Source organism: Bacillus sp. 3G2 (assembly GCF_044324725.1).
GTDB lineage: Bacteria > Bacillota > Bacilli > Bacillales > Bacillaceae_G > Bacillus_A > Bacillus_A mobilis.
In genome coordinates this window covers 90001-146403 of sequence record NZ_CP172246.1, presented here as the reverse complement: position 1 = coordinate 146403, position 56403 = coordinate 90001, and the positions used below count along the sequence as shown (strand labels likewise).

The window sequence follows — 56403 nt, the reverse complement described above, 5'->3', positions numbered from 1 at the left end:
TACATCCGGTTTATTAATAATCTCTACACGCTTTTTTAAATCCTCTGCTTTACGTCTACTATATGATTTTGTATCTTTCTGAGCTAAATCATAATCTCCCTCACGTGTTAAAATAACTAGCGCACCTTGTTCCTGTAAATAATCTTGTACCTTCTTTGTAATCTCAAGCGTAATATCTTTTTCTATAATATCTTTTCCACCAACAGCCCCTCCGTCTGGCCCACCATGCCCAGCATCTAATACAATCACTTTCCCTGATAAGGGTAAATTCCACGCTCGCCACGATTTTGTAATTTGAAATTCTTGTTTGACTAAAAAAAACAAAACAACCGCAGCGAGTGCAAAAGAGATAATTCGAATTCTCTTCATACCTTTCCTCCTCCAGCTAGTCCCTCTAATTACTTATATGGGACAAGAGGAAAGTTTATGCTTGTCTTAATGAAGCTTTAATCGATATCTTCTTTCACCTTTTTCATATCCTTCCTGCCACCATAAGCCAATAAACTGCTGACAAGATTCAAAAAGTAATTCCTCATCTTGTAACTTAATTTCCCTCATAGTCATGCTCGTTAAAAATTGAAATAGTGTTTCCGTTAATTGTTGCTCTTCTTCTAAGGCTCTATATTTCACATCAAAGAATGATTCACCATAATAACCAAACTTACTGTATCTCGCTCCTAATAAATACGATTCTATCCCTAATTCAATACAGTAATCTTCATACTGACGATGAAGTTCCTGCATCTGAAAGGCATCTCTAATATTTGAACGTAATGTTTTTAATGATAATTCTCGCAGCATCTTCCGTTCATATTTCAACTGCTTCTCTTTTTGTTTTTCTTGTAAGCTGACAATGACATTCATAGTACTTATAAACCTCCCTAATACGTATTAGTCTAAACTTCTAAAGAAGAAGCATACGCGAGAGGATAGCACTAAAATATTCCAAACTACAAAAATTCCAAAAGGGGAATGAAACATAAAAAAACCCCAACCAAAATGGTTGGGGTTTGTAGTTCGCAAAAATTAACGTTTTGAGAACTGAGGTGCACGACGTGCGCCTTTAAGACCGTATTTTTTACGCTCTTTCATACGTGCGTCACGAGTTAATAGACCTGCACGTTTTAGTGTTAGACGGTATTCTGGATCAGCTTTTAATAAAGCGCGAGAAATACCGTGACGAATAGCACCAGCTTGACCAGTGTATCCACCACCATTTACGTTTACAAGTACATCGTAGTTACCTAAAGTTTCTGTTGCAACTAGAGGTTGTTTCACTACTTCACGTAATGCAGCAAATGGGATATAGTTTTCAAAATCACGACCGTTAATGATAACGCGTCCTTCGCCTGGAACTAGGCGTACGCGCGCTACTGAACTCTTACGACGTCCAGTGCCATAGTATTGAACCTGTGCCAAAGTAAGCCCTCCTTTAATTAATTATCCGCGAAGTTCGTAAACTTCTGGTTTTTGTGCTTGGTGTGGATGCTCTGCTCCAGCATACACGTTTAGTTTCTTAGAAACTTGACGGCCTAAGCGTCCTTTTGGAAGCATGCCTTTAATTGCAAGCTCTAACATTTGTACAGGGTAGTTTGTACGCATTTCTAGAGCTGTTCTTTGTTTAAGTCCACCTGGGTGGTTAGTGTGACGGTAGTAAATTTTATCGTTTAATTTATTACCTGTTAAATGAATTTTCTCAGCGTTAATAATAATTACATGATCACCCGTGTCAACGTGTGGTGTAAATGTAGGTTTGTTTTTACCGCGTAAAATAGATGCTACTTCTGTAGATAGGCGACCTAAAGTTTGACCTTCAGCATCAACCACATACCATTTACGCTCAACTTCGTTAGCTTTTGCCATAAAAGTCGTACGCATGTGTTTCCCTCCTCGTTATCTTTTCCATAGAAAAAATCTATTGTTTATCTTAAACACGATTTCCTTCCGGGGCTAATCGTGGTTTTAGAAACAATACCATATGTTATGATATACTTTTGAGTTTCTAATGTCAAGCAAATGTTACACCAGGATTAGTTGTTATAGTTTACCTGCCATAAGTAAAGCCCATGACCAGGAGCCATCTTTCCAGCAAACTGACGATTTTGTTTCGCTAGAATCTCTGGAATGCTGTCTGGATCAAGCTTTCCTTGCCCTACGTTCAGTAACGTACCAACAATAATTCTGACCATATTATATAAAAATCCATTACCTACAAAACGAAAAATTAATTCATCGTCTTGCTCAATTAGCTCAATTTCATAAATTGTTCTCACTTTATCTTTTTTGTCAGTTTTTGCCGAACAAAAAGAAGTGAAATCATGCGTTCCAATAAAATAAGGGATCGCTTTTCTTATAGAGTTTATTTCGAGCGGATATGGATATTGATATACATAATTTCTACGGAATACATCCGCAGTCTTTGATAATAACACACGATAACGATATTCTTTTCTCTCAACACCGTAACGCGCATGAAATTCTTCTGTTTTTTTCTCTACCTGTCTGATAACAATATCATCTGGCAACATTGTGTTTAATGCATTACCCCATTGCCACTCTTCAAGAGACAAAGGTGTATCAAAGTGTATAACCTGTCCTTTAGCGTGAACAGTAGAATCCGTTCTGCCCGATGCCTGAACACGAACAAGTTCTCCTTTATGCAATTTCTGCAAAGCTTTTTCAATCTCTTGTTGAACAGTACGATGCTGCGGCTGAATTTGATAACCACAAAAATGCATGCCATCATATGCAACCGTACATTTTATTCTATCCATTTCTCCATTCTCCATTACGATCGCACCCATGCCAAAATACAAGCTAAGCAAAGTAAGCTTATAATCGTTACTGTATCGCTTGTTTTCCAGCGTAGTTGCCTAAATTTAGTACGTCCTTCGCCACTTTGATATCCACGAGCCTCCATAGCAATTGCTAAGTCCTCAGCACGCTTAAAAGCACTGATAAATAGAGGAACCAGTAGTGAGATAATAGCTTTCATCCTATCTTTTATCGGTCCTCCTGCGAAATCAATACCACGTGACGATTGTGCTTTCATTATTTTACTCGTTTCATCCATTAATGTCGGAATAAAACGAAGAGAAATTGACATCATTAATGCGATTTCATGAACAGGAACTTTTATACGCTTCAACGGCTTTAATAACGTCTCCAAACCATCTGTAATCTCAATAGGTGTCGTCGTTAACGTTAATAATGTCGTCATTAAAATAATAACGAAGAATCGTATAGAAATGTATATCCCTTGCTCTAATCCTTTTTCATGTATCGAAAACCAACCAAGCTGGAATAGTACTTCCCCTTCTTTATTTGTAAAAATATGCAGGAAAAATGTAAAAAGAAAAATCCATAGAATTGGTTTTAAGCCCGAAAGTACATAACGAATCGGCACTTTTGCAAAAAATAAAGCAATGAGTGCATATAAAAATAAAAATCCATATGAAATCGCATTATTTGCTAAGAAAACAACAAATACATATAAAAAGACAATCAGCAGCTTCGTACGTGGATCAAGTTGATGAATAAGAGAATTCCCTGGAATATACCTTCCAATAATCAACTGCTGCATGATTCATGACCACCTTTTCGTAACACCTTCACAACTTCATGAGTAAGATCCTCTAAAGATAAGGTAGCCTTTGGGATTGAAATGCCAAACTTCTCTTCAATTGCACGTTTATACTTTAAAGACATAGGAAGATCCACGCCAATTTTCTCTAGCTCATCAGCATGTGAAAATACTTCCTCTGCACTTCCTTGCAAAAAGACCGTTCCTTTATGCATGACTACAATCTGCTCGGCATACTTAGCAGCATCCTCCATATTATGTGTTACTAGGATAACTGTAAGACCTTTTTCCTTATGTAGCTTATAAAACATCTCCATAAGTTCATTCTGTCCTTTTGGATCTAGTCCTGCTGTAGGTTCATCTAATACAAGCACTTCGGGTTCCATCGCCAATACGCCCGCTATCGCAACACGCCTCATCTGTCCACCACTTAGCTCAAACGGTGAACGTGTTAACAGTTCTGGTTCTAACCCTACAAGTTCAATTGCCTCTCTTGCCTTTTGCTTCGCTTCTTCTACAGATACCCCAAAATTAGTAGGGCCGAAACAAATATCTTTCTCCACACTCTCTTCAAACAACTGATGTTCTGGGAATTGAAAGACAACCCCTACTTTTTTACGTAGTGGCTTTAGCTTTTTTTCTTTCTTTCCTGCCGAAATGAAATGTTCACCAATTTGAACTGTACCATTTGTCGGCTGCAATAAACCATTTAAATGTTGAATCATCGTCGATTTACCTGAACCAGTATGACCGATAATGGTATAATAGCCCCCACTTGGAAACGACACGTCTACATCATAAAGTGCGCGTCTTTCAAATGGAGTTTTATATTGATAACGATGTTCTACTTTTTGGAATGTAATCTCCAAAGTTCGTTCACCAAGCTTTCCATTGTAAGATGCGTATTTTGCAAGAGAATTTCATTTCTTTTTAATAATTCTGCTATTTTCACTGAAAATGGTACATCTAATCCAATTTCGTGGAGCATATGAGAGGACTTGAAAATTTGCTCTGGAGTCCCTTCCTCTAATATTTCTCCCTTATTTAAAATAATGACACGGTCTGATTGTGCCGCTTCTTCTAAATCGTGCGTAATTGATAACACGGTAATACCTTTTTGATTAACAAGTTGTCTAACCGTTTCTACTACTTCACGTCTTCCTTGAGGATCTAGCATTGACGTTGCTTCATCTAATATCAAAATAGATGGCTGAAGTGCTAAAACGCCTGCTATTGCCACTCGCTGCTTTTGCCCACCAGATAACGAATGAGGTTCATCATTAAGAAAATCTTCCATACGGACAAGTTTGAGAGCCTGATCTAATCTTTCTACCATCTGTTCTCTTGGCATTCCGATATTCTCTAAGCCAAATACAACGTCGTCTTGCACTGTCGTTCCAACAAATTGATTATCTGGATTTTGAAATACCATACCAATTTGTTTTCGAACATCCCACACCGTTTCCTCTGATAAAACCATTGTATCATTTACTGTAATAGTCCCTGCTTCCGGCAAAAACAAACCATTCAATAATTTTGCAAGTGTAGACTTCCCTGAACCATTTTGTCCAATAACAGATACCCATTCTCCCTCATACAAAGAAAATGAAACATCTTGTAATGCATAAGTGGCTGCCCCAGGATATTGAAATGATATATTTTCTGTCCGAAGTTTCTCTTTTTTCAATACAAGGCACCCTTTCCTTCGCCGAGTTAGCCTATTTTTATATTTAAAAAAAAGGGCCATGACCAGTTTCTTGAAAAGAACTGTCCTGCCCTTTTAATTATCATTATACTAACTCGATAATTACCATTGGTGCTGCGTCTCCGCGACGTGGACCAATTTTTGCAATACGAGTGTATCCGCCTTGGCGCTCAGCATAGCGTGGAGCTACATCAGCGAATAATTTTTGAAGTGCATCTTGACCAGTCTCAGCGTTAGCTACTTCATTGCGAATGAAAGCTGCTGCTTGACGACGAGCGTGAAGATCTCCGCGTTTACCTAAAGTGATCATTTTTTCCACTACAGAACGAAGTTCTTTTGCACGAGTTTCTGTCGTTTGGATGCGCTCGTTGATAATTAAATCAGTAGCTAAATCACGTAACATAGCTTTACGTTGCGCACTTGTACGGCCTAATTTTCTGTATGCCATTCGTAGTTCCCTCCTTTGTTGATGGGTTTAAATCCTCAGTCGTCTTTACGTAAACCTAAACCTAATTCCTCAAGTTTATGTTTAACTTCTTCTAAGGATTTACGTCCTAAGTTACGAACTTTCATCATATCTTCTTCTGTTTTGTTCGCAAGCTCTTGTACAGTATTAATTCCTGCACGTTTAAGGCAATTATAAGAACGAACAGAAAGATCTAGTTCCTCGATAGTCATCTCAAGAACTTTCTCTTTTTGATCTTCTTCCTTCTCGACCATAATCTCAGCATTTTGTGCTTCATCAGTCAAACCAACAAAGATATTTAAATGCTCAGTTAAGATTTTGGCACCTAAAGAGATAGCTTCTTTTGGCCCGATGCTTCCATCCGTCCATACATCAAGCGTAAGCTTATCATAATTAGCCACTTGTCCGACACGTGTCTTTTCCACTTGGTAAGTCACACGTGATACTGGAGTATAAATAGAATCAATAGGAATTACTCCTATTGGTTGATCTTCGCTTTTATTTGCATCAGCTGGCGTATACCCACGGCCACGCTTTGCAGTTAAACGCATGCGGAAATGCGCATTTTTTGCTAACGTTGCAATGTGTAAATCTGGATTTAAGATTTCTACATCACTATCGTGAGTAATATCAGCAGCTGTGACAATACCTTCGCCCTGCACATCAATTTCCAACGTCTTCTCTTCTTCAGAGTAGATTTTAAGAGCTAACTTTTTCAAGTTTAAGATGATCGTCGTAACGTCTTCTACTACGCCCTCAACTGTTGAAAATTCATGTAATACGCCATCGATTTGGATAGCAGTAACAGCGGCACCAGGGAGTGAGGATAAAAGAATACGACGTAAGGAGTTACCCAAAGTAGTACCATATCCACGCTCAAGCGGTTCAATTACGAATTTACCATATTTAGCATCTTCGTTAAGTTCAACCGTTTCGATTTTCGGCTTTTCGATTTCAATCATTAACTAAACCCTCCTTCAAAACGTCGAAACCCCGGTTAAACAAAGGGATACCCCCTGTCTAACCGAAAGTCCCCCTTAGGCAGTTCCCGATTGTGCACAACAAGCGATGTTTCTGTACGAAATTTCTCGATAATGCATCATATCCATTATAGACAAAAGGGAAAATTCTATACAGAAAAATTACACACGACGACGTTTTGGTGGACGACATCCATTATGAGGAACTGGAGTAACATCTCTAATTGCTGTTACTTCTAGACCTGCAGCTTGAAGAGCACGAATTGCAGCTTCACGACCAGCACCAGGACCTTTAACAGTAACCTCTAAAGTTTTTAAACCGTGTTCCATTGCAACTTTAGCAGCAGCTTCAGCAGCCATTTGCGCAGCGAATGGAGTAGACTTACGAGATCCACGGAAACCAAGTGCACCAGCACTAGACCAAGAAAGTGCGTTACCATGAGTATCTGTAAGTGTTACGATTGTGTTGTTGAAAGTAGAACGAATATGAGCTATACCAGCTTCAATATTCTTTTTCACACGTTTTTTACGAGTGTTTGTTTTACGTGCCATTGTTAGTTCAACCTCCTTTACTTATTATTTCTTTTTATTTGCTACTGTACGACGTGGACCTTTACGTGTACGAGCATTGTTTTTAGAGTTTTGACCACGAACTGGTAAACCACGACGGTGACGAAGACCACGGTAAGAACCGATCTCCATTAGACGTTTAATGTTAAGAGATACTTCACGACGAAGGTCTCCCTCAACTTTAATACGATCGATGATATCACGGATACGTCCTAGTTCGTCTTCCGTTAAATCACGAACTCGTGTTTCTGAAGAAATACCAGCTTCAGTAAGAATTTTTTCAGCAGTTGTGCGACCAATGCCGAATACGTAAGTTAAAGAAATAACAACGCGTTTGTCTCGAGGAATATCTACACCTGCGATACGTGCCATTCTGAATGCACCTCCTTCTGATTAACCTTGTTTTTGTTTATGTTTAGGGTTTTCACAAATAACCATTACTTTTCCACGTCTACGAATAACTTTACATTTTTCGCAGATTGGTTTAACTGACGGTCTTACTTTCATGTCTCGAACCTCCTTAAAGATTACGGAGTGCTATATTATTTAAAACGGTACGTAATACGACCACGATTTAAATCGTACGGAGATAATTCTACCGTAACTTTGTCTCCTGGTAAAATACGAATGAAGTTCATACGGATTTTACCAGAAACGTGAGCCAATACGACATGCCCATTCTCTAATTCTACTTTGAACATAGCATTTGGCAACGTTTCAAGAACGGTACCTTCGACTTCAATTACATCATCTTTAGCCATTCAATAGTTCTCCCTTCTTCAAATCAGTAACATTTTACACTGCTCTGAAATCCCGGAGAGCCAGCTACTTATAAAGTGGTAAGGATTTCGTATCCTGCTTCTGTAAGAGCAATCGTGTGCTCAAAATGGGCACACCATTTACCATCTACCGTTACCACTGTCCAGTCATCAGATAGTGTTTTTACATATCGTCTTCCTTGATTCACCATCGGCTCAACACAGATGACCATTCCCGGCTTTAATCTAGGGCCTCCATTTGGTGGACCATAGTGCGGGATTTGAGGGTCCTCATGTAAGTCTTGCCCGATTCCGTGACCAACATACTCCCTAACGATCGAGAACCCATTCTCTTCAGCATGGGTTTGAACCGCATGTGAGATATTTGATAATCTTTCGCCTGGTTTTACTTGTTCTAGACCAAGATACAACGATTTTTCTGTGACATCAAGTAGCTTTTGAACAGATTCAGAAATGCTTCCAACTGGATACGTCCATGCAGAATCGCCATGGTACCCATTGTATTTCGCACCAATATCGATACTGATGATATCGCCCTCTTTGAGCTTGCGCTTCCCTGGAATTCCGTGTACAAGCTCTTCATTTACAGAAGCACAAATGCTCCCCGGAAATCCGTTGTATCCTTTAAAAGATGGCGTAGCACCATATTTTTGAATCGTCTTTTCCGCTATTTGATCGAGCTCTTTCGTTGTAATTCCTGGAGTAATGTGCTGTTTCAACTCTTGATGAGTTAAAGCAACGATCCTGCCAGCTTCTCGCATGATTTCTATCTCGCGAGGAGTTTTGCAGATTATCATTACGCTAAGCCTCCGATGAGAACATCGATATCAGCAAATACTTTATTGATATCTTGCTCACCATTAATGCTTTGTAGGTAACCAAGCTCCTCGTAGAAATCAAGCAAAGGTTTTGTTTGCTTAATATTTACATCTAAACGATTTGCTACAGTTTCTTCATTGTCATCAGAGCGTTGATATAATTCGCCACCACATTTATCGCACACGTCAGCTTTTGCTGGCGCATTGAATTCTAAGTGGTAAGTCGCACCGCACTCTTTACAAATGCGACGGCCTGTAAGGCGTTTTAATAACAACCCTGAATCCACATTAATGTTTAAAACATAGTCGATTTTTTTGCCAAGATCTTTCATAATCTCTTCAAGAGCTGATGCTTGTGCAACAGTTCGTGGGAAACCGTCTAGTAAGAAACCTCTTACGCAGTCTTCTTGACTTAAACGTTCACGAACGATTCCGATTGTAACTTCATCTGGAACAAGTGCACCTTTATCAATAAAAGATTTTGCTTGTAAACCCATTTCAGTTTCAGCCTTCATAGCTGCACGGAACATATCTCCTGTTGAAATGTGAGGGATGTTATACTTGGCAACAATCTGTTCGGCTTGTGTACCTTTACCAGCACCAGGAAGCCCCATTAAAATTAAGTTCATCCTTGTTCCCCCTCAGAGTACATGAGCATGTAGGGAAGACAATTCTTCCCACTTACTCACTGCTTGATAAACCCTTTGTAATGGCGTTTTACCAGTTGGCTTTCTAGCTGCTTCATTGTTTCTAAAGCAACGCCGACAACGATTAACATACTCGTTCCACCAATCTGTGCAGATGGAGGAAGATTTCCCAGTTTCGTAAAGATAACTGGTAAGATTGCAATCGCTGCTAGGAAAATTGATCCTACAAAGGTCAAACGATACAAGATTTTTGTTAGATATTGTTCCGTATTCTTACCCGGACGAATACCTGGAACATATCCACCTTGTTTGTTTAGATTCTCTGACATTTGCTCTGGATTAACCTGAACAAATGCATAGAAATATGTGAAGGCTACAATGAGCGCAACATATATAATCATTCCCACTGGGTGAGAATAGTTAAAGTTTGCAATGATCCACTGCGATACATCATGATTCGGGAAGAACTGTGCAATAGTTGGAGGCGTAATTAAGAATGAAACAGCAAAAATGACTGGAATAACACCCGCACTATTTACCTTAAGCGGTAAATGTGTGTTTTGTGCTCCAGCATGATTCCCATTCCCTCCTGTTACACGCTTCGCATATTGAATTGGGATCTTTCTAACAGCCTGTTGAATGAAAATAACACCAACAATAACCGCTAGCACAGCTAGTAAGATCAATGCAACTTTAACGATACTCATGAACAATTGATCTCCGATATTTTGAAACTGTTGTTGATACACTTGAGATATAACACTTGGGATCGCTGCGGCAATACCTCCAAAGATAAGGATGGAAATACCATTACCTACACCTTTAGATGTAATCTGTTCGCCTAACCACATTAAAAATGCAGTACCAGCAGTCAGTACCGTAGCAATGTATAAATAAGTGCTCCAACCAGGATTCAAAATTAATTGCCCACCTACCATACCGTTAAAACCGATTGACATACCAAACCCCTGAATAAACGCAAGAACAATTGTAAAGTAACGCGTAAATTGCGTTAGTTTACGACGGCCCATTTCGCCTTGCTTCGACCATTCCGAAAATTTAGGAACAACATCCATCTGCAATAATTGCACGATGATGGATGCTGTAATATACGGCATGATTCCCATCGCGAAGATGGAGAAGTTTTTCAAGGCGCCACCGCCAAATGTATTTAGGATACCTAAGGCATTTAATTGATCTTGTGCTTTCAGTACGTCTCCATTTGTAAATGGCACTGGGATAAACGTGCCAATCCTGAATACGATTAACATCGCTAAAGTGAATAATATTTTACGTCTTATCTCAGCAACGCGCATAAAGTTGGAGATTGTACGAAACATTAGATCACCTCAACTGATCCGCCAGCTGCTTCAATTGCTTCTTTAGCACTTGAAGAGAACTTGTGCGCTTTAACAGTTAGTTTTTTCTCTACTGCGCCGCTTGCAAGAATTTTAACACCGTCGTTTAACTTGCTGATAACGCCAGTTTCCAGCAATAATTCAGGTGTTACTTCTGTACCATCTTCAAAACGATTTAACGTTGTTAAGTTTACAATAGCAAACTCTTTACGGTTAATGTTTGTGAAGCCGCGTTTTGGTAAACGACGGAATAATGGAGTTTGACCACCTTCGAAGCCAAGACGAACACCGCCACCAGAACGTGCGTTTTGTCCTTTATGACCTTTACCAGCAGTTTTACCGTTACCAGAACCGATACCACGACCGACACGGTTACGTACTTTACGAGAACCTTCTGCAGGTTTTAATTCATGAAGTTTCATTCCCAGGCACCTCCTTATATTAATGAGTTATCCTTAAGCTTCTTTTACAGTTATAAGGTGAGAAACTTTGTTGATCATACCAAGAATAGCAGGAGTTTCTTCCTTAACTACAGTTGAATTCAACTTTTTAAGACCTAAAGCTTCTACCGTCGCACGTTGATCTTGTGGACGACCAATTACACTACGAGTGAGGGTAATTTCTAACTTTTTCGCCATTTGTTTTCCCTCCTTAACCTAGTAGCTCTTCTACAGATTTACCGCGTAATTTTGCAACATCTTCAGCGCGCTTAAGTTCGCTTAATCCGTTCACAGTAGCGCGAATCATGTTGATTGGTGTGTTAGAACCAAGAGATTTCGAAAGAATATCTTGTACACCAGCTAATTCAAGTACCGCACGAACAGGTCCACCAGCAATAACACCAGTACCTTCAGCAGCAGGTTTTAAGAATACTTCACCAGCTCCAAAGTGACCGTTGATTGTGTGTGGAATTGTTGTACCAACTAATGGTACAGCGATTAAGTTTTTCTTAGCGTCTTCGATAGCTTTGCGGATTGCGTCTGGTACCTCTTGTGCTTTACCAGTACCGAATCCAACATGACCGTTTTTATCGCCAACTACAACTAGTGCAGCAAAGCGGAAACGACGACCACCCTTAACAACTTTCGCGACACGATTTATCGTAACTACACGTTCTTCAAGTTCTAATTTACTTGGGTCAATGCGATGCATCAATTTTCCCTCCTTTGACCATTAAAATTGTAATCCAGCCTCACGAGCAGCTTCAGCTAGAGCTTTAACACGGCCATGGTATAAGTAACCACCGCGATCGAATACTACTTCTTTAACGCCTTTCTCTACAGCACGCTTAGCAACTGATTCTCCTACTTTCGTAGCAGCTTCAGTATTGCTAGTACCGTTAAGAGCAAGGTCTTTATCAAGAGTAGATGCACTTACTAACGTTACACCATTCACATCATCAATAACTTGAGCGTAAATATGTTGGTTAGAACGGAACACGTTTAAACGTGGACGCTCTGCAGTACCAGTAAGTTTAGCACGTACACGTGCATGTCTTTTCTTACGAGTCGCATTTTTATCAGCTTTAGTGATCATTTTCTTGTCACTCCTTTCTCTCACCTAACGGGTTTACTTAGCAGTTTTACCTTCTTTACGACGAACAACTTCGCCTTCGTAACGAATACCTTTACCTTTATATGGCTCAGGAGCACGTACAGCACGGATGTTAGCAGCAAATTCGCCAACACGTTGCTTGTCGATACCTTTGATTACGATTTTAGTTGGTGCAGGAACTTCAACTTCAAGACCTGCTTCCGGAGTCATTTCTACTGGATGAGAATAACCTACGCTTAATACAAGTTTATCACCTTGTTTTTGAGCACGGTAACCTACACCGACTAATTCAAGTCCGCGTGCGAAACCTGCAGTTACACCTTCAACCATGTTTCCGATTAAAGCACGAGTTGTACCGTGTAATGCACGGTGGTCCTTCTGTTCAGATGGACGCTCAACTGTTAATGTATTCTCTTCAATTTTGATAAGCATATCAGCATTGAAAGTACGAGTTAATTCACCTTTAGGGCCTTTTACTGTTACAGTATTGTCTTCTGCAACTGTGATAGTAACACCTGCAGGGATTTCAAGAATCTTTTTACCAATACGAGACATGTGGTCACACCTCCGTTCGTTTTAAATATATATTACCAAACGTATGCTACTACTTCTCCACCAGTTTGTAATTGACGAGCGTCTTTGTCTGTCATTACTCCCTTAGATGTAGAAACAAGAGCGATACCTAATCCGTTAAGTACACGTGGTACTTCATCAGCTTTAGCGTAAACGCGTAAGCCAGGTTTACTGATACGTTTTAATCCAGTGATTACACGTTCATTGTTTGCACCATATTTCAGGAAAATACGAAGGATACCTTGTTTGTTATCCTCGATGTATTCTACATCACGAATGAAACCTTCACGTTTTAAAAGTTCAGCGATCTCTTTTTTGATTTTAGAAGCAGGAACCTCTAATTTCTCATGACGTACCATGTTCGCATTACGGATGCGAGTAAGCATGTCTGCAATTGGATCTGTCATCACCATGTGTTTTACCTCCTTCCCATTTGTGGGTTTTACCAACTAGCTTTTTTAACACCAGGAATTTGACCTTTATATGCAAGTTCACGGAAACAAATACGGCAAAGCTTAAATTTGCGGTATACAGAATGCGGACGACCGCAGCGTTCGCAACGTGTATACTCTTGTACTTTAAACTTAGGAGTACGCTTTTGTTTCGCTATCATAGATTTTTTAGCCACGTTTTCGCCTCCTCTACTTAGCGTTGGCTTCCATTATTTTTGGAATGGCATACCGAATTGTGTTAACAGTTCACGAGCTTCTTCATCAGTTTTCGCTGTAGTAACGATTACGATGTCCATACCGCGGACTTTGCTTACTTTATCATAATCGATCTCAGGGAAGATAAGTTGCTCTTTAACACCTAATGTGTAGTTCCCACGACCATCGAATGATTTCTTAGAAACACCACGGAAATCACGTACACGTGGTAAAGAAACTGATACTAATTTGTCGAAGAATTCATACATTTGCTCGCCGCGTAAAGTTACTTTCGCACCGATTGGCATACCTTCACGAAGACGGAAACCAGCGATTGATTTTTTAGCACGAGTTACAACAGGCTTTTGACCTGCGATTTGTGTTAATTCTTCTACTGCATTGTCTAAAGCTTTTGAGTTAGATACCGCGTCACCAACACCAGTGTTGATTACGATCTTTTCGATTTTCGGTACTTCCATCACAGATTTATAGTTAAACTTGCTCACTAGAGCAGGAGTAATTTCCTTTTGGAACTTCTCTTTAAGGCGATTCAATGAAGTGACCTCCTTTCTTAAGAAAATTATTTATCTAATAATTCACCAGATTTTTTTGCAATACGAACTTTTTTACCATCTTCTACTTTGAAGCCTACGCGAGTAGGTTCACCTGTTTTAGGATCTAAAACCATAACGTTAGAAACGTGAATAGGTGCTTCTTTAGTAATAATTCCACCTTGTGGATTTAATTGAGATGGCTTAGAGTGTTTTTTAACGATGTTAACACCCTCAACGATAACACGGTTTTGCTTTGGGAAAGCCACAAGGATAACGCCTTGTTTTCCTTTGTCTTTACCAGTGATTACCTGTACTTTATCACCTTTTTTTACATGCATCTTAATTCTGCACCTCCTTAGCAAGGCAATACCTTAAATTATAGAACTTCTGGAGCTAAAGAAACGATCTTCATGAAGTTGCTATCACGTAATTCACGAGCTACTGGTCCGAAGATACGAGTACCACGTGGGCTCTTATCGTCTTTAATGATAACCGCTGCGTTTTCATCAAATTTGATGTAAGAACCGTCCGGACGACGAGCTCCGCTCTTCGTACGTACTACTACTGCTTTAACAACGTCACCTTTTTTAACAACGCCACCTGGTGTTGCTTGTTTTACCGTAGCAACGATAATATCACCGATGTTAGCATATTTACGACCAGAGCCGCCTAATACTTTAATTGTTAAAAGTTCACGTGCACCAGAGTTGTCAGCAACTTTCAAACGAGATTCTTGTTGGATCATCTTATGAAACCTCCCTTCGGACTAAAAATTCCGATTCATCTATTTAGATAATAACCGCTTCTTCAACGATTTCAACTAAACGGAAACGCTTAGTAGCAGAAAGCGGGCGAGTTTCCATGATTTTAACGATATCGCCAAGTTTCGCTTGGTTTTGCTCATCATGGGCTTTGTACTTCTTAGAATACTTAACACGCTTTCCGTACAAGGAATGAGTTTTGTAAGTTTCAACTAAAACTGTAATCGTTTTGTCCATTTTGTCAGACACAACACGACCAGTATAAACTTTGCGTTGGTTACGTTCGCTCACTATGCAAACCTCCCCTCAATTTATCGATTAATTCCGATCTCTCTTTCACGAACTACAGTTTTCATACGAGCAATTGCTTTACGCACTTCACGAATGCGAGTTGGATTCTCTAATTGTCCTGTAGCAAGTTGGAAGCGAAGATTGAACAATTCTTCCTTTAAAGCTTTAACTTTTGTTTCGATTTCGGCAGTGGTTAATTCACGAATATCATTAGTTTTCATTAGATTCACCACCATTTTCTTCACGTTTTACGAATTTACATTTCACAGGTAACTTGTGAGCTGCAAGACGTAATGCTTCGCGTGCTACCTCTTCAGATACACCCGCGATTTCGAACATAATTTTCCCAGGTTTTACTACTGCTACCCAGCCTTCTGGTGCCCCTTTACCGGAACCCATACGTACTTCTAGAGGTTTTGCAGTGTAAGGTTTAGAAGGGAAAATTTTAATCCATACTTTACCGCCACGTTTCATGTAACGAGTCATTGCACGACGAGCAGCTTCGATTTGACGGTTTGTAATCCATGAAGCAGCTTGTGCTTGTAAACCGAATTCACCGAAAGCAATTTCAGTTCCACCTTTTGCACGACCACGCATTTTACCACGATGCTCTCTACGATATTTTACGCGTTTTGGCATTAACATATTATTTTCCTCCTTCCTCAGAAGCTTTCTTTTTTGTAGGAAGGACTTCTCCACGGTAGATCCATACTTTTACGCCTAATTTACCGTATGTTGTATCAGCTTCAACTGCTGCATAGTCAATATCAGCGCGAAGTGTATGAAGTGGAACAGTTCCTTCACTGTAAGATTCTGCACGAGCGATATCAGCTCCGCCAAGACGACCAGAAACCTGTGTTTTAATACCTTTAGCACCTGCACGCATAGCACGTTGAATAACTTGCTTTTGTGCACGACGGAATGATACACGGTTTTCTAATTGACGAGCAATGTTTTCGCCTACTAATTTAGCGTTAAGATCAGCTCTCTTAACTTCTAAAATGTTGATGTGTACACGCTTGCCTGTTAATTGGTTAAGAGCTTTACGAAGTGCTTCAACTTCAGTACCACCTTTACCAATTACCATACCAGGTTTTGCAGTGTGAATTGTAACATTTACACGATTTGCTGCACGTTCGATTTCTACTTTAGCAACAGCAGAATCTTTTAAGCGTACAGTAATGTACTCACGGATTTTGATGTCTTCATGTAATAATGTAGCATAATCTTTCTCTGCGAACCAACGAGATTCCCAGTCACGGATAACGCCGACACGAAGACCAATTGGATTAACCTTTTGACCCATCGATTATCCCTCCTTCTTTTCTGATACCACAACTGTGATGTGGCTTGTGCGTTTGTTAATTTGGCTTGCACGACCCATTGCACGTGGACGGAAACGTTTCAACGTTGGACCTTCGTCAACGAAAACTTTTTCAACAACTAGGTTGTTAATATCCATCTCATAATTGTGCTCTGCATTTGCGATTGCAGATTTTAAAACTTTCTCTACAACTGGAGAAGCAGTTTTTGGTGTGTGGTTAAGGATAGCAATCGCTTCACCCACTTGCTTACCTCGGATTAAGTCTACTACTAAACGAACTTTACGAGGAGCAATACGAACTGTTCTCGCTACTGCTTTAGCTTGCATTGAAGTGCCTCCTCTCATTATCTTCTAGTTTTCTTATCGTCAGCAAGGTGACCTTTATACGTACGAGTTGGTGCGAATTCACCTAACTTATGGCCAACCATATCCTCAGTGATGTACACAGGTACGTGTTTACGACCATCATATACAGCGATTGTGTGTCCGATGAACTGAGGGAAGATTGTTGAACGGCGAGACCAAGTTTTAACAACTTGTTTTTGCTCAGATGCAACTAATTTTTCCATTTTGCTCATTAAGTGATCATCGACAAATGGTCCTTTTTTTAAGCTACGAGCCATTTTGGTGCCTCCCTTCGTGATTGGCGTACGGTTCTAGAAATGAACCGTACTACAATCCCATTATTTTTTACGACGACGAACGATGAATTTGTCAGACGCTTTGTTTTTCTTACGAGTCTTGAATCCAAGAGTTGGTTTACCCCATGGAGACATTGGAGACTTACGTCCGATTGGAGAACGTCCTTCACCACCACCGTGTGGGTGATCAACTGGGTTCATTACAGAACCACGAACTGTTGGGCGTTTACCTAACCAGCGAGAGCGACCTGCTTTACCGATCTTGATAAGTTCGTGTTGTTCGTTACCTACTTGACCGATTGAAGCGCGACAAGCAGATAATACAAGACGTACTTCACCAGAAGTTAAACGTACAAGTACGTATTTACCTTCTTTACCAAGTACTTGAGCAGATGTACCAGCAGAACGAACTAATTGTCCGCCACGACCAGGCTTAAGCTCGATGTTATGAACAACAGTACCTACTGGAATGTTGATTAATGGTAATGCGTTACCGATTTTGATGTCAGCTTCTGGGCCAGACATAACTTCCATACCTACTTCTAAGTTCTTAGGAGCAAGAATGTAACGTTTTTCACCGTCAACGTAGTTAATTAATGCGATATTCGCAGAGCGGTTTGGATCGTATTCGATCGTAGCAACGCGTCCTGGAATTCCATCTTTGTTACGCTTAAAGTCGATGATACGGTATTGACGCTTATGTCCGCCACCTTGATGACGTACAGTAATTTTACCTTGGTTATTACGACCAGCCTTCTTGCTTAAAGGAGCAAGTAATGACTTTTCTGGTCTGTCAGTCGTGATTTCAGCGAAATCATTCGTAGTCATATTACGACGACCGTTAGTAGTTGGATTATACTTTTTAATTCCCATCTCAATTTCCCTCCTTCTTTAGTAAGAATTAAACGCCTTGGAAGATTTCGATTTCTTTGCTGTCAGCAGTTAGCTTAACGATTGCTTTACGACGACGGCTAGTAAAACCAGCGTGACGACCAACGCGTTTTGCTTTCGGCTTGTAGTTCATGATGTTCACTTTTTCTACTTTAACACCAAAGATCGCTTCAAGAGCATCTTTAACTTCTGTTTTATTAGATTTAACGTCCACATCGAACGTGTATTTTTTTTCAGCCATCATTTCCATAGAACGTTCAGTGATAACTGGGCGCTTAATGATATCACGAGGATCTCTCATTATGCAAGCACCTCCTCTACTTTTTCCACTGCCGCTTTTGTCATGATTAGCTTATCATGATGAAGCACGTCTAAAACGTTTACGCCATCAGCAGTGATTACTGTTACTCCAGGGATATTGCGAGCAGATAACTCTACAGATTCGTTTGCATCAGCAGTTACGATAAGAGCTTTCTTCTCAACAGTTAATCCTTTAAGTACTGCTAGCATGTCTTTTGTTTTTGGTGCATTTAACACTAGGTCTTCAAGAACTACAATGTTGTTCTCAACTACTTTAGTAGCTAATGCAGATTTGATTGCTAAACGACGAACTTTCTTAGGAAGTTTGTACGCATAGCTTCTTGGTGTAGGTCCGAATACCGTACCACCACCACGCCATTGAGGAGAGCGGATAGACCCTTGACGAGCACGTCCAGTTCCTTTTTGACGCCATGGTTTACGACCACCACCACGAACTTCAGAACGAGTTTTTACTTTGTGTGTACCTTGACGTAAAGATGCACGTTGCATCATTACAGCTTCGAAAAGTACAGCTTCATTTGGTTCGATACCGAAAATAGCTTCAGCTAATTCGATTTCACCAACCTGTGAACCAGTTTGGTTATATACAGTAACTTTTGGCATTGGAATTCCTCCTTCCTATGTGAATTATTTGCTAACCTTCACAGCGCCTTGAACAACTACAAGAGATTTCTTAGCACCTGGAACGTTACCTTTTACTAGTAATAAGTTGCGCTCAGTGTCAACTTGAACGATTTCTAAGTTTTGGATAGTAACTTGGTCTCCACCCATACGTCCAGCAAGTTTTTTACCTTTGAATACACGGTTCGGAGCAACTGGGCCCATTGAACCTGGACGACGGTGATAGCGAGAACCATGAGACATAGGTCCGCGAGATTGTCCGTGGCGTTTGATAACACCTTGGAAACCTTTACCTTTAGAAATTCCTGTTACGTCAACGATTTCACCTGCAGCGAAAACTTCAACTTTTACCTCTTGACCAACCTCTAATCCGTCCACGTCTGCATCGCGGATTTCGCGAATGAAGCGCTTAGGAGTTGTAGATGCTTTAGCAGTGTGGCCTTGTTCAGGTTTGTTAGTTAACTTTTCACGTTTATCTTCAAATCCTAACTGGATTGCATTGTAGCCATCAGTTTCAGTTGTTTTCTTTTGAAGAACAACGTTTGGATTAGCAGCGATAACTGTTACTGGGATTAACTCACCGTTCTCAGCAAATACTTGAGTCATACCGATCTTTCTTCCTAAGATTCCTTTGGTCATGAGTTACACCTCCTACATTTTTAAGTTATATGAATTATAGTTTGATTTCGATATCTACACCAGACGGTAAGTCTAAACGCATTAATGAATCTACTGTTTGTGGAGTAGGACTCACGATATCGATTAAACGTTTGTGTGTGCGCATTTCGAATTGCTCACGAGAATCTTTGTACTTATGAACAGCACGAAGAATTGTGTAAATAGTCTTCTCAGTTGGTAATGGGATCGGACCAGAAACTGTTGCCCCAGAACGCTTAGCTGTTTCTACAATTTTCTCAGCTGATTGATCAAGAATACGGTGATCATAAGCTTTTAAACGGATACGAATTTTTTCTTTTGCCATTATTTTCCCTCCTTCGTTCGCCTATTTCTAAAATAGACCTTCTCCATGGAAATTTCCCCACACCATGCCATGGCAAAGCGGCCGGGTGTGTCAGCAACCTTCCACTTCATCGCAGTCAAAGACCAACATTGTCTATTATACAATGTTATTCGTCTAGATGCAAGCATCTTTTTGTTTGCATCTGCTTTTCTCTACTTTTGCTATTATACATGGCACTTTAAAGAATTTCAAGTTTTCATCTAACAGAATTCATTTTACAGTTTCTGGATTTTAGTTTTATTGATTTCATATTACTATAGAAGAAACTCGTCAAAACATAAAAATATTATTTCATTCATTATATAACTACAAACAAAAAACCCAAGGGAAGATCCCTTGGGTTTTTTTATATCAGTTAAGATTACTCAACGATAGTTGCAACTACACCGTAACCTACTGTACGTCCACCTTCACGAATAGAGAATTTAGTTCCCTCTTCGATAGCGATTGGAGCGATAAGTTCGATAGTCATTTCGATGTTGTCACCAGGCATTACCATTTCAGTACCTTCTGGTAATTGGATGATACCAGTTACGTCAGTTGTACGGAAGTAGAACTGAGGACGGTAGTTAGCGAAGAATGGAGTATGACGTCCACCTTCTTCTTTAGATAGTACGAAAACTTCAGCTTTGAATTTAGCGTGAGCTTTTACAGAGCCAGTTTTAGCAAGAACTTGTCCACGTTGGATGTCTTCACGAGCAACCCCACGAAGTAAAGCACCGATGTTGTCTCCAGCTTGAGCTTGGTCAAGAAGTTTACGGAACATCTCTACACCAGTTACAGTTGTAGAAGCATTTTCTTCAGCAAGACCGATGATTTCTACTACGTCACCAACTTTAACGATTCCGCGCTCTACACGACCAGTTGCAACTGTACCACGACCTGTGATAGAGAATACATCCTCGATAGGCATTAAGAATGGTTTGTCAGTTTCACGTTCTGGAGTTGGGATGTAAGCATCAACTTCAGTCATTAATTCAATGATTTTTGCTTCCCAATCAGCTTCTCCTTGAAGAGCTTTAAGAGCAGAACCTTTGATTACAGGAATGTCGTCGCCTGGGAATCCGTATTCAGATAATAGGTCGCGAACTTCCATTTCTACTAATTCTAATAATTCTTCGTCGTCTACCATGTCGCATTTGTTTAAGAATACAACGATGTAAGGAACACCTACTTGACGAGAAAGAAGGATGTGCTCACGTGTTTGAGGCATTGGGCCATCAGCAGCAGATACTACTAAGATACCGCCGTCCATTTGAGCAGCACCAGTGATCATGTTTTTAACATAGTCAGCGTGACCTGGGCAGTCAACGTGTGCATAGTGACGAGTTTCAGTTTCGTACTCAACGTGTGCAGTTGAGATTGTGATTCCGCGCTCTCTTTCTTCTGGAGCAGCGTCGATTTGATCGTATCCGCGTGCTTCAGCACCACCAGCTTTTGCAAGAACTGTAGTGATCGCAGCAGTTAATGTAGTTTTACCATGGTCAACGTGGCCGATTGTACCGATGTTAACATGGGGTTTAGAACGTTCGAATTTAGCTTTAGCCATTCTAAATTCCTCCTTAGTTTATATAGGTTATTTTATATTTAGGCTAGAAAGTGAAACTTGCGTCCCACTTTCTAAGCTTACATAAGTAGTTATACGTGAAGAATCGATAAAAATCAATTATTCACCTTTATTTTTTTTGATAATTTCTTCAGAAACAGACTTCGGTACTTCTTCATAATGATCAAATGTCATTGAGAATGTTCCGCGTCCTTGAGTGTTAGAACGTAATGCTGTCGCATAACCGAACATTTCAGAAAGTGGAACCATAGCGCGAACAACTTGTGCGTTACCGCGAGCTTCCATACCTTCTACACGTCCACGACGAGACGTTACGTCACCCATGATGTCTCCCATGTATTCTTCAGGAATTACAACTTCAACTTTCATCATTGGCTCAAGAATTACTGGGTTACATTTAGAAACCGCAGCTTTAAGTGCCATAGATGCAGCGATTTTGAACGCCATCTCAGATGAATCGACATCATGGTAAGAACCGTCAACTAATGCTGCTTTAATGTCAACTAGTGGGTAACCAGCTAGTACACCATTTTTAAGTGAGTCTTCAAGACCCGCTCCAACAGCTGGGATGTATTCACGTGGAACTACACCGCCGACGATTTTGTTTTCGAATTCAAATCCTTTACCTTCTTCGTTAGGCGCAAACTCAATCCAAACGTGACCGAATTGTCCACGTCCACCAGATTGACGAGCGAACTTACCTTCAACTTTCGCAGCAGCGCGGAAAGTTTCACGGTATGCTACCTGAGGAGCACCAACGTTTGCTTCGACTTTGAATTCACGACGCATACGGTCAACGATGATATCAAGGTGAAGTTCACCCATACCAGCGATGATAGTTTGGCCAGTTTCTTGGTCAGTGTGAGCACGGAATGTTGGATCTTCTTCAGAAAGCTTAGATAATGCTGTACCCATTTTATCTTGGTCAGCTTTTGATTTTGGTTCGATAGCTACAGAGATAACTGGCTCTGGGAATTCCATAGACTCAAGGATAACAAGGCTCTTCTCGTCACAAAGAGTATCACCAGTAGTAGTATCTTTTAAACCTACAGCAGCAGCGATATCACCAGCGTAAACTGTTGAAATCTCTTCACGGCTGTTAGCGTGCATTTGTAGGATACGACCTACACGCTCACGCTTACCTTTAGTTGAGTTTTTCACGTATGATCCAGAGTTTAACACACCAGAGTACACACGGAAGAACGTTAACTTACCAACATAAGGGTCAGTCATGATTTTGAATGCTAAAGCTGCGAATGGTTCTTCATCGCTAGACTTACGTTCGATTTCTTCATCTGTATCCGGAAGAGTACCTTTAATAGCAGGTACATCTAATGGAGATGGTAGGTAGTCGATAACTGCGTCTAACAGAATTTGAACACCTTTGTTTTTGAATGCAGAACCACAGATTACTGGGAAGAATTCTACAGAAGTTGTAGCCTTACGGATACCAGCTTTAAGCTCTTCTACAGTGATTTCTTCACCTTCTAGGTACTTCATCATCATTTCTTCATCAAGCTCAGCTACCGCTTCAATAAGCTTTCCACGGTATTCTGCAGCTAATTCTTTGTGCTCTTCAGGAATTTCAACACGTTGAATGTCTGTTCCTAAATCGTTACCGTACATGTAAGCACATTCTTCAACAAGGTCAATGATACCATTGAACTCATCTTCAGCACCGATTGGTAACTGAATTGGGTGTGCGTTTGCTTGTAAACGATCGTGGATTGTTCCTACAGAGTATAAGAAATCTGCACCGATTTTATCCATTTTGTTAACGAATACAATACGAGGTACGCCGTAAGTAGTAGCCTGACGCCAAACAGTTTCTGTTTGTGGTTCTACACCAGATTGTGCATCAAGTACTGCTACCGCGCCATCAAGTACGCGTAAAGAACGTTCTACTTCTACTGTGAAGTCTACGTGACCTGGAGTGTCAATGATGTTTACACGGTGACCTTTCCATTGTGCTGTAGTTGCAGCAGAAGTAATTGTGATACCACGCTCTTGCTCTTGCTCCATCCAGTCCATCTGAGATGCACCTTCGTGAGTTTCACCGATTTTATGAATACGCCCTGTGTAATACAGAATACGCTCAGTTGCTGTTGTTTTACCAGCATCGATGTGAGCCATGATACCAATATTACGAGTGTTTTCTAAAGAGAACTCTCTTGCCATTTGGTGTCTTGCTCCTTCCATATATGGATTGGATTTTTTTATTTTAAGTAGCAAAAAAGCCACTTTATATTGTTACACATGTCAGTATGTCCAGTACCCTCATTATGTAAAACGAGCGCCCAACGAAAGGGAGAGGCATTCTCCCTCTCCACACTTCCATAAGCGACAAATAAAGCGGTTTATGCTTACATTTATTTTACGTTGAATCCTACCAACGGTAATGAGCAAATGCTTTGTTAGCTTCTGCCATTTTATGAGTGTCTTCACGTTTCTTAACAGATGCACCAGCGTTGTTAGCTGCATCTAAGATTTCGTAAGCTAGACGCTCTTCCATAGTTTTTTCACCACGAAGACGAGCATAGTTTACTAACCAGCGAAGACCTAAAGTTGTACGGCGTTCTGGACGAACCTCAACTGGAACTTGGTAGTTAGCACCACCAACACGACGAGCACGTACTTCAAGAACAGGCATGATGTTCTTAAGAGCTTGCTCGAATACTTCCATAGGGTCTTTCTCTGAACGTTCACGAACGATATCGAAAGCGTTATAAAGAATTGTTTGAGATTTACCTTTTTTACCGTCAACCATCATTTTGTTGATAAGGCGTGTTACTAGCTTAGATTTGTACATTGGATCTGGTAACACGTCACGTTTCGCAACAGGTCCTTTACGAGGCATATTGAGTTCCTCCTTTCATTTTAAAGTTATTATTTTTTAGCAGGTTTTGGTCGCTTAGTACCATATTTAGAACGTCCTTGCATACGTTTGTCAACACCAGCTGTATCAAGCGCACCACGAACGATGTGGTAACGTACCCCTGGTAAATCCTTTACTCGACCACCGCGAATTAATACTACGCTATGCTCTTGTAGGTTATGACCGATACCTGGGATGTAAGCTGTAACTTCAATACCATTTGTTAAACGTACACGAGCGTATTTACGTAACGCTGAGTTCGGTTTCTTCGGAGTCATTGTACCAACACGAGTACATACACCACGTTTTTGAGGTGCAGAGATATCAGTTGATTTTTTCTTTAAAGAGTTAAAACCTTTGTTTAACGCAGGTGATTTAGACTTCCATACTTTATCAGTACGACCATTTCTCACTAATTGGTTAATAGTAGGCATTTGATTATCCTCCCTTCGCATGTTTGTATGACCACATATCCAGGTGGTTCATTATTAGTTGAAAACAAAGTTTTTGCAAGGAAGAGCAAATGCTCTCTCCTCACAAAAACAGTTTTAACTTATTATTCCTATTGCTGAAGCTCCCACTTGAATCCCCGAAACTTTTCCAAGCTTACGAACTGATTCAACTTTGGTTATGGGTATGTTATGTTGTAAGGCAGTGCGAATGATTATATGGGTTAACCGCATATCAGCATCTTCTGCAATAACAACTTCTTTAACTATACCATTTTTGATTGCCTCCAATGTACGTTTATGACCAACGACTACATTTTCGGCATTTGACACTTTTTGATAAGACATATAAATATCCTCCAAAGCATCATTCAGGAGCAACCTTGATTATAGTAACATTTTGCTTCATACAATGTCAACTAGGATTAGCTGTTTTTATACAAAATTTACGACGGAAAATTTTACTGTTCCACATAAACTTCATCGTTTTCTACATTCATGTCACCTTGAGTTGTTTTTACAAGGTCCACTTTGCGATAACGATTCATACCTGTTCCAGCAGGAACAAGTTTACCGATAATAACATTTTCTTTCAATCCTAGAAGTTCATCGCGTTTACCCTTAATTGCTGCATCAGTTAAGACACGTGTCGTTTCTTGGAACGATGCTGCAGATAAGAATGAATCAGTTTCAAGTGAAGCTTTTGTAATACCAAGTAGAACAGGTCTAGCTGTTGCTGGTTGTTTACCTTTCAGTAACACCTTCGCATTCGCATCAGTAAACTGATGGATATCTAGTAATGTTCCTGGTAATACATCCGTTTCACCCGCATCACTTACACGAACTTTACGTAACATTTGACGTACCATTACTTCTACGTGTTTGTCGCCAATTTCTACCCCTTGCATACGGTATACTTTTTGAACTTCACGTAATAAGTATTCTTGAACCGCCGTAATGTCCGTTACTTTTAGTAATTCTTTCGGATCAATAGAACCTTCTGTTAACTCTTTACCGTGGCTAATTGGCTGTCCTGGAGTTACTTTCAGACGCGCACCGTAAGGAATAGCATACGTACGAGCTTCAACTTCACCCTGTACAACTACTTCTTGGCGATCTTTAACATCGTTGATCGCTGCGATAACACCATCGATTTCACTGATAACTGCCTGACCTTTCGGATTACGAGCTTCGAAGATCTCTTGGATACGAGGTAAACCTTGAGTGATATCATCTCCGGCAACCCCACCTGTATGGAACGTACGCATCGTTAACTGTGTACCTGGCTCACCGATAGATTGAGCTGCGATAATACCTACCGCTTCTCCTACTTCTACGTCTGTACCAGTTGCTAAGTTACGACCGTAACACTTCTTACATACACCGTGGCGAGTGTTACACGTGAACGCTGAACGAATGTTTACAGTTTCAACACCCGAATTTTCAACGATATGAGCGATATCTTCAGTGATTAGTTGGTTTTCACTAACTAATACTTCACCTGTTTCAGGATGTTTTACAGTTTTTCTTGCAAAACGTCCAACAAGACGATCATATAATGACTCAATTACTTCATTACCCTCTTTAATCGCACCAATTAATAGACCACGATCTGTTCCACAATCATCTTCACGGACAATTACATCTTGTGCAACGTCTACAAGACGACGTGTTAAGTAACCAGAATCGGCAGTTTTAAGTGCTGTATCGGCAAGACCTTTACGCGCACCATGCGTAGAGATGAAGTACTCAAGTACTGTTAAACCTTCACGGAAACTTGATTTAATTGGAAGTTCGATAATACGACCAGATGGATTGGCCATCAGACCACGCATACCAGCAAGCTGAGTAAAGTTCGATGCGTTACCACGGGCACCGGAATCACTCATCATGAAGATTGGATTGCGTTTATTCAAGGATTTCATCAGTTTTCCTTGGATAACATCTTTTGCATTACTCCAAATAGAGATAACGCGATCGTAACGTTCTTCTTCTGTGATCAAACCGCGACGGAATTGTTTAATTACATTATCTACTTTTGCTTGTGCTTCATGGAGAATTTCATCTTTTTCGCCTAATACAAGAATGTCAGATACCCCAACTGTAATACCAGCTTTTGTAGAGTACTTAAATCCTAAGTTTTTCATGCGGTCAAGCATACGAGATGTTTCCGTAATTTGGAAACGTTTGAACACTTCCGCAATGATGTTACCAAGGATCTTCTTGCTAAATGGCGCCACTTCTTCGCGACTAGCAATAATTTCTTTAATGTTCGCACCTTTTTCAACGAAATACTCCGCTGGTGTTTCTTTTTCAAGGTTTGAGTTTGTCGGTTCATTAATATAAGGGAACGACTCTGGTAAGATTTCGTTAAATATTAATTTACCAACTGTTGTTAATAGAAGCTTACCTTTTTGCTCTTCAGTAAATGTTACGTTATTTACTGAACTTGCAGCAACTGCAACACGTGTGTGCAGATGTACATATCCATTTTGATATGCAAGTATTGCTTCGTTTGCATCTTTGAAGACCATACCTTCACCGATTGCGCCTTCACGCTCAAGAGTTAAGTAGTAGTTACCTAATACCATATCCTGAGATGGAGTAACAACTGGTTTTCCGTCTTTTGGATTCAAGATGTTTTGTGCCGCTAACATAAGAATACGAGCTTCTGCTTGTGCCTCTGATGATAACGGAACGTGAACCGCCATTTGGTCACCGTCAAAGTCCGCGTTGTATGCAGTACATACAAGTGGGTGAAGACGAATTGCGCGACCTTCTACTAATGTAGGTTCAAACGCCTGGATACCAAGACGGTGAAGTGTTGGTGCGCGGTTTAGAAGTACTGGATGCTCTTTGATCACAGATTCTAAAACGTCCCAAACTTCAGGTTGTACACGCTCGATTTTACGTTTAGCACTCTTAATGTTGTGTGCTAAACCTTTTCCAACTAACTCTTTCATAACGAAAGGCTTAAACAATTCAAGCGCCATTTCTTTTGGTAATCCACATTGGTACATCTTTAAGTTCGGTCCTACAACGATTACAGAACGGCCAGAGTAGTCAACACGTTTACCTAATAAGTTTTGACGGAAACGTCCTTGTTTACCTTTAAGCATGTGAGATAGTGATTTTAATGGACGGTTACCTGGTCCAGTAACTGGACGGCCACGGCGACCATTATCGATTAATGCGTCTACAGCTTCTTGTAACATACGTTTTTCGTTTTGAACGATAATGCTTGGTGCACCTAAGTCCAATAGACGTTTTAAACGATTGTTACGGTTAATTACACGACGGTATAAGTCGTTTAAGTCAGAAGTAGCAAAACGTCCACCATCCAACTGTACCATTGGGCGTAGTTCTGGCGGGATAACTGGAAGAACATCTAGGATCATCCAAGATGGGTGATTTCCAGAGTTACGGAATGCTTCTAATACTTCTAGACGTTTAATAGCACGAGTACGGCGTTGTCCTTGTGCTGTTTTTAATTCTTCTTTTAAGAAGTCTACTTCTTTATCTAAATCGATGTCTTGTAGTAGCTTTTTAATCGCTTCTGCACCCATAGCAGCTTGGAATGTGCTACCATATCGATCACGATATGCACGGTATTCTTTTTCAGAAAGTAATTGCTTCTTATCAAGTGGTGTATCTCCACTTTCTGTTACAACATAAGAAGCGAAATAAATTACTTCTTCAAGCGCGCGAGGGGACATGTCTAAGACAAGTCCCATGCGGCTCGGGATACCTTTGAAATACCAAATATGAGATACAGGAGCAGCTAATTCGATATGACCCATACGTTCACGACGAACTTTTGCACGCGTTACTTCAACGCCACATCGATCACAAACTACACCTTTATAACGTACACGTTTGTATTTTCCGCAATGACATTCCCAGTCCTTTTGTGGTCCGAAAATACGCTCACAGAACAAGCCATCTTTTTCAGGCTTTAACGTACGATAGTTAATTGTTTCTGGTTTCTTAACTTCACCGTATGACCAAGAACGAATCTTGTCAGGTGAAGCAAGTCCAATCTTCATATATTCAAAGTTATTTACATCTATCAAGGGGCCTACCTCCCTTTTAGTCTACAGGTTATCCCAATTATTCCTTAGTTGTCTCAACTTCGACATTCAATTTATCTGCTGATTGATGATCATCGTCATCTTCTGTATCACGCATTTCAATTTCTTTATCGTCGCTAGACATCATTTTAACGTCCATACCTAAACTTTGCAGCTCTTTAATCAATACTTTGAATGATTCAGGAACGCCTGGTTCTGGAACATTTTCGCCTTTAACAATTGCTTCATACGTCTTAACACGTCCAACAACATCATCAGACTTCACTGTTAAGATTTCTTGAAGAGTATAAGCAGCACCATAAGCTTCAAGTGCCCAAACCTCCATCTCACCGAAACGCTGTCCACCGAACTGAGCTTTACCTCCAAGAGGCTGCTGCGTTACAAGTGAGTATGGTCCAGTAGAACGAGCATGAAGTTTATCGTCAACCATGTGCGCAAGTTTGATCATATACATGACACCAACAGATACGCGGTTATCGAATGGTTCACCAGTACGTCCGTCATACAGGATTGTTTTCGCGTCATTTGCCATACCAGCTTCTTCAATCGTGCCCCAAACATCTTCCTCACGAGCACCATCGAATACTGGTGTTGCAATGTGAATGCCAAGGTATCTTGCTGCCATACCAAGATGAAGCTCTAATACCTGACCGATATTCATACGAGATGGTACCCCTAATGGGTTTAACATGATATCGATTGGCGTACCGTCTGGTAAGTAAGGCATATCTTCTTCTGGTAAAATACGAGAGATAACACCTTTGTTACCGTGACGTCCGGCCATCTTGTCACCTTCAGAAATTTTACGTTTTTGAACGATATATGCACGTACAAGTTGATTCACGCCTGGTGGCAATTCATCGCCATCTTCACGGTTGAATACTTTTACGTCTAAGATAATACCGCCACCACCGTGTGGTACACGTAGTGATGTATCACGTACTTCACGTGCTTTTTCTCCAAAGATAGCATGTAATAGACGTTCTTCAGCTGTCAATTCTGTTACACCTTTAGGTGTTACTTTACCAACAAGTAAATCTCCATCTTTTACTTCCGCACCAACGCGAATGATACCGCGCTCGTCAAGGTTGCGTAATGCATCTTCCCCAACGTTTGGAATGTCACGTGTAATTTCTTCTGGTCCAAGCTTCGTATCACGAGCTTCTGATTCATATTCTTCAATATGAATAGAAGTATACACATCATCTTTTACAAGGCGCTCACTCATAATGATCGCATCCTCGTAGTTATAACCGTCCCAAGTCATAAAGCCAACAAGCACGTTACGTCCAAGTGCTAGTTCACCTAATTCCATAGAAGGACCATCCGCAAGGATTTCACCTTTTACAACTTCATTTCCAACACTTACGATTGGGCGTTGGTTGTAGCAAGTTCCTTGGTTAGAACGAATGAATTTTTGCATTTTGTAGCGATCTAAATCGCCTTTTACTGTTTGACCGTCAACTTCTACATAGCGACGTACCCAAACTTCACGTGCTTCTACGCGTTCAACAACACCAGGGTATTTACAGATTACTGCAGCACCTGAGTCTTTTGCTGATACGTACTCCATACCTGTACCTACAATCGGAGATTCCGGATTCATTAACGGAACCGCCTGACGTTGCATGTTCGCTCCCATAAGTGCGCGGTTAGAGTCATCGTTTTCTAAGAACGGAATACAAGCTGTCGCTGCCGACACTACTTGTTTTGGAGATACATCCATGTAGTCGATGCGTTCTTTATTTGTGACAATGTTTTCACCACGGAAACGAGCTACGATATCTTCACTAAGGAATTCTCCTTCTTCAGATAACTTCATATTCGCTTGGGCTACAACATAATTATCTTCTTCATCTGCAGTTAAGTAATCAACCTGCCCTGTTACAAGACCAGTTTCCGGATCAACACGACGGTATGGTGTTTCAATGAAACCAAACTCATTTACTTTCGCGAACGATGATAATGAGTTAATCAAACCGATGTTTGGTCCCTCTGGTGTTTCAATCGGACACATACGACCATAGTGAGAGTAGTGAACGTCACGCACTTCAAAGCCTGCGCGCTCACGCGTTAAACCACCGGGTCCTAATGCAGATAGTCTTCGTTTGTGAGTTAACTCTGCTAATGGGTTTGTTTGGTCCATGAACTGAGATAACTGAGAACTTCCGAAGAACTCTTTAATAGATGCAATAACAGGACGAATATTAATTAGCGCCTGTGGTGTAATTGCATTTGTATCCTGAATCGACATTCTCTCACGAACAACACGTTCCATACGAGAAAGACCGATACGGAATTGATTTTGTAATAGTTCTCCAACTGAACGCAGACGACGGTTTCCTAAATGGTCGATATCATCTGTATCCCCTACTTTGTATAGTAGGTTGAAGAAGTAACTGATAGAAGCAAGGATATCACCTGGCGTAATGTGTTTTACATCACGAGTAATATTCGCATTACCAATTACATTAATTACGCGTTCGCCTTCTGACTCAGGAGCATAAATCTTAATAGATTGCAGCTCAACATCGCCTTCTACCACTCCACCCATTGGTTTCGCTGTTTTGAATCCAATGTTTTTCTCTAAGTAAGGTAAAATGCGATCAAGTGTACGACGATCTAAGATTGTTCCTTCTGCCGCTAAAATTTCACCAGTTTCTGGATCCACTAATGTTTCAGCTAAGCGTTGGTTAAACAATCTGTTTTTAATGTGTAACTTCTTGTTGATCTTATAGCGACCTACATTTGCTAAATCGTAGCGCTTTGGATCGAAGAAACGAGACACAAGTAAGCTCTTAGCATTTTCTACTGTTGGTGGTTCACCAGGACGTAGACGCTCATAAATTTCAAGCAATGCTTTTTCTGTGCTATCTGTGTTGTCTTTTTCTAATGTGTTGCTTAAGTATTCGTTATCACCTAAAAGCTCGGTGATTTCTTGATCAGAGCCAAACCCTAATGCGCGTAACAAAACAGTTACAGGAAGTTTACGCGTACGGTCAATACGCACATATACAACATCCTTAGCATCTGTCTCATACTCTAACCAAGCTCCGCGGTTTGGAATTACAGTAGCAGTAAAACCACGTTTTCCGTTTTTATCCACTTTGCCACTATAGTATACGCTTGGAGAGCGAACTAACTGGGAAACGATAACACGTTCTGCACCGTTAATTACGAATGTTCCAGTCTCTGTCATGAGTGGGAAATCTCCCATGAACACATCTTGTTCTTTTACTTCACCAGTTTCCTTGTTGATTAGACGCACTTTTACACGAAGTGGTGCTGCATACGTCACATCACGCTCTTTGCATTCGTCTACAGAGTATTTAGGTTCACCTAAGCTGTAGTCGATAAATTCAAGCGATAGATTTCCCGTAAAGTCTTCAATCGGAGAAATGTCTTGGAACATTTCTCGCAAACCCTCATCAAGAAACCACTGATAAGAAGAGGTTTGAATTTCGATAAGATTTGGTAACTCTAATACTTCACTAATACGGGCATAACTTCTTCGTTGGCGGTGGCGTCCGTATTGAACTAGTTGACCTGTCAACTGCTTCACCCCTCAAATCATGAGTATTATAAATGCACAAAAAAATTTGCGCAAAATCACAAATAAATACAACTACTGCTATTAGCGTAGTCTTTTTCTCTTAAAGATAAATACGTTGAGTCTTTCTACCTGCTCAAAAAAGAAAAATGGCTTCTATAAGAAAACCATCATTCTGTTTCATAATCTGCTGATTTTACTATCTTTTCCAAGAGAAACAAAAATATACATCTTTCTCAACGCAGAAAATCATATATTGGCATTGTATAATGTTAACATAGCCAAAAATAACCGTCAACGTTTTTTTGATTTTATGATATAATATCCTTTTTTCTTTTCTACAACTTCGACTTCAGAGAATACTTCCTCTAGTTTCTTCAGTGCAGATGGTGCACCTTGCTTCTTTTGAATAACAATCCACAACTCTCCACCTGGAACTAAATACTCTACAGCCTTCTCTAAAATCTCATGCACGATGTCTTTACCTGCACGAATTGGAGGATTAGATAGAATAGCAGCATACATACCATCTACATTTTCATAGACGCTACTTTGAAAAATGTGTACATTTCCAATTCTATTGTTAGCGGCATTTTCTTTCGCAAGCTCAAGCGCCCTTTCATTCACATCCACCATGTGAACTTTACGGTCTTGAAACTCTTTCGCCAACGATAAACCAATTGGTCCATATCCACAACCTACGTCTAATATATCACCTTTAATATCTGGCACTTGAAACGCTTCAATTAAAAGACGAGAACCAAAGTCCACTTCGTTTTTCGAGAACACCCCACGGTCAGATAAGAAAGTAAATTGAGATCCACGAAGTGCAAATTCCCATCGCTTACGATCACTTTTACTAGAAGGGTCGTTAGAAAAATAATGGTCTGCCATATGGCCACCTCTTTTCTTTACAGTTAAAAAAAAAGCTCGCATGAGAGCGAGCTTTTTTTAAAGCATCAAAAGTTAATTACTTAACTTCTACAGCAGCGCCAACTTCTTCAAGTTTAGCTTTCATTTCTTCAGCTTCCTCTTTAGAAACGCCTTCTTTGATTGCTTTTGGAGTGTTGTCAACTAATTCTTTAGCTTCTTTTAAGCCAAGACCAGTGATTTCACGTACAGCTTTGATAACTTTGATTTTTTGAGCGCCAGCACTTGCAAGTACTACGTCAAATTCAGTTTTTTCAGCAGCAGCTTCACCAGCGCCACCAGCTACAGCTACAGGAGCAGCAGCAGTTACGCCGAATTCTTCCTCGATAGCTTTTACTAAGTCGTTAAGTTCTAATACAGTCATAGATTTAACTGCTTCAATGATTTGTTCTTTAGTCATTGTAAATATCCTCCCTTAAATAGGTTTGTATTGTTTTATAGATAACAAGTAATTATCTTTTAAGAAATTAAGCGCCTTGCTCTTCCTTTTGTTCTGCAACTGCTTTAGTAGCAAGTGCAAGGTTACGGATTGGAGCTTGAAGAACGCTAAGAAGCATAGAAAGTAAGCCTTCACGTGATGGAAGAGTAGCGATAGCTTTAACCTCATCAAGTGTTACAAGTTTACCTTCGATTACACCAGCTTTAATTTCTAAAGCTTCGTGTTTTGTAGCGAAGTCGTTTAATACTTTCGCAGGAGCAACTACATCCTCGTTACTGAACGCGATTGCGTTTGGTCCTGTTAAGAATTCGTTTAACTCAGCCATTTCAGCAGACTCTGCAGCACGACGAGTTAAAGAGTTTTTGTAAACTTTGAACTCAACGCCAGCCTCACGTAAGTTTTTACGTAATTCTGTTACTTCAGAAACTGTTAAACCACGGTAGTCAACAACGATCGTAGATTTACTTTCGCGAAGTTTGTCCGCGATTTCAGTTACAACTTGTTGTTTAGTTTCGATTACTTTGCTCATGTTATTACACCTCCTGTAGATTATATAGAAGATGTACCGAAAGTGCACTAAAAACCTCCATGCCCAACTTGTAGACATGGAGGCATATAGTCACAGAAAAAAATTCCGTTTCGTATATTAACACCTAGGTAGGAAATTAAGTCTATTGACACCTACTGTCTACGGTACACTAATTAAATTCACAACATAAATGATTATATAAAAACTTCTTTATGAAGTCAACTTCCAAAATTTACGCTAATGTAGAAACGTCTACACGTACGCCAGGTCCCATTGTAGAAGCAACTGTTACGTTCTTCATGTAAGTACCTTTTGCAGCAGCTGGCTTAACTTTTTGTAAAGTGTCAGCGATTGTGCTGAAGTTTTCTACTAATTTAGCATCTTCGAAAGATACTTTACCGATTGGAACGTGGATGTTACCAGCTTTATCAACGCGGTATTCAACTTTACCAGCTTTGATTTCGTTAACAGCTTTAGTTACATCGAAAGTAACTGTTCCAGTTTTAGGGTTTGGCATTAAACCTTTAGGTCCTAATACGCGACCAAGTTTACCAACTTCACCCATCATGTCAGGAGTTGCTACTACTACATCGAAATCGAACCAACCTTGTTGGATTTTACCGATGTAATCAGCATCGCCTACGAAGTCAGCTCCAGCAGCTTCAGCTTCTTTAGCTTTTTCGCCTTTAGCGAATACTAATACACGTTGTACTTTACCAGTACCGTGTGGAAGAACAACTGCACCACGGATTTGTTGGTCAGCTTTCTTAGGGTCAACACCTAAACGGAATGCAACTTCTACAGTCGCATCAAATTTAGCTGTGTTTGTTTTCTTTACTAATTCTACTGCTTCTGTTGCAGAGTAAGCAGTTGCACGATCAACAAGCTTTGCAGCTTCTACGTACTTTTTACCTCTTTTAGCCATTTTTATTTCCTCCTCGAATGTGGTTTTAGCGGAATAACCTCCCACGTTTACGCTTATTTTCAGGTATAACCTGAGGATGCGCGCCATCCATTTATTTAAAAACGATAATCATTTACGATAATAAAGGTTGCGAATTGGAATTCCAGACCCGCAACCTTTTTAAAAAAACAAATCGAATTAGTCTTCGATAACGATGCCCATACTGCGTGCAGTACCTTCAACCATACGCATTGCAGCTTCTACGCTAGCAGCGTTTAGGTCAGGCATTTTAGTTTCAGCGATTTCGCGTACTTTATCACGCTTAACAGTTGCCACTTTATTACGGTTTGGTTCACCAGAACCAGACTCAATACCAGCTACTTTCTTAAGAAGAACAGCAGCAGGAGGAGTTTTAGTAATGAAAGTGAATGAACGGTCCTCAAATACCGTAATTTCAACAGGGATGATAAGACCAGCTTGATCAGCTGTACGAGCGTTAAACTCTTTACAGAAGCCCATGATGTTAACACCTGCTTGTCCTAATGCTGGACCAACTGGTGGAGCTGGGTTAGCTTTACCTGCAGGAATTTGAAGCTTTACCATTTTAATTACCTTTTTAGCCACGAGACACACCTCCTTAAGTCCGTGATGTGGTCAATTGGACAGTGATTTGCCCTCCCACGTCATATTTTATCTGTAAGGATAAAATCTTTCAAAAAACGTCTCCGATAACGAAGACGTACTGACTTAAAAGATATTATCACTTTTTACAATTCATTTCAAGTTTCATTTTATAATTTTTCAATTTGATGGAAGTCAAGTTCAACTGGAGTCTCGCGACCGAACATGTCCACAAGCACACTAACCTTTTTCTTCTCCACATCAATTTCTTCAATAGCACCTGTATAATCTGCGAATGGTCCTTCATTTACACGCACTGTTTCATGAAGTTCAAAGTCGAAATCAACCACTTCGTTGTCCATTCCCATATGCTTCATAATGGTAACAACTTCCTCCTCTAATAGAGGTGATGGTTTAGATCCAGAACCAGAAGAACCAACGAACCCAGTTACACCTGGCGTATTACGTACAACATACCAAGAGTCATCAGTCATGATTAATTCTACTAATACATAACCTGGGAACACTTTTCTTTTCATTAATTTTTCTTTACCGTTTTTCATTTCTACTTCTACTTCTTCCGGGACAACAACACGGAAAATTTTATCTTGCATACCCATTGATTCTACACGTTTCTCTAGGTTTGCTTTTACTTTATTTTCATATCCAGAATAAGTATGGACAACATACCAACTTTTTTCCATTCATTTAGGACGAGCGTCCTTCCCTCCCTGACGTACATTTTTTTGCGCAAATGAAAAAACCCGTTCACCGGGCTTTTACACAGTTCTTATAAATAACATTATATCATGGATAAGTGCTTCTTATTCAAGAATTAACCAAGAATTAACCGAATTAAAGAAGAAATGCCCATATCAACTACTGCGAAGAAAATCGCAAAGAAGACAACTGTAGCGATAACAGTCGCTGTTGAACGGAGTAATTCATCTTTTTTAGGCCAACTTACTTTTTTCATTTCGCGACCTACATCGCCGAAAAAGTTCGTTAAACGCATCTACGGGACCTCCAGTGTATTATTTCAATTATTTATTTTGTTTCCTTGTGAACTGTATGCTGATTGCATGTTTTACAAAACTTCTTTATTTCAAGTCGCTCTACTGAGCTCGTATCTTTCATCGTAGAGTAGTTTCGATTTTTACACTCTTCACATGAGAGTACAACTTTTTTCCTCATTAGTTACACCAACCTTGTAACATTATGTCCCTAAAAATGTATCATACAACAAAAGACAATGTCAATGACATGCCTTTTGTACTCTCTACAAAAAGAAAACAGGTGATTTTTTACACCTGTAGTATTTGTTATGAATTTAAAGTGGTACTCTCTCTCATTTCCATATATCGTTCCAATTTCCGCTTTACCCTCTGTAAAGCGTTATCAATAGATTTCACATGTCTATTTAACTGTTCCGAAATCTCTTGATAAGAACGACCATCTAAATATAAAGAAAGAACTTTTCTTTCTAAATCGCTTAATAATTCAGATATTTTAGATTCTATGTCTGTATATTCTTCCTGACTTATAATCATTTCTTCAGGATCCGTTACCTTCGCTTCCGAAATAACATCTAATAATGTCCGATCAGATTCCTCATCATAAATCGGCTTATCTAAAGACACATATGAATTTAACGGAATATGCTTTTGCCTTGTTGCTGTTTTAATAGCGGTAATAATTTGTCGAGTGATACATAGTTCAGCAAATGCTTTGAATGAAGACAGCTTGTCCTCTTTATAATCACGAATCGCTTTAAACAATCCAATCATACCTTCTTGAACAATATCTTCTCGATCGGCACCCACTAAGAAATAAGATCTTGATTTCGCGCGAACAAAGTTCTTATATTTGTGAATCAAATATTCTAGAGCGTCAGTATTACCTTTTCGAACTAACTCAACGATTGCCTCATCCTCTAAATCACGAAATGTAACGTCGCCTACACTTACGAAGCCTGCTTCCACCTTGATCCCTCCGACCGCTATTTATTTAGCAATATTATACAGTAAAAAGATAAAGAGCGTCAATGCTTCAACGCTCTCCTCTTCTTAATTTTTCTAATTTTTCTGTAATATCTTTACTAAATATCTTTCGCATGGCGGGTTGCTTTTCTTTTGTGTCTTGCGTACGCCTTCTTACTTGTTGCTCCATCGCTTGTACTTCCAACTCTAATTCACGTGCAGATTTCCGAAGAGCACCTTGCGCAAATATAACCCATTGTTCCGTATAATCAGAAGTCGCAACATATATTTGCGTATTTATATTTCTAAGCTCAATTGCTAGTTGCTCTATCTTTTCATCTGCAGTTTGATTCTTTCTCGTGAATATGACTTCCACACGCGATTGTTTCATCTTTTTTTCAATGCCTTGTACTGTATAAGCATCAAAGACTATCATTACCTTTGTACCAGTGTATCCTTGGTAATCCGCCATCTTATCAATCAGTGCATCCCTTGATGATTGCAAATCTACATCCCGTAGTTTCTTCAAGTCTCCCCAAGCTCCGATAATGTTGTAACCGTCAACGATTAAAATATCGTTCATTTTTTATTTACCAATTTCGTGACGCTTACGATATACCTCATACATTAACAAACTTGCGGCTACTGAAGCATTTAAGGATGTAACTTTACCCACCATCGGTAAAGTAATTAGGAAATCACATTTTTCACCAATAATACGACTCATACCTTTTCCTTCACTTCCAATTACTAATCCAATTGGCATTTTACCATCTAAATTACGGTAATCCGTTTTCCCTTTTGCATCTGTACCAGCAATCCAAAGTCCACGTTCTTTTAATTCATCAATTGTGCGAGATAAATTCGTTACACGTGCAACAGGAATATATTCAATTGCTCCAGTCGATGCTTTCGCAACTGATGCTGTAAGTCCCACAGCTCTTCTCTTAGGAATAATAATTCCATGAGCTCCTGTTGCATCCGCAGTACGCATAATAGAACCTAGGTTATGTGGGTCTTCAATTTCATCTAAAATTAAGAAGAACGGATCTTCATTACGCTTCTCTGCTACTTTAAATAGGTCTTCTAGCTCAGCATATTGATACGCAGCCACTTGAGCAATTACACCTTGATGATTCCCCTCAACTAATTGATCTAACTTCTTCTTTGGTGCGTGTTGTAAAATAACCTTATTTTCTTTCGCTAGTGCTAGTACAATTTGTACTTGTCCTTTGGCAGCACCTTCTGCGATCCAAATTTTATTAATGTCTCTTCCTGATCGTAACGCTTCAATCACAGGGTTACGTCCGATAATATATTCACTACTCATGATGATGTGCCCCCTTCCTTTTCTTCTAAAACAGCAATTGCCTTATATACAATTTCGTCTAATCTTTCGCGATTATTTAATAAGTGATGATAGCCAATTAGCGCTTCAAAAGCTGTGCTATGTCGATATGTTTGTACATCCGTATTTTTCGGAACAGTACCTGAATTTGCATTACGCCCTCTTCTTAGCACTGCTTCTTCTTCCTCAGTTAAAAATGCTGTCTCTAATAAATGATAAACAACTTTCGCCTGTGCTTTTGCCGAAACAAAGCTTGTCCCTAATCGATGTAATTGGTTAGGACGAACTTTCCCTTTTTGGAGTAGGTGATAGCGGATATATTGTTCATATACCGCATCACCCATGTATGCTAACGCTAAGCTGTTTAATTGCTTTGCATCAATCATTCTTATCCTCTTTTCCATCTTGTACCTTGAGCGGTATCTTCTAAAATAATATTACGGTCTTTTAAATCATCGCGAATTTGATCTGACAATGCAAAATCACGATTTTTACGAGCTTCAATACGTTTTTGAATAAGTGCCTCGATTTCTTCATCAAGCAACTCGTCTTGCGCTAATTCTAACCCTAAAATATCAAATAATGTTTCAAGTTGTTTTACGTATGCTTCAATTACTACTTTAGATGTATGTTCTTCCAGTAAATATTGATTCGCATGATTTGCTACATTATATAACTCAGTGATTGCATTAGCAGTGTTGAAGTCATCATTCATTGCTTCTTCAAATGCAGTCTGGAATTTTTCCAGTTCCGCTAACCAATTCTCATTATGGTCTGTTAAATCGGTACTGCTTTCCATACGGTGTTTTAAGTTACCGTAAGCCGTTTTAATTCTTTCCAGTCCGTTATTTGTACTTTGTAATAACTCTTCACTGAAATTAATTGGGTGACGGTAATGCACCGATAGCATAAAGAATCTGATTAACTGTGGATCATATTGCTTAATGATATCGTGAACTAAAATGAAGTTCCCCAGTGACTTAGACATCTTCTCATTATTAATATTAATATATCCATTGTGCATCCAATAACGTGCAAATGTTTTTCCAGTTAACGCCTCAGACTGCGCAATTTCATTCTCATGATGAGGAAATGCTAAGTCTTGACCACCAGCATGAATATCGATTGTATCCCCTAAGTATTTACGCGCCATTGCCGAGCATTCAATATGCCAGCCTGGACGACCTTTCCCCCAAGGGCTTTCCCAGAAGATTTCTCCTTCTTTCGCAGCTTTCCATAAGGCAAAATCAAGAGGGTCTTGTTTCTTTTCTCCTACTTCAATACGTGCACCGTGACGTAAGTCTGCGATTGGTTGATGCGATAATTTACCGTACCCTTCGAATTCCTTCGTTCTAAAGTACACATCACCTTCTGATTCATATGCATATCCTTTATTCACAAGTTCTTGAATAAATTCAATAATGATATCCATATTTTCCGTTACACGCGGATGTACTGTTGCGTGTTTGCAACCTAGTGCCGTTACATCCTCAAAGTATGCTTCAACAAAACGGTCAGCAATTGTCGGCACATCTTCACCTAATTCATTTGCCGCTTTAATTAGCTTATCATCTACGTCAGTAAAGTTAGATACATATTGCACATCATACCCTTTATATTCTAAATAACGGCGTACCGTATCAAATACCATAGGTGGTCTGGCATTCCCAATGTGAATATAGTTATAAACTGTAGGTCCGCACACATACATCTTTACCTTATTTTCTTCTAATGGAGTAAACTCTTCCTTTTGACGCGTTAACGTATTATAAATGTGAATAGTCATTTTTATCCTTCCTTTCTACCTTTACTTCAAGTTGTTTTTTCAATTTATCAAGTTCTACTTCCATGACCTTTAACTTATCAAAAATTGGGTCTGGAAGGTCAGAATGATTTAATTCTTGACCGATCTTTACTCCATTTTGAATAACGACTCGGCCAGGTATACCTACAACTGTAGAATGTGCAGGGACTTCTTTTAATACGACAGACCCCGCTCCAATTTTAGAATTCTCTCCAACTATAATAGAACCTAGTACTTTAGCACCTGTTGCAATTAATACATTATCCTGAATTGTAGGGTGCCTCTTTCCCTTTTCTTTACCCGTACCACCTAATGTAACCCCTTGATAGATCGTTACATTATCACCAATTTCGCACGTTTCTCCAATTACAACCCCCATTCCATGGTCTATGAAAAAACGACGACCAATTGTTGCTCCTGGATGAATCTCGATACCAGTAAAGAAACGACTAACTTGTGAGATCCAACGTGCAATAAAGAAGAAATTCTTTTTATAAAAAGCATGTGCAATCCGATGGGCCCAAACTGCATGTAATCCAGAGTAAGTCAAAATGACTTCGAAATAACTTCTTGCCGCTGGATCCTGTTCAAAAACGACTTCAATATCTTCCCGAAGCCTCTTAAACATCGATGTTCCCTCCCCTTTATGGGCTGCTTTTTCGAGCGAACTAACTCCCTACTTATCTCCCTAAATCTTTATACACGTAGATAAAACTTATACTCACACCCAGTTTTACGGTATAAAAAAAGACGTCTCTGTCATATTGACAGAGACGCCTTATAAGCGCGGTTCCACTCTGTTTAGGCTAAAAAAGGCCTCAAACTCATCTCTGATAACGGTGTACACCGCTTCTGCTTACTTTACGCCCTAAGACGTTTCGCAAAACAATTTGCTGTTCAGCAGAAGACTCGAAGGGGCATTTCAAAAATCCGCTTATAAACCACTTCCAGCCTAAAGGTGGTTCTCTCTGTAAAAAGCCTGATTTTCTACTTCTCCTTCTCGTCGCTTTTCCTTATTAGGTTTTAAGTATACTTATTATATTTCTAAACCTAGAAAATGTTAACCAATTACTTTTTGAAGACGATTTAAAACTTTTTCTTTTCCAAGAAGTGCAATAGCATTAGGAAGCTCTGGACCATGTGTTTGACCAGTAGTTGCAACACGGATTGGCATAAATAAGTTTTTACCTTTATGACCTGTTTCCTTTTGAACTGCTTTAATAGCCGCCTTAATTGCTGCTGGTTCCATCGCTTCTAGTGCTTCTACTTGACCAGCAAATGCACGAAGTACTTCTGGTACTTGTTCACCTTTTAATACTTCTTGTCCTTCTTCTTCATGATCAACATGATCTTTGAAGAACATTTCAGAAAGCTCTACAATTTCAGCTCCAAAACTCATTTGTTCATGATATAACGCAATTACATCACGAATCCAAGCTTGCTCTTGTTCACTTAAAGTTTCACCTATACGTCCAGCTTTCACTAGATGCGGTAAGCTTAATTCTACCACCGTATCTAAGTCTTGCTTTTTCATATATTGGTTGTTCATCCATTTTAATTTTTGAGAATCAAATAATGCAGGTGATTTTGATAAACGAGCTGCATCGAACATTTTGATAAACTCTTCTTGAGAGAAGATTTCTTCTTCTCCTACTGGTGACCAACCTAGTAGTGCAATAAAGTTAAAGATTGCTTCTGGAAGATATCCAAGCTCTTTATATTGCTCAATAAATTGAATAATAGATTCATCACGCTTACTTAATTTTTTACGGCTTTCATTTACAATTAAAGTCATATGACCAAATTGCGGAATATCCCAACCGAAAGCTTCATAAATCATCATTTGTTTTGGCGTATTTGAAATATGATCATCACCACGAAGTACGTGTGTAATTTCCATTAAGTGATCATCTACTGCTACCGCAAAGTTATAAGTTGGAATTCCATCTTTTTTCACGATAACGAAATCACCGAAATCATTTGAATGGAATGCAACTTCATCTTTTACGATATCTTTAAATGTGTAGTCACGGTCAGCTGGTACACGGAAACGAATACTTGGAATACGTCCCTCAGCTTCAAATTCTTTCTCTTGTGCTTCAGTTAAATCACGGTGGTTACCTGCGTAACGAGGTGTTTCACCACGAGAGATTTGTCCTTCACGTTCTGCTTCTAGCTCTTCTTCTGTCATATAACATTTGTAAGCTAAACCACGCTCTAGTAAATCTTCATATAATTTTTTATAAATATCTAAACGCTCTGTTTGACGATATGGTCCAAATTCACCACCAACATCAACACCTTCATCCCAGTCCATACCGAGCCATTTTAAGTATTTTAATTGGCTTTCTTCTCCACCAGCAACATTACGTTTTACATCAGTATCTTCAATACGAATAATAAACTTACCATCTTGATGACGTGCAAATAAATAATTAAATAATGCCGTACGCGCATTTCCGATATGTAAGTGTCCTGTTGGACTTGGCGCATAGCGCACTCTCACTTGCTTTTCCATAATTGGTACACCTTCCATTCTTAATGTCAACACATTCTATAATTGTACACCAAACAAATGTGATTATCCATCTTACGAATTAAAAACCATTATTTTTTCTGTAATAAAACAACTGCTTGAGAAGCAATTCCTTCTTCTCTACCTGTAAATCCTAATTTTTCTGTTGTTGTTGCCTTTACATTGATATTATCAATAGACGTTTCTAATAGCTCACTAATGCGTTTACGCATACTTTCAATATGTGGTGCCATCTTTGGCTTTTGAGCAATAATTGTACAATCTAGATTCCCTAACTCGTAACCTTGTTCACATACAAATTCCCAAACCTTTTGCAGCAATACAGCTGAATCAGCGTCTTTAAAGGCAGGATCTGTATCAGGGAAATGCTTTCCAATATCTCCTGCTGCAATTGCACCTAAACATGCATCTGCGATCGTATGTAACAATACGTCTGCGTCTGAATGACCAATTAATCCTTTCTCATGAGGAATTGTAATTCCACCAATAATTAACGGTCTACCTTCCGCGAATTCATGCACATCAAAACCTTGTCCAATTCGAAACATTTTTTTACATCCTCCTCAAGCTAAACTACTGAGCTTTATGACTCTATATTATATCGCTATCCTTATAAAGAAAAGCCCGGCTGTTGCCGAGCTTTTCTTCGCTATACTCATTGCTATCATTTCGTTTGAACGTGAAGGAAACTTTCAGCAATTAGTAAATCTTCTGGAGTCGTCACTTTAATATTATAGTAACTTCCCTCTACTACACCCACTTGCTTCCCGATACGTTCTACGAGACTTGCATCATCTGTACCAAGGAAACAACTCTGTTTCGCACTTCTATGAGCTTCTAACAAAAGAGAAACAGAGAACCCTTGCGGTGTTTGTACAGCTTTAAGCTGAGATCTTTCTACCGTTTCGACAACAACACCCTGCTCTACCTTCTTAACGGTATCTTTCACTGGCACCGCACAAATGGACGCGCCGTATTTTTCTGCTGCAGTTAATACATCTTGAATCACTTTATTCGTTACGAATGGACGCGCACCGTCATGTACAAGAACATACTCAACATCACTAGTATGCTGAATGGCGTTATATACACTATCCTGTCTTTCGGCTCCACCCTGAATAAATTGTACCGGCTTTTCAATCGGATACTTCTGCATTAATTCTTCAAAATACGGACGTTCCTCTTCGTTAATTGCCATAATAATACTTTTGCACGCTTTATCCTTTTCAAAAGCACGTAACGTATGCACAATAATCGGTACTTCATTAATAAGTAAGAACAACTTATTTTTACCTGCACCCATCCGCTTACCTTGACCAGCTGCTGGAATAATTAATGTATACATATTAATAATCCTCTACTTATAATGCTTTTTCTAATAATTTACGTTTGGCGAAAATCATACGACCAGCCGATGTTTGCAACACACTCGTAACAAGCACATTGAGTTGTGAACCTACATATTCTCTACCATCTTCTACTACGATCATCGTGCCGTCATCTAAATATGCAACACCTTGATTTTGTTCTTTTCCGTCTTTTACAACATAAACACTTAGTTCTTCGCCTGGGAGTACAACAGGTTTAATTGCATTAGCTAAATCGTTAATGTTTAACACCGTTACCCCTTGTAGTTCAGAAACTTTATTTAAGTTGAAATCATTCGTTACTACCGTTCCACCAGTGATTTTCGCCAACTTTACAAGCTTGCTATCCACTTCTTGAATATCATCGAAATCGCCTTCATAAATTTCTACCGGAATCGGCATCTCTTTTTGAATACGATTTAAAATATCTAATCCTCTGCGACCACGATTACGTTTTAAAGCATCCGAAGAATCAGCAATGTGCTGAAGTTCTTCTAACACGAATTGTGGAATCACAATTGTTCCTTCTAAAAACTTTGTTTGGCAAATATCAGCAATACGTCCGTCGATAATTACACTCGTATCGAGAATTTTCCAATGAGTTGTAGATTCTTCTACCTCTGCTTCAGTTTCTTCATTATCACTATTATTATTTTTCTTCTTCCCACGTTGTGGTAGTGTAAATAATCCTAGCAATTCATTCCTCTTTTTAAACCCTACTTGGAATCCTAAGTATCCAAGTAAAAGAGTAAAGAACACTTGCAACACTGTACTAATAACTGGAATTGTAAATTCACGAATTGGTATTAAAATTAAATACGCAACAATAAGCCCAGAGATTAAACCTAATGTACCAAATAAAACATCCGCTACAGGCGCCTTTACAAGAGCCTCTTCAATATGCTTAATAAGTTGAACAATATAATCTACAAGCCAAAATGTTGTTAAAAATAAAATAATTGCACCAATAATTGCACGAGCGTACGATCCTTCCAATAAAGGAACGGCACCGATGTCTAATACATTAATAACTTTTGGGATTAAGTAAATCCCTAACGCTCCCCCAATTACTAGAAAGAAGAGCTGTACAATCCGTTTTAACATCCAACCACCTCCTACTCATTATTAACCATTGTTTCGCTAATCAAAACGCCGAATGCAAAAGCGGACGTGTTTTTTTATAAATAGTTTTATTTACCAATATATCATATCATATACCAAAAGTGTTCTAGTGTCGTTATATTATGGAATCAATGTAATATTCTTAATTGTGTCTACTCATATAGAGATGCTCTTGGATTCTTTTTAGGCCTTCTCGTATTTTCTTCGCCCTGACTTCTCCAATTCCTTCCACATCATCCAATTCATTAATAGTTGCTCGACAAACACCTTGCAAAGTCTTAAACCGATTAATTAAATTTTCAATGATAAGTGGCGGAACGCGCGAAATTTTGCTTGTGATTCGGTATCCTCTCGGCGTCACACTTTCTTCTAAACTCGTTTGTCCTGGGTATCCAAGCAATTTAACTAAATCGCTATCCTCTAGAAGTTGTGTGTTCGCAAGATCTTGTAACTTTTTCAAAATTTGATGATGGTCTTGTGTTTTTTCTTGGTAATAATCTTTAATTAATAACGCTGCCTCTGCCTCTAAATCAGCTAGTAGTTCTGTAAGTTGTAAACGAATTAACCTACCTTCTGTTCCTAGCTCATGAATATAGCTCAATATTTCATTTTTAATACGCAGTACCATTTCGACACTATGTAGCACATGAACCACCTCAGACATTGTAACGACTTCTTCAAATTCTAGAATGCCCAAATTCGTAATACCATCATTCCATACAGCCTTATATTTTTCTAACGTCTGAATAGCTTGGTTTGCCTTTGTTAAAATAACACCTATATCCTTTAGTGTATAACGTAAATTCCCTTGATATAGTGTAATTACGTTACGTCTTTGTGAAATAGCCACAACGAGACTACCCGTCTGCTTTGCTACACGCTCTGCTGTCCGGTGGCGCATACCTGTTTCAATAGAATCGATAGATGCCTCTGGAACTAACTGTGCATTTGCAATTAAAATTTTACTTCCAGTTTCATTTAAAATAAGTGCCCCATCCATTTTTGCTAATTCGTATAAACTAGCAGGAGAGAATGCACAATTAATATGAAAGCCTCCATCTACAATACTTTTAATTTGTTCGTTATATCCAAGAACAATTAGTCCCCCTGTTTGTGCGCGAAGCACATTATCTATCCCTTCGCGCAGTGGTGTTCCTGGGGCCACGAGTTGTAAAATATTAATCATACTTTTGACACGTTGCTTGTTTTCTTCCATAGCCTAGCCTCCTAATGTCAAACGAAGCGCTTCCCCTAAATTAGATACACCTACTACCTCAATCCCATCCGGAATTGTCCATCCTCCCAAATTTTTTCTAGGAATAATAGCACGTTGAAATCCTAATTTAGCTGCTTCTTGTACACGTTGTTCAATTCTCGATACTCTTCTTATTTCTCCAGTTAATCCTACTTCTCCTATTACTGCATCAGTTGGTGCCGTAGATTTATCTCTAAAACTTGAAGCTATACTTAAAGCCACAGCTAAATCAATTGCTGGTTCATCTAATTTCAAACCACCTGCCACTTTTAAATATGCATCTTGATTTTGCAATAATAAACCTGTTCTTTTTTCTAACACTGCCATAATAAGTGATACACGGTTATGATCAATTCCCGTCGCCATTCTTCGAGGGTTTCCAAAACTAGTAGGGGAGATTAATGCTTGTATTTCTACTAAAACCGGTCTTGTTCCTTCCATTGAGGCAACTACTGTTGATCCTGCGACTCCAACGGGTCTTTCCTCAAGAAAAATTTCAGAAGGATTTAAGACTTCCGCAAGACCAAGCTCTTTCATTTCAAAAATACCCATTTCATTCGTGGAACCAAAACGATTCTTCACAGCTCGTAAAATACGATATGTATGATGACGATCTCCTTCAAAGTAAAGAACTGCATCGACCATATGTTCTAACATACGCGGTCCCGCAATTGCCCCCTCTTTTGTTACATGTCCGACGATAAAAATAGGGATCCCTTTCGTTTTTGCAAGTTTCATTAATTCCGCTGTACATTCACGTACTTGTGCCACACTTCCCGGTGCTGACGTTACCTCAGGTAAATGTATCGTTTGAATGGAATCAATAACAACAAAAGCTGGATTCATCTCTTCAATGTGTGCTGCAATTCGCTGCAAGTCCGTCTCTGATACAACAAATAGATTACTACCATTTACATGCAAACGATCTGCACGAAGTTTAATCTGTTTTGCCGATTCTTCACCGGATATATATAGTACATCATATGAAGAATCTGCTAATTGCGATGAAATCTGTAATAGCAATGTTGATTTTCCAATCCCAGGGTCTCCACCAATAAGTACTAAGGATCCATCTACAATCCCACCACCAAGTACACGGTTAAACTCTTGGAATTTCGTTTCAATACGTGCCTCAGATTTTGTTTCTACTTCTGTTAGGCGTCTTGGTTTTGTTACTTCCGATTGAATTGCATTGGCATAATTAAGGCGCCTTGATGATACAACCGGTTCCATCTCTTCAACAAGTGTATTCCATTGACCACAACCAGGGCATTTCCCCATATATTTTGGTGACTGATAACCACACTCTTGACATGTGAATTTTGTTTTCTTTTTAGCCATATCGTTTTATATTTCACTTCACTTTCATCTATAAACAGTTTATCCTTCTCGTACAAGAAAGAGGGCTATCTCGTAGCCCTCTTAGTTTGTCTATACTTATTTTACCTTTTCAGCACTATGAATGACAAATGTTTCCCCTTCAACATCAAAGATAACTTTTTGTCCTTTCTCAATAGCACCTTTTAAAAGTTCTTCCGACAGTCTATCTTCTACATGTTTCTGAATTGCTCTACGAAGCGGACGAGCACCGTATTCGCGGTCAAATCCTTTATCAGCAATAGCTGAAATTGCTCCTTCTGTTAAATGCAATTCAATTTCTTGCTCTTTTAAGCGATTCACTAACTGATTTACCATAAGTGTTACAATCTCTTGAATATGTTTTTTCTCAAGCATATGGAACACGATAATTTCATCAATACGGTTTAAGAATTCTGGACGAAATGCCTTTTTCAGTTCATCCATTACTTTACCTTTCATATCTGAATAATCGCGGCTCTCATCTTGTACGTTAAATCCAAGATGTTTATTACGTTTTAACGCGTCTGCACCAACGTTAGATGTCATAATAACAATTGTATTACGGAAATCAACTGTACGCCCTTTAGAATCCGTTAAGCGACCATCTTCTAATACTTGTAGTAAAATGTTAAACACATCAGGGTGAGCTTTCTCTACTTCATCTAATAGGACAACTGAATATGGCTTACGGCGAACCTTTTCTGTTAATTGTCCACCTTCTTCATATCCAACATATCCTGGAGGAGATCCAACTAAACGAGAAGTAGAATGCTTCTCCATGTACTCAGACATATCGATGCGAATCATTGCATCCTCATCACCGAACATAGATTCTGCTAACGCTCTTGCTAGCTCTGTTTTACCTACACCTGTTGGTCCTAAGAAAATAAATGAACCAATCGGACGTTTTGGATCTTTCAATCCCGCTCTAGCACGACGAACAGCTTTCGCTACAGCTACTACCGCTTCATCTTGACCAATAACACGATCGTGAAGGATGGATTCTAAGTTTAATAATTTATCAGTCTCTGTTTGTGCAAGTTTAGAAACCGGTATACGAGTCCAAGTAGAAACAACATTTGCAATATCTTCTACTGTCACTTCTGAGTTTTCTTTTCCTTGTTGTTCTTTCCATTGGCGCTTCGTATCTTCTAACTTCTCACGTAAGCGTTGTTCCATATCACGTAAGGAAGCAGCTTTTTCAAATTCTTGACTTTGCACAGCTGCATCTTTTTCTTTTCTAATTTCCTCAAGCTTCACTTCAAGCTCTTTTAAATTTGGTGGTGTTGTATAAGAACGTAAGCGAACCTTTGAAGCAGCTTCATCAATTAAGTCAATTGCTTTATCTGGTAAGAAACGATCTGTAATATAACGGTCTGAAAGCTTTACAGCTGCATCAATTGCATCATCTGTAATAGATACACGGTGATGTGCCTCGTAACGATCACGTAAACCTTTCAAAATTTGAGTTGATTCGTCTAAACTTGGCTCATCAACGTGAATTGGTTGGAAACGTCTCTCTAAAGCCGCGTCTTTTTCAATATATTTACGATATTCATCTAAAGTTGTCGCCCCAATACATTGTAACTCTCCGCGTGCTAAAGATGGTTTTAAAATGTTCGATGCATCAATGGCACCTTCTGCTCCACCTGCACCAATTAATGTATGAAGTTCATCAATAAATAGAATAATGTTGCCAGCTTGACGGATTTCATCCATAACTTTCTTTAAACGATCTTCAAATTCACCACGATATTTCGTTCCAGCTACAACTGTACCCATATCTAGTGTCATAACACGCTTATCTCTTAATGTTTCAGGAACTTCATTATTTACAATTTGTTGTGCTAATCCTTCTGCAATTGCCGTTTTACCCACACCAGGCTCTCCAATTAATACAGGATTGTTTTTTGTTCTACGGCTTAAAACTTCAATTACACGTTGAATTTCTTTACCACGCCCGATAACAGGATCTAGACGATTTTCACGTGCAACAACTGTTAAATCACGCGCTAAGCTATCTAGTGTCGGTGTATTTGCATTTGTTGAAGAACCCCCTTGGTGACCTGAACTTGCTTCATTACTTCCAAGAAGTTGCAATACTTGTTGTCTTGCCTTATTTAGGCTAACACCTAAGTTATTTAAAACACGTGCTGCCACACCTTCACCTTCACGGATTAAACCAAGTAAGATATGTTCTGTTCCGACGTAAGAATGACCTAATTTACGAGCTTCATCCATTGACAACTCAATAACCTTTTTAGCACGCGGTGTATAATGTACAGTTTGAGAAGCTTCTGTTCCGCGTCCAATTAATGCTTCTACCTCTTTTTGAACTTTTTCTGGACTTAATCCAAGAGCAATTAACGCTTTTGCTGCAATTCCTTCACCTTCACGTACAAGCCCAAGTAAAATATGTTCTGTTCCAATATTATTATGCCCAATACGAATTGCTTCCTCTTGAGATAAAGCTAATACTTTCTGTGCTCTTTCTGTAAATCTTCCAAACATCATAGAAATCGCCTCCTACTTGCGCTTAGTTTTTTTCAATACGTAATCGCTCACGGATTAAGGTTGCTCTTCGATAATCTCTTTCTTCTGGTCCTAAAGGTCCACCTGCATATTGTTGTAAAATACCTGGTTGTGTAAGAACCATTAGCTCAGTCAAAATATTTCTCGATACACCTTTTATATATCCTAAATCAATACCAAGTCGTACATCTGATAAGCAAGTGGCCGCTTCCGCAGATTGAATTAACCGACTGTTTGCTAGTATGCCATAAGAGCGATAAACTTTATCTTCAAGCTCAATACTTGAATTTTGTACAATTAATTCTCTAGCCATTTTTTCTTGCTGTATGATTTGTTGAATGACACTCTTTAAATCTGCAATAATATCTTCTTCAGATTTTCCTAGTGTCATTTGATTTGACACTTGAAATATATTACCTAACGCTTCGCTACCTTCACCGTATATTCCTCTTACTACTAACCCTAATTTTTGAATTACTTGTATAATACGGCTAATTCTTTTCGTTAAAACGAGTCCCGGTAAGTGAATCATTACTGAAGCCCTCAGTCCTGTACCAACGTTAGTAGGGCAGCTCGTTATATATCCAAGTGATTCATCAAAAGCATATTCAACCTCTTCCTCTATCCAATTATCTATTTGATTGGCACTTTGAAGGGCCTCTGATAACTGCAACCCTGAAAATAAGCACTGAATCCTAATATGGTCTTCTTCATTCAGCATAACACTAATATGTTCGCTTCCTGACAATAGACATGCTCCATATTCTGTTCCGGCAAGGTTAGGACTAATTAAATGCTTTTCAACTAATACTCTCCTTTGAAGAGGCGTTAATTCATTCATTTTTAATAGTTCAAACTCTCCAAAAGGTTCTACCGTTTTATTTATAAATTCCTTTTTAAATAATTCATGAATCTGTTTAGCTTCTTCTTCGTTTTGCATAGTAGAGAATTGATATTTTTTAAAATTACGAGCCAAACGTATTCGACTACTTAAAACAATATCAGAATCAGGGCCATCCCCCTTCATCCATGGACTAATCGCTTCATTCATAATTTTGTCCAGTGACATAGAACTATTCCCCCTCTCTATGCTCACTAAGCTGACTTTCAAGAACTCGAATTTTATCCCTTATTTCAGCAGCTTTCTCAAACTCCTCTTTCTGTACGTATTGTTTCAGAATGAGTTTTAGTTCATCTAATTCTTTCTTTAAGTGAATATTTCCTTCTATACGTTCCGGAATTTTTCCACAATGATCTGTATGTCCGCCGTGAAGACGTTTTAATAATGGCTTTAAATGTTCCTTAAATGTATCGTAACAAGAAGCACATCCAAAACGTCCCACCTTTGTAAATTGCTCATATGTCATCTTACAATCTGGACACCTTAATATATTTGTATTCGAAAGCCCGTTTTGTCCTTCTTCAAACATTGTTGATTCACCATGTAATAACCCCGCAAATAAATCATGGAATGAAAAGTTAGACTGCGGCGATTGAAAGAAAGACGTATAGCCACTTTGTTCTGCACATTGCTCACAAAGATGAACTTCCGTCTTCTGTTCGTTGATTACTTTTGTATAATGTAAAGTTGCTGTTCTTATATTACAGTTTTGACAAGTCATCACTATCCCCACCTTTACAACAGGAACGATCTATCTCATAGTACTTTCCATACATTACTAGATTGTTCACTTTCCCTTACTCATTTAAATAAAAGTGCGTGTTCTTTTTTCAAAACCTCTACAATATTTAACTGCCTTATATCTTAGTTATTACTCTTTTACAAAAGCTATATTTATTTATATTTCAGTGTTCTTAACATTGCGCATAATATTCGAGCCCTAAGTTCATCTCGAGAAGGAACATCCATTGATAATACAGAACGATCTAGTACACTTAACATAAGTTTAGCTTCACGATTTGTTATGATTCCCTCTTCTATTAAACGTATAATCATACTCTCTGCATTCCCTTGCGCAACGCTATGATCAATCATATGAAGCATTTGATCGATAATGTCTATATCGTCATGCAGTTTGACTTTTATAATGCGAATGTAACCTCCTCCACCACGTTTACTTTCTACTACAAATCCTCTTTCTATCGTAAAACGGGTATTGATTACATAATTAATTTGAGATGGTACGCACTCGAATCGATCCGCAATCTCATTTCTTTTGATTTCAATCACATTATTATTACTTAAGTCAATAACTTGCTTTAGATATTGCTCGATGATATCAGATATATTTCTCATTTATCCGCCACCTTTATTGACTTTGACTATCTTTGACTTTAATTATATACGTATTAATAAAATTTGCAACTCTTTTGCTTATTCACTATCCTAGCCACATTCCCCTGTATTTAATCAAAATAATAATTATTTAAACACATTTTTTAATTACTATAGATTATAAAAGAAAACACGAAAAAACACGAGTCTAATGACTCGTGTTTTTATTTGCTTGGCGACGTCCTACTCTCACAGGGACAAGGTCCCAACTACCATCGGCGCTAGAGAGCTTAACTTCCGTGTTCGGTATGGGAACGGGTGTGACCTCTCTGCCATCATCACCAAACTATGAAGGCATATTCCTTCAAAACTAGATAACATTTGCTACATATTATATGGTTAAGTCCTCGATCTATTAGTATTCGTCAGCTCCACATGTCACCATGCTTCCACCTCGAACCTATCAACCTGATCATCTTTCAGGGATCTTACTAGCTTACGCTATGGGAAATCTCATCTTGAGGGGGGCTTCATGCTTAGATGCTTTCAGCACTTATCCCTTCCGCACATAGCTACCCAGCTATGCCCTTGGCAGAACAACTGGTACACCAGCGGTGCGTCCATCCCGGTCCTCTCGTACTAAGGACAGCTCCTCTCAAATTTCCTACGCCCACGACGGATAGGGACCGAACTGTCTCACGACGTTCTGAACCCAGCTCGCGTACCGCTTTAATGGGCGAACAGCCCAACCCTTGGGACCGACTACAGCCCCAGGATGCGATGAGCCGACATCGAGGTGCCAAACCTCCCCGTCGATGTGGACTCTTGGGGGAGATAAGCCTGTTATCCCCGGGGTAGCTTTTATCCGTTGAGCGATGGCCCTTCCATGCGGAACCACCGGATCACTAAGCCCGACTTTCGTCCCTGCTCGACTTGTAGGTCTCGCAGTCAAGCTCCCTTATGCCTTTGCACTCTACGAATGATTTCCAACCATTCTGAGGGAACCTTTGGGCGCCTCCGTTACACTTTAGGAGGCGACCGCCCCAGTCAAACTGCCCACCTGACACTGTCTCCCGGGTCGATAAGACCCGTAGGTTAGAATTTCAATACAGTCAGGGCGGTATCCCACCAGCGCCTCCACCGAAGCTAGCGCTCCGGTTTCAATGGCTCCCGCCTATCCTGTACAAACTGTACCAAAATTCAATATCAGGCTACAGTAAAGCTCCACGGGGTCTTTCCGTCCTGTCGCGGGTAACCTGCATCTTCACAGGTACTATAATTTCACCGAGTCTCTGGTTGAGACAGTGCCCAAATCGTTACACCTTTCGTGCGGGTCGGAACTTACCCGACAAGGAATTTCGCTACCTTAGGACCGTTATAGTTACGGCCGCCGTTTACTGGGGCTTCAGTTCAGAGCTTCGCTTACGCTAACCCCTCTCCTTAACCTTCCAGCACCGGGCAGGTGTCACCCCCTATACTTCGCCTTACGGCTTCGCAGAGAGCTGTGTTTTTGCTAAACAGTCGCTTGGGCCTATTCACTGCGGCTTTCCGTTAAGAAAGCACCCCTTCTCCCGAAGTTACGGGGTCATTTTGCCGAGTTCCTTAACCAGAGTTCTCTCGCACACCTTAGGATTCTCTCCTCGCCTACCTGTGTCGGTTTGCGGTACAGGCACCTTTTATCTCGCTAGAAGCTTTTCTTGGCAGCGGGGAATCAAAGACTTCGCTCCATAAGGAGCTTCCCCATCACAACTCAGCCTTCACGATAAGCGGATTTGCCTACTTATCAGCCTAATTGCTTGGACGTGCACAACCAATCGCACGCTTCTTCTATCCTTCTGCGTCCCTCCATTGCTCAAACGATAAAGAGGTGGTACAGGAATATCAACCTGTTGTCCATCGCCTACGCCTGTCGGCCTCGGCTTAGGTCCTGACTAACCCTGAGCGGACGAGCCTTCCTCAGGAAACCTTAGGCATTCGGTGGACGGGATTCTCACCCGTCTTTCGCTACTCATACCGGCATTCTCACTTCTAAGCGCTCCACCAGTCCTTCCGGTCTGACTTCACTGCACTTAGAACGCTCCCCTACCACTGATACCATTGGTATCAATTCGCAGCTTCGGTGGTGTATTTAGCCCCGGTACATTTTCGGCGCAGAGTCACTCGACTAGTGAGCTATTACGCACTCTTTAAATGGTGGCTGCTTCTAAGCCAACATCCTAGTTGTCTAAGCAACTCCACATCCTTTTCCACTTAATACACACTTTGGGACCTTAGCTGGCGATCTGGGCTGTTTCCCTCTTGACTACGGATCTTATCACTCGCAGTCTGACTCCTAAGGATAAGTCATTGGCATTCGGAGTTTGACTGAATTCGGTAATCCGATGAGGACCCCTAGTTCAATCAGTGCTCTACCTCCAAGACTCTTACACTTAAGGCTAGCCCTAAAGCTATTTCGGGGAGAACCAGCTATCTCCAGGTTCGATTGGAATTTCTCCGCTACCCACACCTCATCCCCGCACTTTTCAACGTGCGTGGGTTCGGGCCTCCATTCAGTGTTACCTGAACTTCACCCTGGACATGGGTAGATCACCTGGTTTCGGGTCTACGACCACGTACTAAACGCCCTATTCAGACTCGCTTTCGCTGCGGCTCCGCCTCTTCAGCTTAACCTCGCACGGGATCGTAACTCGCCGGTTCATTCTACAAAAGGCACGCCATCACCCATTAACGGGCTCTGACTATTTGTAGGCACACGGTTTCAGGATCTCTTTCACTCCCCTTCCGGGGTGCTTTTCACCTTTCCCT

Annotated in this window: 69 protein-coding genes, 2 rRNA genes and 2 other annotated features (2 of these 73 cut by a window edge); all 71 genes read right to left on the bottom strand. The window is 39.8% G+C overall.

The genetic code is table 11. The features are described from left to right. On the bottom strand, positions 1-369 hold the 5' portion of the coding sequence (gene cwlD / locus ACHZK0_RS00850; protein ID WP_000822445.1) for an N-acetylmuramoyl-L-alanine amidase CwlD. 345 nt of this gene lie to the left of the window's left edge; the window shows 369 of its 714 coding nt (coding positions 1-369); it begins with the start codon at positions 367-369; its stop codon lies beyond the left edge, outside the window. Positions 370-435: 66 nt separating this feature from the next. Further along, positions 436-864, bottom strand: a complete 429-nt coding sequence (locus ACHZK0_RS00845) for a YbaK family protein (protein ID WP_001101006.1) — start codon at positions 862-864, stop codon at positions 436-438. A 162-nt stretch (positions 865-1026) separates the two neighbouring features. Beyond that, a complete protein-coding gene (rpsI, locus tag ACHZK0_RS00840) occupies positions 1027-1419 on the bottom strand; it encodes a 30S ribosomal protein S9 (RefSeq protein ID WP_000079986.1) in 393 nt (130 codons plus the stop codon). Positions 1420-1440: 21 nt separating this feature from the next. After that, positions 1441-1878, bottom strand: a complete 438-nt coding sequence (gene rplM / locus ACHZK0_RS00835; RefSeq protein ID WP_001260795.1) for a 50S ribosomal protein L13 — start codon at positions 1876-1878, stop codon at positions 1441-1443. 152 nt (positions 1879-2030) lie between these two features. Next, complete coding sequence (gene truA, locus ACHZK0_RS00830) at positions 2031-2774, bottom strand: tRNA pseudouridine(38-40) synthase TruA (protein ID WP_097845671.1); 744 nt, start codon at positions 2772-2774, stop codon at positions 2031-2033. A 14-nt stretch (positions 2775-2788) separates the two neighbouring features. Further along, on the bottom strand, positions 2789-3583 hold the full coding sequence (locus ACHZK0_RS00825) for an energy-coupling factor transporter transmembrane component T family protein (RefSeq protein WP_001186532.1): 795 nt from the start codon (positions 3581-3583) through the stop codon (positions 2789-2791). Then, positions 3571-4452, bottom strand: coding sequence for an energy-coupling factor ABC transporter ATP-binding protein (locus tag ACHZK0_RS00820; RefSeq protein WP_395761067.1), 882 nt, complete (start codon positions 4450-4452; stop codon positions 3571-3573). The genes ACHZK0_RS00825 and ACHZK0_RS00820 overlap by 13 nt, the downstream gene beginning before the upstream one ends. Further along, a complete protein-coding gene (locus tag ACHZK0_RS00815) occupies positions 4428-5270 on the bottom strand; it encodes an energy-coupling factor ABC transporter ATP-binding protein (RefSeq protein ID WP_262741707.1) in 843 nt (280 codons plus the stop codon). The genes ACHZK0_RS00820 and ACHZK0_RS00815 overlap by 25 nt, the downstream gene beginning before the upstream one ends. A 103-nt stretch (positions 5271-5373) precedes the next feature. Next, the gene (gene rplQ / locus ACHZK0_RS00810; protein WP_000331490.1) at positions 5374-5736 is read right to left on the bottom strand and encodes a 50S ribosomal protein L17; all 363 of its coding nucleotides are present in this window, start codon (positions 5734-5736) and stop codon (positions 5374-5376) included. 35 nt (positions 5737-5771) lie between these two features. Further along, positions 5772-6716, bottom strand: coding sequence for a DNA-directed RNA polymerase subunit alpha (locus tag ACHZK0_RS00805; protein ID WP_000569644.1), 945 nt, complete (start codon positions 6714-6716; stop codon positions 5772-5774). Positions 6717-6896: 180 nt separating this feature from the next. After that, positions 6897-7286, bottom strand: a complete 390-nt coding sequence (gene rpsK / locus ACHZK0_RS00800; protein WP_000101797.1) for a 30S ribosomal protein S11 — start codon at positions 7284-7286, stop codon at positions 6897-6899. Between the two features lie 24 nt (positions 7287-7310). Beyond that, positions 7311-7676, bottom strand: a complete 366-nt coding sequence (gene rpsM / locus ACHZK0_RS00795) for a 30S ribosomal protein S13 (RefSeq protein ID WP_000090790.1) — start codon at positions 7674-7676, stop codon at positions 7311-7313. 21 nt (positions 7677-7697) lie between these two features. Further along, positions 7698-7811 (bottom strand): 50S ribosomal protein L36, encoded by a 114-nt coding sequence (gene rpmJ, locus ACHZK0_RS00790; protein WP_000868344.1) that lies wholly within the window; start codon positions 7809-7811, stop codon positions 7698-7700. A 35-nt stretch (positions 7812-7846) separates the two neighbouring features. Further along, complete coding sequence (gene infA / locus ACHZK0_RS00785) at positions 7847-8065, bottom strand: translation initiation factor IF-1 (RefSeq protein WP_001029884.1); 219 nt, start codon at positions 8063-8065, stop codon at positions 7847-7849. A 68-nt stretch (positions 8066-8133) separates the two neighbouring features. Next, the gene (gene map / locus ACHZK0_RS00780) at positions 8134-8880 is read right to left on the bottom strand and encodes a type I methionyl aminopeptidase (RefSeq protein ID WP_262741708.1); all 747 of its coding nucleotides are present in this window, start codon (positions 8878-8880) and stop codon (positions 8134-8136) included. Then, positions 8880-9530, bottom strand: a complete 651-nt coding sequence (locus tag ACHZK0_RS00775) for an adenylate kinase (RefSeq protein WP_001048992.1) — start codon at positions 9528-9530, stop codon at positions 8880-8882. The genes map and ACHZK0_RS00775 overlap by 1 nt, the downstream gene beginning before the upstream one ends. 56 nt (positions 9531-9586) lie before the next feature. Next, on the bottom strand, positions 9587-10888 hold the full coding sequence (gene secY, locus ACHZK0_RS00770) for a preprotein translocase subunit SecY (RefSeq protein ID WP_000490122.1): 1302 nt from the start codon (positions 10886-10888) through the stop codon (positions 9587-9589). Next, on the bottom strand, positions 10888-11328 hold the full coding sequence (gene rplO, locus ACHZK0_RS00765) for a 50S ribosomal protein L15 (protein ID WP_000766082.1): 441 nt from the start codon (positions 11326-11328) through the stop codon (positions 10888-10890). The genes secY and rplO overlap by 1 nt, the downstream gene beginning before the upstream one ends. 33 nt (positions 11329-11361) lie before the next feature. Beyond that, on the bottom strand, positions 11362-11544 hold the full coding sequence (rpmD, locus tag ACHZK0_RS00760; protein ID WP_001085231.1) for a 50S ribosomal protein L30: 183 nt from the start codon (positions 11542-11544) through the stop codon (positions 11362-11364). A 13-nt stretch (positions 11545-11557) separates the two neighbouring features. Next, positions 11558-12058 carry a 30S ribosomal protein S5 gene (gene rpsE, locus ACHZK0_RS00755; RefSeq protein WP_000554646.1) on the bottom strand — a complete coding sequence of 167 codons (501 nt, stop codon included), beginning with the start codon at positions 12056-12058 and terminating at the stop codon, positions 11558-11560. Positions 12059-12079: 21 nt separating this feature from the next. Continuing rightward, positions 12080-12442 (bottom strand): 50S ribosomal protein L18, encoded by a 363-nt coding sequence (gene rplR / locus ACHZK0_RS00750; RefSeq protein WP_000628818.1) that lies wholly within the window; start codon positions 12440-12442, stop codon positions 12080-12082. Between the two features lie 33 nt (positions 12443-12475). Further along, positions 12476-13015 (bottom strand): 50S ribosomal protein L6, encoded by a 540-nt coding sequence (gene rplF, locus ACHZK0_RS00745; protein ID WP_000086555.1) that lies wholly within the window; start codon positions 13013-13015, stop codon positions 12476-12478. Between the two features lie 32 nt (positions 13016-13047). Then, complete coding sequence (rpsH, locus tag ACHZK0_RS00740) at positions 13048-13446, bottom strand: 30S ribosomal protein S8 (RefSeq protein WP_000245511.1); 399 nt, start codon at positions 13444-13446, stop codon at positions 13048-13050. Positions 13447-13475: 29 nt separating this feature from the next. Next, on the bottom strand, positions 13476-13661 hold the full coding sequence (gene rpsN, locus ACHZK0_RS00735) for a 30S ribosomal protein S14 (RefSeq protein ID WP_001085700.1): 186 nt from the start codon (positions 13659-13661) through the stop codon (positions 13476-13478). A gap of 33 nt (positions 13662-13694) precedes the next feature. Continuing rightward, positions 13695-14234, bottom strand: a complete 540-nt coding sequence (gene rplE / locus ACHZK0_RS00730) for a 50S ribosomal protein L5 (RefSeq protein WP_001080829.1) — start codon at positions 14232-14234, stop codon at positions 13695-13697. Between the two features lie 26 nt (positions 14235-14260). Next, the gene (gene rplX, locus ACHZK0_RS00725) at positions 14261-14572 is read right to left on the bottom strand and encodes a 50S ribosomal protein L24 (protein WP_000558201.1); all 312 of its coding nucleotides are present in this window, start codon (positions 14570-14572) and stop codon (positions 14261-14263) included. Between the two features lie 38 nt (positions 14573-14610). Continuing rightward, positions 14611-14979 (bottom strand): 50S ribosomal protein L14, encoded by a 369-nt coding sequence (gene rplN, locus ACHZK0_RS00720; protein ID WP_000615912.1) that lies wholly within the window; start codon positions 14977-14979, stop codon positions 14611-14613. A gap of 43 nt (positions 14980-15022) precedes the next feature. Continuing rightward, complete coding sequence (gene rpsQ / locus ACHZK0_RS00715) at positions 15023-15286, bottom strand: 30S ribosomal protein S17 (protein WP_000004106.1); 264 nt, start codon at positions 15284-15286, stop codon at positions 15023-15025. 20 nt (positions 15287-15306) lie between these two features. Then, positions 15307-15507, bottom strand: coding sequence for a 50S ribosomal protein L29 (gene rpmC, locus ACHZK0_RS00710; protein WP_000855718.1), 201 nt, complete (start codon positions 15505-15507; stop codon positions 15307-15309). Further along, positions 15497-15931, bottom strand: coding sequence for a 50S ribosomal protein L16 (gene rplP / locus ACHZK0_RS00705; RefSeq protein ID WP_000928969.1), 435 nt, complete (start codon positions 15929-15931; stop codon positions 15497-15499). The genes rpmC and rplP overlap by 11 nt, the downstream gene beginning before the upstream one ends. A 1-nt stretch (position 15932) precedes the next feature. Continuing rightward, complete coding sequence (gene rpsC, locus ACHZK0_RS00700; protein WP_000529958.1) at positions 15933-16592, bottom strand: 30S ribosomal protein S3; 660 nt, start codon at positions 16590-16592, stop codon at positions 15933-15935. A 3-nt stretch (positions 16593-16595) separates the two neighbouring features. Next, the gene (rplV, locus tag ACHZK0_RS00695; protein WP_001148024.1) at positions 16596-16937 is read right to left on the bottom strand and encodes a 50S ribosomal protein L22; all 342 of its coding nucleotides are present in this window, start codon (positions 16935-16937) and stop codon (positions 16596-16598) included. 17 nt (positions 16938-16954) lie between these two features. Next, positions 16955-17233: a 30S ribosomal protein S19 gene (gene rpsS / locus ACHZK0_RS00690; RefSeq protein ID WP_000124454.1), complete on the bottom strand. Its 279-nt coding sequence runs from the start codon at positions 17231-17233 to the stop codon at positions 16955-16957. A 60-nt stretch (positions 17234-17293) separates the two neighbouring features. Next, entirely contained in the window at positions 17294-18124 is an 831-nt protein-coding gene (gene rplB, locus ACHZK0_RS00685) for a 50S ribosomal protein L2 (RefSeq protein WP_000511582.1), read from the bottom strand. 28 nt (positions 18125-18152) lie between these two features. Beyond that, positions 18153-18443, bottom strand: a complete 291-nt coding sequence (rplW, locus tag ACHZK0_RS00680) for a 50S ribosomal protein L23 (RefSeq protein ID WP_001205558.1) — start codon at positions 18441-18443, stop codon at positions 18153-18155. Continuing rightward, the gene (gene rplD, locus ACHZK0_RS00675) at positions 18443-19066 is read right to left on the bottom strand and encodes a 50S ribosomal protein L4 (RefSeq protein ID WP_001127258.1); all 624 of its coding nucleotides are present in this window, start codon (positions 19064-19066) and stop codon (positions 18443-18445) included. The genes rplW and rplD overlap by 1 nt, the downstream gene beginning before the upstream one ends. 24 nt (positions 19067-19090) lie before the next feature. Then, the gene (rplC, locus tag ACHZK0_RS00670; protein ID WP_000160209.1) at positions 19091-19723 is read right to left on the bottom strand and encodes a 50S ribosomal protein L3; all 633 of its coding nucleotides are present in this window, start codon (positions 19721-19723) and stop codon (positions 19091-19093) included. Positions 19724-19757: 34 nt separating this feature from the next. After that, positions 19758-20066, bottom strand: a complete 309-nt coding sequence (rpsJ, locus tag ACHZK0_RS00665; RefSeq protein WP_001040595.1) for a 30S ribosomal protein S10 — start codon at positions 20064-20066, stop codon at positions 19758-19760. A 400-nt stretch (positions 20067-20466) separates the two neighbouring features. Beyond that, positions 20467-21654: an elongation factor Tu gene (gene tuf / locus ACHZK0_RS00660; protein WP_001029617.1), complete on the bottom strand. Its 1188-nt coding sequence runs from the start codon at positions 21652-21654 to the stop codon at positions 20467-20469. 117 nt (positions 21655-21771) lie between these two features. Further along, positions 21772-23850, bottom strand: coding sequence for an elongation factor G (fusA, locus tag ACHZK0_RS00655; RefSeq protein ID WP_262741709.1), 2079 nt, complete (start codon positions 23848-23850; stop codon positions 21772-21774). Between the two features lie 208 nt (positions 23851-24058). Next, positions 24059-24529: a 30S ribosomal protein S7 gene (rpsG, locus tag ACHZK0_RS00650; protein WP_001137490.1), complete on the bottom strand. Its 471-nt coding sequence runs from the start codon at positions 24527-24529 to the stop codon at positions 24059-24061. Positions 24530-24558: 29 nt separating this feature from the next. Beyond that, on the bottom strand, positions 24559-24981 hold the full coding sequence (gene rpsL / locus ACHZK0_RS00645; protein WP_001142341.1) for a 30S ribosomal protein S12: 423 nt from the start codon (positions 24979-24981) through the stop codon (positions 24559-24561). 114 nt (positions 24982-25095) lie between these two features. After that, positions 25096-25344 (bottom strand): ribosomal L7Ae/L30e/S12e/Gadd45 family protein, encoded by a 249-nt coding sequence (locus ACHZK0_RS00640; protein WP_097949121.1) that lies wholly within the window; start codon positions 25342-25344, stop codon positions 25096-25098. A 113-nt stretch (positions 25345-25457) separates the two neighbouring features. Further along, entirely contained in the window at positions 25458-29069 is a 3612-nt protein-coding gene (gene rpoC, locus ACHZK0_RS00635; RefSeq protein ID WP_000567949.1) for a DNA-directed RNA polymerase subunit beta', read from the bottom strand. A 37-nt stretch (positions 29070-29106) separates the two neighbouring features. Then, the gene (gene rpoB / locus ACHZK0_RS00630; protein ID WP_262741710.1) at positions 29107-32640 is read right to left on the bottom strand and encodes a DNA-directed RNA polymerase subunit beta; all 3534 of its coding nucleotides are present in this window, start codon (positions 32638-32640) and stop codon (positions 29107-29109) included. 291 nt (positions 32641-32931) lie between these two features. After that, positions 32932-33531: a class I SAM-dependent methyltransferase gene (locus ACHZK0_RS00625; protein ID WP_060629207.1), complete on the bottom strand. Its 600-nt coding sequence runs from the start codon at positions 33529-33531 to the stop codon at positions 32932-32934. 76 nt (positions 33532-33607) lie between these two features. Next, positions 33608-33967: a 50S ribosomal protein L7/L12 gene (gene rplL, locus ACHZK0_RS00620; protein ID WP_000159737.1), complete on the bottom strand. Its 360-nt coding sequence runs from the start codon at positions 33965-33967 to the stop codon at positions 33608-33610. Positions 33968-34034: 67 nt separating this feature from the next. After that, positions 34035-34535 carry a 50S ribosomal protein L10 gene (gene rplJ, locus ACHZK0_RS00615; RefSeq protein ID WP_000048721.1) on the bottom strand — a complete coding sequence of 167 codons (501 nt, stop codon included), beginning with the start codon at positions 34533-34535 and terminating at the stop codon, positions 34035-34037. 39 nt (positions 34536-34574) lie between these two features. Beyond that, positions 34575-34718 (bottom strand) — a sequence feature (ribosomal protein L10 leader region). A 49-nt stretch (positions 34719-34767) separates the two neighbouring features. Next, positions 34768-35460, bottom strand: a complete 693-nt coding sequence (gene rplA, locus ACHZK0_RS00610; protein ID WP_002070162.1) for a 50S ribosomal protein L1 — start codon at positions 35458-35460, stop codon at positions 34768-34770. A gap of 177 nt (positions 35461-35637) precedes the next feature. Further along, a complete protein-coding gene (gene rplK, locus ACHZK0_RS00605; RefSeq protein ID WP_001085872.1) occupies positions 35638-36063 on the bottom strand; it encodes a 50S ribosomal protein L11 in 426 nt (141 codons plus the stop codon). A gap of 167 nt (positions 36064-36230) precedes the next feature. Next, entirely contained in the window at positions 36231-36764 is a 534-nt protein-coding gene (gene nusG, locus ACHZK0_RS00600) for a transcription termination/antitermination protein NusG (protein WP_000415794.1), read from the bottom strand. Positions 36765-36895: 131 nt separating this feature from the next. Beyond that, positions 36896-37075 carry a preprotein translocase subunit SecE gene (gene secE, locus ACHZK0_RS00595; RefSeq protein ID WP_001241321.1) on the bottom strand — a complete coding sequence of 60 codons (180 nt, stop codon included), beginning with the start codon at positions 37073-37075 and terminating at the stop codon, positions 36896-36898. A gap of 32 nt (positions 37076-37107) precedes the next feature. Next, complete coding sequence (rpmG, locus tag ACHZK0_RS00590; protein WP_002070160.1) at positions 37108-37254, bottom strand: 50S ribosomal protein L33; 147 nt, start codon at positions 37252-37254, stop codon at positions 37108-37110. A gap of 128 nt (positions 37255-37382) precedes the next feature. Continuing rightward, positions 37383-38042, bottom strand: coding sequence for an RNA polymerase sporulation sigma factor SigH (locus ACHZK0_RS00585; protein WP_000387198.1), 660 nt, complete (start codon positions 38040-38042; stop codon positions 37383-37385). 67 nt (positions 38043-38109) lie between these two features. Continuing rightward, complete coding sequence (locus ACHZK0_RS00580; RefSeq protein ID WP_000997888.1) at positions 38110-38622, bottom strand: NYN domain-containing protein; 513 nt, start codon at positions 38620-38622, stop codon at positions 38110-38112. 3 nt (positions 38623-38625) lie between these two features. Further along, a complete protein-coding gene (rlmB, locus tag ACHZK0_RS00575; protein WP_000093762.1) occupies positions 38626-39369 on the bottom strand; it encodes a 23S rRNA (guanosine(2251)-2'-O)-methyltransferase RlmB in 744 nt (247 codons plus the stop codon). Continuing rightward, positions 39366-39773, bottom strand: a complete 408-nt coding sequence (locus ACHZK0_RS00570) for a Mini-ribonuclease 3 (RefSeq protein ID WP_000564261.1) — start codon at positions 39771-39773, stop codon at positions 39366-39368. Before ACHZK0_RS00570 ends, rlmB begins: the two co-directional genes overlap by 4 nt. Before the next feature lie 2 nt (positions 39774-39775). Continuing rightward, positions 39776-41173 carry a cysteine--tRNA ligase gene (gene cysS / locus ACHZK0_RS00565; protein ID WP_061678375.1) on the bottom strand — a complete coding sequence of 466 codons (1398 nt, stop codon included), beginning with the start codon at positions 41171-41173 and terminating at the stop codon, positions 39776-39778. Then, positions 41154-41819: a serine O-acetyltransferase gene (cysE, locus tag ACHZK0_RS00560; protein WP_097918320.1), complete on the bottom strand. Its 666-nt coding sequence runs from the start codon at positions 41817-41819 to the stop codon at positions 41154-41156. The genes cysS and cysE overlap by 20 nt, the downstream gene beginning before the upstream one ends. Positions 41820-41957: 138 nt before the next feature. Then, positions 41958-42204: a binding site (T-box leader), on the bottom strand. A 47-nt stretch (positions 42205-42251) separates the two neighbouring features. Next, positions 42252-43709 carry a glutamate--tRNA ligase gene (gene gltX / locus ACHZK0_RS00555; RefSeq protein WP_061678376.1) on the bottom strand — a complete coding sequence of 486 codons (1458 nt, stop codon included), beginning with the start codon at positions 43707-43709 and terminating at the stop codon, positions 42252-42254. 89 nt (positions 43710-43798) lie between these two features. Continuing rightward, a complete protein-coding gene (gene ispF, locus ACHZK0_RS00550) occupies positions 43799-44275 on the bottom strand; it encodes a 2-C-methyl-D-erythritol 2,4-cyclodiphosphate synthase (protein ID WP_002159614.1) in 477 nt (158 codons plus the stop codon). Positions 44276-44391: 116 nt separating this feature from the next. Further along, the gene (gene ispD / locus ACHZK0_RS00545; RefSeq protein ID WP_262741712.1) at positions 44392-45072 is read right to left on the bottom strand and encodes a 2-C-methyl-D-erythritol 4-phosphate cytidylyltransferase; all 681 of its coding nucleotides are present in this window, start codon (positions 45070-45072) and stop codon (positions 44392-44394) included. Positions 45073-45088: 16 nt separating this feature from the next. Beyond that, positions 45089-46198, bottom strand: coding sequence for a PIN/TRAM domain-containing protein (locus tag ACHZK0_RS00540; RefSeq protein WP_262741713.1), 1110 nt, complete (start codon positions 46196-46198; stop codon positions 45089-45091). A gap of 160 nt (positions 46199-46358) precedes the next feature. Further along, a complete protein-coding gene (disA, locus tag ACHZK0_RS00535) occupies positions 46359-47432 on the bottom strand; it encodes a DNA integrity scanning diadenylate cyclase DisA (protein ID WP_061678380.1) in 1074 nt (357 codons plus the stop codon). A gap of 3 nt (positions 47433-47435) precedes the next feature. Next, entirely contained in the window at positions 47436-48812 is a 1377-nt protein-coding gene (radA, locus tag ACHZK0_RS00530; RefSeq protein WP_061678381.1) for a DNA repair protein RadA, read from the bottom strand. 96 nt (positions 48813-48908) lie between these two features. After that, positions 48909-51344: an ATP-dependent protease ATP-binding subunit ClpC gene (gene clpC, locus ACHZK0_RS00525; RefSeq protein WP_061678382.1), complete on the bottom strand. Its 2436-nt coding sequence runs from the start codon at positions 51342-51344 to the stop codon at positions 48909-48911. Positions 51345-51366: 22 nt separating this feature from the next. Further along, positions 51367-52431: a protein arginine kinase gene (locus tag ACHZK0_RS00520; RefSeq protein WP_000050824.1), complete on the bottom strand. Its 1065-nt coding sequence runs from the start codon at positions 52429-52431 to the stop codon at positions 51367-51369. 4 nt (positions 52432-52435) lie between these two features. Further along, on the bottom strand, positions 52436-52984 hold the full coding sequence (locus ACHZK0_RS00515; RefSeq protein ID WP_262741714.1) for a UvrB/UvrC motif-containing protein: 549 nt from the start codon (positions 52982-52984) through the stop codon (positions 52436-52438). A 173-nt stretch (positions 52985-53157) separates the two neighbouring features. Beyond that, a complete protein-coding gene (ctsR, locus tag ACHZK0_RS00510) occupies positions 53158-53619 on the bottom strand; it encodes a transcriptional regulator CtsR (RefSeq protein ID WP_061678384.1) in 462 nt (153 codons plus the stop codon). A 209-nt stretch (positions 53620-53828) separates the two neighbouring features. Next, a 5S ribosomal RNA gene (gene rrf, locus ACHZK0_RS00505) occupies positions 53829-53944 on the bottom strand. A 49-nt stretch (positions 53945-53993) separates the two neighbouring features. Continuing rightward, positions 53994-56403, bottom strand: a 23S ribosomal RNA gene (locus ACHZK0_RS00500); it runs 512 nt beyond the window's last position.

Excerpts from the sequence above, each read along its gene's own strand:
- rpsS (WP_000124454.1), bottom strand. The coding sequence starts at position 17,233 with ATGGCTCGTAGCTTAAAAAAAGGACCATTTGTCGATGATCACTTAATG.
- ispD (WP_262741712.1), bottom strand. The coding sequence starts at position 45,072 with ATGTATACATTAATTATTCCAGCAGCTGGTCAAGGTAAGCGGATGGGT.
- fusA (WP_262741709.1), bottom strand. The coding sequence starts at position 23,850 with ATGGCAAGAGAGTTCTCTTTAGAAAACACTCGTAATATTGGTATCATG.
- ACHZK0_RS00845 (WP_001101006.1), bottom strand. The coding sequence starts at position 864 with ATGAATGTCATTGTCAGCTTACAAGAAAAACAAAAAGAGAAGCAGTTG.
- rpmG (WP_002070160.1), bottom strand. The coding sequence starts at position 37,254 with ATGAGGAAAAAAGTTGTACTCTCATGTGAAGAGTGTAAAAATCGAAAC.
- rpsC (WP_000529958.1), bottom strand. The coding sequence starts at position 16,592 with ATGGGTCAAAAGGTTAATCCAATTGGTCTTCGTGTCGGCGTTATCCGT.
- secY (WP_000490122.1), bottom strand. The coding sequence starts at position 10,888 with ATGTTTCGTACAATCTCCAACTTTATGCGCGTTGCTGAGATAAGACGT.
- rpsK (WP_000101797.1), bottom strand. The coding sequence starts at position 7,286 with ATGGCACGTAAAACAAACACTCGTAAAAAACGTGTGAAAAAGAATATT.
- ACHZK0_RS00520 (WP_000050824.1), bottom strand. The coding sequence starts at position 52,431 with ATGTCACTGGACAAAATTATGAATGAAGCGATTAGTCCATGGATGAAG.
- rplW (WP_001205558.1), bottom strand. The coding sequence starts at position 18,443 with ATGAGAGATCCTCGTGATATCATTAAGCGCCCAGTTATCACTGAACGT.
- rpsM (WP_000090790.1), bottom strand. The coding sequence starts at position 7,676 with ATGGCACGTATCGCAGGTGTAGATATTCCTCGAGACAAACGCGTTGTT.
- rlmB (WP_000093762.1), bottom strand. The coding sequence starts at position 39,369 with ATGAGTAGTGAATATATTATCGGACGTAACCCTGTGATTGAAGCGTTA.
- rplQ (WP_000331490.1), bottom strand. The coding sequence starts at position 5,736 with ATGGCATACAGAAAATTAGGCCGTACAAGTGCGCAACGTAAAGCTATG.
- rplX (WP_000558201.1), bottom strand. The coding sequence starts at position 14,572 with ATGCATGTAAAAAAAGGTGATAAAGTACAGGTAATCACTGGTAAAGAC.
- ACHZK0_RS00775 (WP_001048992.1), bottom strand. The coding sequence starts at position 9,530 with ATGAACTTAATTTTAATGGGGCTTCCTGGTGCTGGTAAAGGTACACAA.
- gltX (WP_061678376.1), bottom strand. The coding sequence starts at position 43,709 with ATGGAAAAGCAAGTGAGAGTGCGCTATGCGCCAAGTCCAACAGGACAC.
- rplO (WP_000766082.1), bottom strand. The coding sequence starts at position 11,328 with ATGAAACTTCATGAATTAAAACCTGCAGAAGGTTCTCGTAAAGTACGT.
- infA (WP_001029884.1), bottom strand. The coding sequence starts at position 8,065 with ATGGCTAAAGATGATGTAATTGAAGTCGAAGGTACCGTTCTTGAAACG.
- rplV (WP_001148024.1), bottom strand. The coding sequence starts at position 16,937 with ATGCAAGCTAAAGCAGTAGCGAGAACAGTTCGTATTGCTCCTCGTAAA.
- rpmD (WP_001085231.1), bottom strand. The coding sequence starts at position 11,544 with ATGGCGAAAAAGTTAGAAATTACCCTCACTCGTAGTGTAATTGGTCGT.
- ACHZK0_RS00570 (WP_000564261.1), bottom strand. The coding sequence starts at position 39,773 with ATGATTGATGCAAAGCAATTAAACAGCTTAGCGTTAGCATACATGGGT.
- rpmJ (WP_000868344.1), bottom strand. The coding sequence starts at position 7,811 with ATGAAAGTAAGACCGTCAGTTAAACCAATCTGCGAAAAATGTAAAGTT.
- rplJ (WP_000048721.1), bottom strand. The coding sequence starts at position 34,535 with ATGAGCAAAGTAATCGAAACTAAACAACAAGTTGTAACTGAAATCGCG.
- rplF (WP_000086555.1), bottom strand. The coding sequence starts at position 13,015 with ATGTCTCGTATTGGTAAAAAGATTCTTGAAATCCCTGCAGGTGTTACT.
- ACHZK0_RS00625 (WP_060629207.1), bottom strand. The coding sequence starts at position 33,531 with ATGGCAGACCATTATTTTTCTAACGACCCTTCTAGTAAAAGTGATCGT.
- cysE (WP_097918320.1), bottom strand. The coding sequence starts at position 41,819 with ATGTTTAAGAGGCTTCGGGAAGATATTGAAGTCGTTTTTGAACAGGAT.
- ispF (WP_002159614.1), bottom strand. The coding sequence starts at position 44,275 with ATGTTTCGAATTGGACAAGGTTTTGATGTGCATGAATTCGCGGAAGGT.
- ACHZK0_RS00640 (WP_097949121.1), bottom strand. The coding sequence starts at position 25,344 with ATGTCTTATCAAAAAGTGTCAAATGCCGAAAATGTAGTCGTTGGTCAT.
- rpsH (WP_000245511.1), bottom strand. The coding sequence starts at position 13,446 with ATGGTGATGACAGATCCAATTGCAGACATGCTTACTCGCATCCGTAAT.
- ACHZK0_RS00515 (WP_262741714.1), bottom strand. The coding sequence starts at position 52,984 with ATGACTTGTCAAAACTGTAATATAAGAACAGCAACTTTACATTATACA.
- secE (WP_001241321.1), bottom strand. The coding sequence starts at position 37,075 with ATGCGTTTAACGAACTTTTTCGGCGATGTAGGTCGCGAAATGAAAAAA.
- disA (WP_061678380.1), bottom strand. The coding sequence starts at position 47,432 with ATGGAAGAAAACAAGCAACGTGTCAAAAGTATGATTAATATTTTACAA.
- clpC (WP_061678382.1), bottom strand. The coding sequence starts at position 51,344 with ATGATGTTTGGAAGATTTACAGAAAGAGCACAGAAAGTATTAGCTTTA.
- rplR (WP_000628818.1), bottom strand. The coding sequence starts at position 12,442 with ATGATCACTAAAGCTGATAAAAATGCGACTCGTAAGAAAAGACATGCA.
- ACHZK0_RS00825 (WP_001186532.1), bottom strand. The coding sequence starts at position 3,583 with ATGCAGCAGTTGATTATTGGAAGGTATATTCCAGGGAATTCTCTTATT.
- ACHZK0_RS00580 (WP_000997888.1), bottom strand. The coding sequence starts at position 38,622 with ATGAACGATATTTTAATCGTTGACGGTTACAACATTATCGGAGCTTGG.
- cysS (WP_061678375.1), bottom strand. The coding sequence starts at position 41,173 with ATGACTATTCACATTTATAATACGTTAACGCGTCAAAAGGAAGAGTTT.
- ACHZK0_RS00805 (WP_000569644.1), bottom strand. The coding sequence starts at position 6,716 with ATGATTGAAATCGAAAAGCCGAAAATCGAAACGGTTGAACTTAACGAA.
- nusG (WP_000415794.1), bottom strand. The coding sequence starts at position 36,764 with ATGGAAAAAAGTTGGTATGTTGTCCATACTTATTCTGGATATGAAAAT.
- truA (WP_097845671.1), bottom strand. The coding sequence starts at position 2,774 with ATGGATAGAATAAAATGTACGGTTGCATATGATGGCATGCATTTTTGT.
- rplC (WP_000160209.1), bottom strand. The coding sequence starts at position 19,723 with ATGACCAAAGGAATCTTAGGAAGAAAGATCGGTATGACTCAAGTATTT.
- ACHZK0_RS00540 (WP_262741713.1), bottom strand. The coding sequence starts at position 46,198 with ATGTTAAAACGGATTGTACAGCTCTTCTTTCTAGTAATTGGGGGAGCG.
- ctsR (WP_061678384.1), bottom strand. The coding sequence starts at position 53,619 with ATGAGAAATATATCTGATATCATCGAGCAATATCTAAAGCAAGTTATT.
- rpsJ (WP_001040595.1), bottom strand. The coding sequence starts at position 20,066 with ATGGCAAAAGAAAAAATTCGTATCCGTTTAAAAGCTTATGATCACCGT.
- rplM (WP_001260795.1), bottom strand. The coding sequence starts at position 1,878 with ATGCGTACGACTTTTATGGCAAAAGCTAACGAAGTTGAGCGTAAATGG.
- rpmC (WP_000855718.1), bottom strand. The coding sequence starts at position 15,507 with ATGAAAACTAATGATATTCGTGAATTAACCACTGCCGAAATCGAAACA.
- rplL (WP_000159737.1), bottom strand. The coding sequence starts at position 33,967 with ATGACTAAAGAACAAATCATTGAAGCAGTTAAATCTATGACTGTATTA.
- map (WP_262741708.1), bottom strand. The coding sequence starts at position 8,880 with ATGATAATCTGCAAAACTCCTCGCGAGATAGAAATCATGCGAGAAGCT.
- rpsE (WP_000554646.1), bottom strand. The coding sequence starts at position 12,058 with ATGCATCGCATTGACCCAAGTAAATTAGAACTTGAAGAACGTGTAGTT.
- radA (WP_061678381.1), bottom strand. The coding sequence starts at position 48,812 with ATGGCTAAAAAGAAAACAAAATTCACATGTCAAGAGTGTGGTTATCAG.
- rplN (WP_000615912.1), bottom strand. The coding sequence starts at position 14,979 with ATGATCCAACAAGAATCTCGTTTGAAAGTTGCTGACAACTCTGGTGCA.
- rplB (WP_000511582.1), bottom strand. The coding sequence starts at position 18,124 with ATGGGAATTAAAAAGTATAATCCAACTACTAACGGTCGTCGTAATATG.
- rplD (WP_001127258.1), bottom strand. The coding sequence starts at position 19,066 with ATGCCAAAAGTTACTGTATATAACCAAACTGGTTCACAGGTTGGTGAA.
- rplP (WP_000928969.1), bottom strand. The coding sequence starts at position 15,931 with ATGTTAATGCCAAAACGCGTAAAATATCGTAGAGAGCATCGTGGTAAA.
- tuf (WP_001029617.1), bottom strand. The coding sequence starts at position 21,654 with ATGGCTAAAGCTAAATTCGAACGTTCTAAACCCCATGTTAACATCGGT.
- rplA (WP_002070162.1), bottom strand. The coding sequence starts at position 35,460 with ATGGCTAAAAGAGGTAAAAAGTACGTAGAAGCTGCAAAGCTTGTTGAT.
- rpsL (WP_001142341.1), bottom strand. The coding sequence starts at position 24,981 with ATGCCTACTATTAACCAATTAGTGAGAAATGGTCGTACTGATAAAGTA.
- rpsG (WP_001137490.1), bottom strand. The coding sequence starts at position 24,529 with ATGCCTCGTAAAGGACCTGTTGCGAAACGTGACGTGTTACCAGATCCA.